Source organism: Catenulispora sp. GAS73 (genome assembly GCF_041262085.1).
In the GTDB taxonomy this organism is placed as follows: domain Bacteria; phylum Actinomycetota; class Actinomycetes; order Streptomycetales; family Catenulisporaceae; genus Catenulispora.
The window spans coordinates 1-57,399 of sequence record NZ_JBGCCM010000056.1 but is presented as its reverse complement, the minus strand read 5'-3'; the positions used below and the strand labels follow the sequence as shown (position 1 = coordinate 57,399).

The following is a 57,399-nucleotide window of genomic DNA, read 5'->3' as shown; positions in this document are numbered from 1 at the left end:
ACAAGGCGACCACAAGCAGCGTCCGCCGGCAGACAGCGCGACCCCCCTCCCCGGAGCGAGTGCCGCTCGCCGCGCAGGCGCCGCCGGAGGCCCTGTCTTTGACTTTCAGGCGCCCACCACACCCGACGATCGCCGCCTACGCAACGCGTGCGCAGTGACTCGGACCCGCGCGCGGTCGTGCACACGAACACCGCCGGCCGCCAACGCAACCTGCGGCACACCACCGAACTGCGCCACCCAGCGGATCCTTCTTAAACCCACGCGAAGCCGTAAAAAGCTCCTAAAACCCACCAACAAACCGCACCCACCACACCCCAGCCACCCACACCCACACCCCCACCTCAAGCAGCGGCGCCGTAAAGACCGACCGCAGCGTCGCCCGAGCCGGTTGCGGGTTCCGGCTCAGGCGACGCCGCGGTCGGTCGTCTCTCCCCGTTCTCCCGTTCTCCCGTTCTCCCCGTTCTCCCCGTCCGAAGTCCGCCGCGGCCCGGGCGCCACCAGCCCTAGTGCGCCCGGGCCGCAGCGCCCCCCTCACCCCATCGCCGGCAGGCCGGCGACCTCCAGCAGTGTCTCTTGGAACACGTCGAGGATCGCCGCCAGCTTCTGGTGGTCGACGTCGGGTCGGTTGCTGCGGACGGCCACGTCGATGCGTTCGAGGCCGCTGACGATGAAGTAGAAGCCCGGGCCGAAGGAGCGTGCCGGGGTCGCGAAATCCACTGTGCGGGGTTCCTGCTCCACCGCCGGGGCGAAGCCGGGCGGCGCCAGGATCACGTTGGTGCTGAAGCCCTTGTCGACCGGGGGGTCCGCCTTCTCGCAGTACTCCTCGCGGATGCCGACCACGTAGTCGGGGTCGCAGATGCTGTTCTTGAAGGCGTTGAGGGCCTTGCCGTTGACCTTGGCCGCCAGCTCCGCGAACGGCTCGGTGCCGTCGAAGTCCAGCAGCATCGGGGCCCACTGCGTCAGCGACGTCACCACGCCGGCCATGTTCGGGTCGAAGCGGTTGGCCGAGATCGCCATCAGCAGCAATGCCGAGCGGCCCAGGGCCGTGCGCACCGCGTGGTAGTACGCCGCCAGCACGATCGAGGCCATGCTCACGTCCAGCTTCTCCGCCCCGGCGTGCGCCAGCTCCAGGGGGATGCCGGTGTGCAGGGCGGCGCCGAGCATCTCGGTGTTGGCGACCGCGGCCTCCGGCAGGCGCGGGGCGGCCTCCAGCGTGCGCCGCCAGTAGCGCTCCGCGGCGCGCAGGCGGAACGCGCCCGCGCCCTGCTGGTCCAGTGCCATCGCGATGGGCTGGCCGGCCGGTGGCGCCAGCGGCTCGCCGGCGAGCAGGGCGTGGAAGTCGTCCTGCATGATCAGGACTGCCGCGCCGTCGGCGGCGATGTGGTGCACCACCAGCAGCACCTTCGTCGGCACGCCGTCCGTGGTGACGACCCAGGCGCGCCAGGGGATCCCGTGGTAGATGTCGAGTACTTCCTGGTACTTGCTTGCCAGTAGCGCCGGCAGTTCCTCGATGTCGGCGACGCCGCGGTCCACGCGGGCCAGGACCTCCGCGGCGTCCTGGGCGGCGATGAACTGGCGCCCGGAGCCGTCGGTCTCGAACAGGTAGTTCGTGCGCAGCGACTCGTGCCGTTCGGCCAGCGCCCCGAGCGCCCGCCACACGTCCTCCACCGTGCACGGCGTGCGGACGTCCCACACCACCGGCTGCAGGTTGGCCTCCCACAGCCGGTCGGCGGGGATGCGCTCCACGTCGCGGTGCACGGACAGCTGGCCGATCGTCATCGGGTACGTCGTCGGACTCGCTGTCGGGTTCGCCGTCAGACTCGTCGTCTCCACCACCGGACTCCTTACTCGTGCTCGTGCTTGAGGGCTGATTCGTGCTCCTGAGGGAGGGAGGGAGCCGCCGAAACACCGCGCTCGTCGGATTCAGACCCCGGTCGGGTATCCCGGGTCGAACGCGGCGGCCAGCAGGACCTCCTCCATCGAGCGCAGGACCGTCACCTGCTCGCCCGGCGTCAGGGCCTGCGTGTCCGCGCGCAGCGTCACGTTCAGCGTGTCCGCGCTGCCGTTGACGTCCAGGTACGCCTTGACGTCCGGCGAGTTCGACCGGATCCCCCAGGTCATGCGGGACAGCGGCACCGCGTCCCAGATCTGCTCGGCGTCCGCCACCGCTTCGGGCTCGGCCACCGGTTGTGCCAGCGTCTTGCGGCGGTCGTTGAAATAGAGCATCAGGTCCAGCTCTTCGCCGCGCTCCTTCTCGATCTGAAGCCGGAGCTCCACCAGCCGCCGCGGGTCGTAGTACGCGTTCTTGCCGGTGGCGATCTGCGCGTGCCAGGCGCGCACCACCGCCTCGTCGAAGGTGCAGTCGCGGACGTCGAACACGCACAGCCCCGGCTGCGCCACCGCGCTGACCGAGGCCGCGAAGTCCGGCCGGAACCGGTTGCTCACCACCATCCGGATCGCGCTCGGCCCGGCCTTGGTGACCCGCTCCAGCGCCACCGCGTACGCGGCCAGCAGCACCGGTCCGCTGTGCAGACCGGTGCGCGCGCTGATCGCGCCGACCGCCAGGAACGCCGCGCGCGAGTCGTACGTGCAGTCCCACCAGCGCGGGTCGCTGCCCTTGTAGGGCCCGTTGAACCGCCGCGCCGGGATCTCCCGCAGCCACCGCTCCCAGTACCGCAGCGAGGCCTGGCACTGCCGCTCGGCAGCCGACTCGCGCTGCTTGCGCACCAGGTCCCGGGGCTGGATGCCGGCCCGCGGAGCCAGCTCGGCGCCGGTCTCGCGGTCCAGGTTCGCCAGATCTCCGACCAGCGCGTCGAAGCCGTAGGCGTCGATCACCATGTGCGGGTACATCGCCACGAAGTGGTCCGGCACGCCGTCCTTCCGGACGACGGCCATCCGCACCGGCCAGTCGTTCGCGATGTCGAAGGGCTCGAACTCGTACCGTTCGCGGATTGCCTCGGCGACCACCGCCGGATCCTCGCCGTCCTCGACGTCGACGATCTCGATGCCGACCTCGCCGGACTCGGAGAGCACCTGTCGGGGCGAGCCGTCGGGCTCGGTCCGGATCCGGGTCCGCAGCGACTCGTGCCGCTTCATGATGAACGCCAGCAGGTGCTTGAGGTGGTCGAGCGTCGTGCCCTCTTCCAACCGCATCGCCCCGCCGACCAGGAACACGCCGTCGAAGCCGGTCATCATGCGCCAGACAGTCCACTGCCCCCAGGTCAGCTCCTCGGTCCCGGAGCCCTCGCCCTGGAACGGCACCATGATCGTGTGCTGCCGCATCAAGGTCACCGCCCGCGCTCTGCCGGAGCGCCGTCCCGTCCCGCGAGCCGCGCGGCGAACCAGTCGATGGTCGCGGTCAGCCCCTTGTCCAGGTCCACGACCGGCGCCCAGCCCAGCGTCGAGACCGCCAGCGTGATGTCCGGCCGCCGCAGGTCCGGGTCGTCGCCCGGCCGGGGCACGAACACCGTCGGCGCGCCCGACCCGCACAGCTCCCGCACCCGGTCGGCCAGCTCCAGGATGGTCAGCTCGGCTGGGTTGCCGATGTTGACCGGGCCCGGATGCCCGGCGCGCGCCGCGGCCAGGATCCCGGCGACCGTGTCGTCCACGAAGCACAGGGACCTGGTCTGCATGCCGTCCCCGGCGACCGTGATCTCCCGTCCGGCCAGCGCCTGGCTGACGAACGTCGGCACCGCGCGGCCGTCCAGCGGCCGCATGCGCGGTCCGTAGGTGTTGAACAGCCGCACGATCGTCGTGTCGAACCCCAGATGCGCGCGGTGCGTCGCGGTCAGGGCCTCGGCGAACCGCTTCGCCTCGTCGTACTGGCTGCGCGGCCCGATCGGGTTGACGTTGCCCCAGTACGACTCGACCTGCGGGTGCACCAGCGGGTCGCCGTAGACCTCGGACGTGGACGCCAGCAGGAAGCGCGCGTCCTTGCGGCCGGCCAGTTCCAGTGCGTGCAGGGTGCCGTGCGAGCCGGCCTTCAGCGTGGCCAGCGGATGGCGCGCGTAGTCGTGCGGCGAGGCCGGGGAGGCGAGGTGGAAGACCGCGTCCACCGGGCCCTCGACGTCGAAGGGTTCTGTGACGTCGTGCTCGATCAGCTCGAACCCGGGGTCGCCGGCGAGGTGCGCGACGTTGTCCGGCGAACCGGTGAGGAAGTTGTCGACGCACACCACGGCCGCGCCGGAGTCGCGCAGCCGGTCGCACAGGTGGGAGCCGACGAAGCCGGCACCGCCGGTCACCACGGCGCGGTGGATCTCGCGCGCGGTGCCGTGGTGACCAGCGACCCCGTGCCCGCCGCGCACTCCCTGGTCCGTCTTGTCCGTGCCGTCGGTCCGGTGCTCCCCGGCCTGGCTCTCTCCCACGGTCACGACTCCCGCAGCGAACGGCCGGTCTTGGTCAGGAACACGTCGTCCAGCGTGGGCCGGTGCACCTCGACCGTGGCCGTGGCGATCCCGGCCTCCTCCAGCGTCCGCATCACCAGCGGCACCGCGGTCTCGCCGGCCTCGACCGCCAGCCGCAGCCGGCCGCCGTCGCGGACCTCGACCTCGGTCAGGTACTCCTGGCCGGTCAGCACCTCGGAGGCCTTCTCGGCGAAGTCCTCGCCGACGCCGACCGTGACGATGTCGCCGGAGATCTCGCGCTTGAGCGCGTCCGGCGTGCCCTCGGCCACGATGGTGCCGCCGTCGATGATCGCGACGCGGTCGCAGAGCTGGTCGGCCTCTTCCAGGTAGTGCGTGGTGAGGAAGACCGTCATGCCCTCCGAGCGCAGCCGCCGAACTTCGTCCCACATGTGCGCGCGGCTCTGCGGGTCCAGCCCGCTGGTCGGCTCGTCGAGGAAGACGATCTTCGGCTCGTGGATGATGCCCATCGCGATGTCCACGCGCCGGCGCTGGCCGCCGGAGTAGGTCTTGCACTGCCGGTCGGCGTACTCGGTCAGGTCGAACGCGGCCAGCGCGGTGACGGCCCGGCGCTGTGCCTCGGCCTTGCTGATGCCGTGCATGCGGGCCTGCAGGATCAGCTCCTCGCGCGCGGTGGCGTCGTCGTAGGTGGCGCCGCCCTGCGAGATGTAGCCGATGGCCTCGCGGACCCGGGCCTGCTGGGTGCGCAGGTCCGCGCCGGCGATCGTGGCCTCGCCCGCGTCCGGGACGATCAGCGTGGCCAGCATCCGCAGCGTGGTGGTCTTCCCGGCGCCGTTCGGGCCGAGGAAGCCGAAGATCTCGCCCTCGGCGACGTCCAGGTCGACCCCGACCACCGCGTCCACCTTGGTGGTCTTGCGCTTGGAGCGGGTCTCGAAGCTCTTGGCCAGACCCTTGATCTCGATGATGCCCATCTTCTTCTCCCCTTACCGGACCGACTTGGCGAACTTGCGGCCCGACCAGGCGATGACGATGATCGCGAGCGCGCCGAGCATGGCGAAGCTCTTCCACACCGCCGAGTGGTCCGGGTTGCCGGTGAACAGCTCGCGCATCCCGGTGACGGCCCAGTTGAACGGGTTGCCGTTGGCGGTGTCGCGCAGCCACAGCGGCGCCAGCGCGATCGGCAGCAGCGTCCCGGACAGCAGCATCAGCGGCTGCGCCACGTTGTTGATGAGCTGGCCGAGCACCGCCGGCTTCTTGATCTTCATCGCTATGCCGTAGGAGAACGACGCGCTGGTCAGGTTGATCAGGGCCAGGATGCCGTAGCCGATCAGCAGGTTCGGGATCCCGACGGTCAGCCCGAACAGCAGCGAGAGCACGATGATGATGGCCGCCTGGACCACCAGCACCACCACGTCGCGGAAGGCCCGGCCCAGCAGCAGTGCCAGCCGGCTCACCGGGGTCACGCGGGCCCGCTCGACGATGCCCGCGGCCAGCTCCTGCAGCAGGTCGAAGCCCGCGTAGAGGCCACCGGCCAGCGCCAGGGCGACGAGCATGCCGGGCACGTAGATGCGGTAGGCCTCGGCCTGGGAGTGCGCGCCCATCGTGGCCAGCGCGGGCTTGAGCAGCGGCGCGAACAGCAGCAGGTAGACCACCGGCTGGGCCACGCCGAGCACCACCCACATCGGCGAGCGCAGCATCAACTGGAGATTGCGTTGGAAGATCAACCAGGTGTCACGCATGACTTTCAAGGGGATCCCTCTCTTTCTCGCCGAAGGGCGCGTCGTTCAACGCCGCCAGCTGCTCGGCGGCCGCGGCGGCGCCGCCGGCCGCGGCGAACGAGTCGCGGACGGCCGTTGCCGACGCGCGGATGGACGGGTCTTCGAGCACTGCCACGATCGCGGTGCGCAACGCTTCGGGCCGGACCCGGCCGAAGCTGACGCGCACCCCCGCACCGGCTGTCGCGACCTGCGCGGCGTTGATCGGCTGGTCGCCCTTGATCGGCGCGACGACCAGCGGGACGCCGTGGGCCAGGGACTCGCAGACCGTGTTCAGGCCGCCGTGGGACACCACCGCGTCCAGCTTCGGCATCAGCTCCAGGACCGGGACGCGGGCACGGACCAGAACGTGGTCCGGCGCGTCGGGGATGCTCTCCGGCGGCGCGGTCACGATGGCCTGGACGCGGTCGCCGAGCGGCCGGACCGCTTCCACGGCCCGCTCGTAGAAATTCTGCGACGCCCCGAACGTCAGCGTCCCCATCGAGATCAGGACGTGCTTCTTCGCCGGGTCGAGCCAGTCGTGCGGGAAGTCCTGGTCGGCGGGCCGCTCGGCGAGCGCCGGACCGACCAGGACCGCGTTGTCCGGCCAGGACAGCGGACCGGTCAACGCCGTGCCGGTGAAGGCGACGAGCAGGTGCGGTGAGAAGCGCAGGTCGTGCGGAGGCTCGCCGGGCAGGCCCGCGTCGGTCCACATCTTCGCCAGGTGGCCGTGGATCCAGGCCTCGACCTTCGGCAGCGCGCGGTAGGGCCGGGTCAGCTCCATCGTGGTGGGGGCCATCGAGGCCCAGGTGAGGCCGTACCGGTGGGCGACCAGCGCGCCGGCGACGGCGTGCTGGTCCACCGCGACCACGTCCGGTTGGAAGGCTCTGACGGCCTTGTCGACACCCTTCAGCGACACCTTGCAGTGCGGGACGATGTACTCCTCCCACCGCGTCTTCGCCGCCGCCATGCCGCGGTCGGCCTGGCGGCGGTGCGGACGCAGCGGGATCTGCTGGATCGCCGCGTCCGGGCCGACCAGGGGTCGCAGATACGACTCCGAGCCCGCCCACGCCACGTCGTGCCCTTGCGCGGTCAGCGTTTTCGCGACCGCCGCCATCGGGTTCACGTGGCCGGTCAGCGGGAGGCTGACGAACAGGAACCGGCTCATGCGCCGTCGGCCTGCGCGGGGGCGGTGGTATCGGTGTGTGCGGTGTGTGCGGTGCGTGCGGCGACGAAGGCGGCGAGGTCGCCGACGGTGAACGCGATGATCTCGTCGACATCGAGCCCTGCGATGTGCGCGGCCAGGTCCACGGTCGTGCCATAGCGGGCTTGCAGCGCCTCGCTCAGAGCTGTCAGTTCTATGCTCTCCAGCTCCAGGTCACCGTCCAGCGTGGTGGCCGGCGTGACGGTCGTGCGCCAGGCGTCGTCCTCGTCGAGCACCACGCCTAGCTGCTCGACGACCGTACCGAAGGTCTCAGAGTGCTGCGTCGCCGGCTTGACCGCGCGGATCGCCCCATACGTCATGACCCCGGTGTCGAAGCCCTTCTTCATCAACGGCCCGGCGTAGAAGAACCCGAGGACGTCGGCGCCGCGCTCGCGGGCCAGCGAGACCATCGTCGCGCGGCCGTGTTCGGGCTTCTTGATGAGTGCGAACTCCGGGTCCCAGGAGTTGGCCACGGCGCGGCTCCAGTCGACCGAGGCGACCTCGGTGAAGCCCGCTGCCGCGGCCATGCGCTCGTGCTCTTCCAACGAGGAGAAGCTCGGCATCACCTGGTGCTTGAGGATCTGGTCGACCAGCTCTTGTTCGTCCTCTGACAAGGCTCCGTCGCGCACCGACCAGGTGGCGATCGCCAGCCGGCCGCCGGGGCGCAGCAGGCGCATCGCTTCGGCGAAGAACGCCTCGCGGTCCGCGATGTGCATCAGGCTCTCGACGGCCCACAGCACGTCGAAGGACTCGTCGGGGAAGCCGGTGCTCAGGGCGTCCAGCTGGTGGAACTCCGCGCGCTCGGCCAGGCCCGCTTCCGCGGCCTTCTCGCCGGCGCGGGCGGCCTGCTGCGCGCTGAGCGTCACGCCGACGACCGAGCAGCGCAGGGCGCCGGCCAGGTACAGCGCCGGGCCGCCGATGCCGCAGCCGACGTCCAGGACGCGCGCCTCGGCCGGGACGCCGGCGTAGGAGACGAGTTCGTGCACCAGGCGGTCGGTGGCGGTGTGCCGGTCCGCGCCGTCCGCGTCGGGGCGCTCGCCCTCGTCCCAGAAGCCGTGGTGGACGTGCTCGCCCCACAGTTCCTCGTACAGATCGAGCGTGGTGTCGTAGTACCGCTCGACCGCCGTGTTCATGTCAGCGTTCACCGATGCTCCATTTGCAGGCGGGGAAAAGAAGGCAAGGAGATTGCCGGCGCGGGCAAGAAAATGCACGAACTTTACTGTGGTACGACCGGCGATGACGCTAGCCCGCTGGCTGGTTCTCGGTCAACGGTGAAAATTTGCACGGCGCAATGGCTTTATTCCAGGGCTCTGATCTGCGAACTTTACTCGAACATGGGGGAGCGCTTGACGTTGAGGTCCACTTGAGCCAAAGCTTGCGCCGTCGCCGAACGGTTGTGGCAGGTCCGTGCCGCAGCCTTGTCGGATGGTTTCCTTTTCTCCTTTTTCGGGATTTTCAATTCGGCGTGGGCGGAGGTGTCGGTGATGGCTGCGGGAATCGACATTCCCACGGACCCGGAATGGGTCGACGAGGTGTTGTTGGCCGGACCGGAGGACCAGGTGTGCCTGGTCCTCGGGGCGCCGGTCGACCGCTCGACCCTGCGAGCCCTGGTGGCCTCGCGGCAGGAGCAGCTGACGGCCGCCGGCCTGCGGGCCGGCGGATCGGTGGCGCTGTGCCTGCCGCCGTCGCTGACGTTCATCACGAACCTGTTGGCCGCCTGGCGGATCGGCGCCCGCGCCGCGCTGCTGGACCACCGGCTGACCGCGTTCGAGGTGGAGCAGGCGGTCACCCGGCTCGCGCCGCAGTTCGTGGTGAGCACGGAGAAGACCAGCGGCGGAGCGCTGCGGGCGTTCTACGAGGTGCAGGAGAAGGTCGTCGCGCACCCCGGAGGTCAGCCCTCTGAGACGTCGCACGCGCTGGTGCAGCTGAGCTCGGGATCGACCGGGCCGTCGAAGTCGATCGGGCGGACCGCGTCCGACCTGATCGCCGAGATCGACCGGTACACCGCGATCGGCGAGGGCGTGCCGCAGCCCGGCGAGCGGATCGTCTCGCTGGCCTCGATGGTGCACGTGCTCGGGCTGGTCGGCGGCCTGCTGTACGGCCTGCACGCCGGCGTGCAGCTGGTGCTGCCGGGGCGGATGACCGCCGACGCCATCCTGGAGGCCGTCGGCGCGGGGCCCGAGCCGACGACGCTGCTGGGCGTGCCGTTCCACATCGAGCTGCTGGCCGCCGTCGCCGAACCGCCGCGGCTGCCGCAGCTGACCGGCATGACCACCGGCGGCGAGCTGGTGCGGGCGCAGGTGCACGACGCGTTCGCCGACCGGTACGGGATCCGGCTCGGGAACATGTACGGGATGACAGAGCTCGGCGTCATCGCGACCGACCTGTTCGGGACGCACCGCCCGGCTGTCATGCCGGCGCCCGGGATCGAGATCCGCGACACCGACGGCGAGCTGCACATCGCGATGGAGAACTCGCCGTACGTCGGCCTCGTGGATCCCACGCGCTGGTCCGACGGCTGGCTGCACACCAAGGACGCCGGCACCGTCGACGCCGAGACCGGCCTGGTCCGGGTCCGCGGCCGCCGCGACTCGCAGGTCTCGATCGGCGGCCTGAAGGTCGACCTCAGCGAGGTCGAGCACACCCTGGCCGGGCTGCCCGGCGTCGAGGCCGCGGTGGTGGTGTACGGCAAGGCGATCGAGGCGTACGTGGTCCTGGCGCCGGCGGCACAGCTGGAGGACGTCCAGGCCGGCCTGTTCGAGCGGGTCGCGGCCTACAAGCGGCCGCGCGCCTGGCACGTCGTCGACCAGCTGCCGCGCACCGCGACCGGAAAGCTCGTCCGCGACCAGAGCGTGCTCTCCAACGCGCGCTGAGCTCTTCTGAGCATCCTCTACCGGAAGGAACCGAGAAGCCCATGACGTCGCACGACGAGATCAAGAAGTTCGCCTTCGAAGCCCTCGGCGAGATGAACTACGACACCGCCGACTTCGACGGCGAAACCCAGCTCGGCCCGGCCGGCGTGGACCTGGAATCCCTGGCCCTGGCCGAACTCGGCGTCCGCGTCGAGGAGCGCTTCGGCATCCGCTTCAGCGACGACGAACTCGACGAACTGGCCTCGCTGACCATCGACGAGTTCTGCGCCGCCGTCGAAACCCGCCTGGCGACCCCCGCCACCTCGGCCTGAGCCGTGACCGACGCCGAGCCCACAGTGAGCGGGCACCGCGACGAGGTCCTGGCCATGCTGGCGACCTACGGCGAGCGCACCCCCGACGAAGTCCCGGAGACCGTGGACTCCCTGGAACTGGCATGGCTGATCCACCAGGTCGAGCAGCGCTACGGCCGCCCCTTCGACGCCGACGACGACGCCCTCGCCGAGATGACGACGGTGAACGCCGTGGTGCGGGTACTGGGGGAGCTGGGCTTCGGGGGGCCGGGGTGAGTGGCGCGGCGCGCGCCGGCAGCGCGGGCGGCACGGCCCGCGCGAGCGAGGTGCGCGCGGGTGGCAGGCTCGCCGCGGTCGGCGCGGCGCGGGCCGGGGCTGAGCGCGGTGCGCGAGCCGCTGTCCGTGCGATGCATGCGGCTGGCGAGCTGGCAGCGGCGCGGCGTGAGTCGGCGGCTGCTGGCGAGGCGCGTTCCGGCGGCGAACCAGCCGAGGTGCGCGCGGTCGCCGAGCTGAAGGCTGCGCGGGCTGGTGCTGAATGCGGCGCGCGAGCGGCTCTCGGTGCGATGCACGCGACAGGCGAGCTGGCTGCGGCCGGCACAGCGTTGGCTGCGAGTAGCGCGGCTGGCGTGGGCGAGATGCGTGCTGGCGATGAGTTTGCTGCCGCGCGGGTTGGCGCTGAGTGCGGCGCGCGAGTGGCTGCGGTCGAGGTGCGTGCTGGCGGCGAGCTGGCTGCGGCCGGCACAGCGTTGGCCGCGAGTAGTGCTGCTGGCGTGGGCGAGATGCGTGCTGGCGCCGAGTTTGCTGCGGCGCGAGCGGCTGTCGGTGCGATGCATGCGACACGCGGGCTTGCTGCGGCCGGCACAGCGTTGGCTGCGAGTGGCGCTGCTGGCGTGGGCGATATGCGTGCTGGCGGCGAGTCTGCTGCGGCGCGGGTTGGCGCTGAATGCGGCGCGCGAGCGGCTGCGGTCGAGGTGCGTGCTGGCGGCGAGCTGGCGGCTACTGGCGAGGTGCGCTCTGGTAGCGAACCAGCCGAGGTGCGCGCGGTCGCCGAGCTCGTTCTGGCGCGGGCTGGCGTTGTGGCGGGACCTTCGGGGACTGAACTCGGCGAGCTGCCTGCCGCTGCATCCCGAGCGCGCCGCGGGTCGACCGAGGTCGTCGTCACCGGCATGTCGGTCTTCAGCGCGTTCGGTGCGGGCGTCGAGCCCTTGCTGCGCGCGGCGCTTGCGGGAGCCTCGGGCTTCGTGCCGGTCGAGCGGTTCGATGTAGCTGGTCGGCGGGCGAAGGTTGCGGCTATCGCCCCCGGGTCGCCGGAGCTTGTGCGGGAGCTGATTCGCGCTGTCGATGAGGCCTGCGATGGTGCTGGGCTCGGGCGCGCTGCTCGTGCCGGCTGTCAGCTCTACCTCGCCATTCACGGTCAGCCCGATGGTGGCGCTGATGCGTTCGCGGCCGGCATAGCGGCTGCGTGCGGTTTCGCGGGCGCTCGGGCCTACACCTCCGCGTGCGTCGCGGCCAGTACCGCGGTCGCCGATGCTGCCGCGCAGATCGCGCGGGGTCGGGCCGAGCGGGTCGTGGTTGCGGCGGGGTATCTCGTCGATGCCGATCAGTACGCGCTCTTCGACGCCGGTCGCGCCCTCGCGCTCGATGGTCGCGTGCGTCCGTTCAGCGCGGGTCGCGGCGGCCTGCTGCTCGGCGACGCCGTCGGGGCGCTCGTGCTGGAGGCCGCTGGTGAGGCCGAGCCCCTGGCGCGCATCGCTGGCTGGGGCCGTAGCGGCGACGCCTACCATGTCATCAAGCCCCGTCCCGATGGCCTCGGCCTGGCCCGCGCCATCACCGACGCGCTGCATCGCGGCGGTGTCGCGCCCGCCGAGGTCGGCTACGTCAACGCGCACGGCTCCGGCACCAAGCAGAGCGACGTCGCCGAGTCCGCCGCCCTGCGCGCGGCCCTGGGCGAGGCCTCCGGCAAGGTGCCGGTGAGCTCGACCAAGTCCGTCCACGGCCAGGCGCTGGAGGCCGGCGCGTTGCTCGAGCTCATCCTCACCATCGCCGCGCTCGGCGCCGGGCGGCTTCCGCTCAACGCCGGCTACCTCGGCCCCGACGACGACTGCCCGCTGGCCCTCGTGCTGGAACCGGCTGTCGCAGACCTCGAATACGCGCTCACGCTCAACGTCGCGTTCGGCGGCGCCAACACGGCCCTGCTGGTGGGTGCGGCATGAGCCACACCACAGAGGCGTTCGCGTTCGTCCCCGAGCAGAAGGGCCCCGCCGGGCCGCCGCAGAACCTGCCGACCGATCTGACTGCCGCGTATGGCCGCGCCATCACCGCGACCACGCCGCGCCAGGCAGCCGCCGCCGGGCTCGTCATCCACGCCGAGGCGCACTGGCCCGAATCAGTGCACGACCACGCCCCGCCCTCCCTACCAGGCTTCATCGTCTCCAGCTTCAGCCCGATCGCCGCCGAGACCGCCGCGCGGTGCCTCAGCCGCCGCCCGCCGACCGAAGGCATCACCACAAGCAAGACCACAAGCAAGACCACAAGCAACACCGCCGTCCTCATCGCCACCGCCCGAGGCGACCGCGAAAGCGCCGCGCACGTCGCGCGCACCGTCGCCGACGCCGGCCTGCTCGGCCCCCTGCTGTTCTTCCAGTCGGTCCCGAACGCCGTCGCCGGCCACATCGCCGCGCGCTGGCACCTCACCGGCCCCGTCGTCTGCCTCGCGGACCCGGCCTCAGCGCTCGAAACCGCCGCGCTGCTCATCGAGGACGGCGACGCCGACGAAGTCCTCCTCGTCCGCATCGAGCAAGGCACCGGCGGCCACGATCAAGCCCACGCCGTCCTGCTCGGCGCGGCAGCCCCCGAGACGACAGGAGCCACCCCATGACCCGCCCCGAAGTGGTCGTCACCGGCATGGGCATGGTCACCCCGGTCGGCACCACCGCCGCCGAAGTCCACGCCGCCATGTGCGAGGGCCGCTCGGGCCTGCGCCGCCCGCCGGAGGGCCACCAGGTCGGCACCGCCCTGGAGGTCGGAGCATTCAGTCCGGAGATCGACCCGGCCAGCGTTCTGCCCGCGACCGAGGCGCGCGTCGTCGACCGCTACATCGTCATGGCGCTCAAAGCCGCCGCCGACGCCCTCGCCGACGCCGACTTCGAAGTCGGCCGCGACGCCGACCCCTACCGCGTCGCCGTCATCCTGTCCGGCACCGGCGGCCTGGCCACGCTCGAAGCCCAGGTGGTCCTGCGCACCCAGAAGGGCCGCCTCGGCGTCAGCCCCTACCTGCTGCCCGGCATGCTCCCCAACATGGGCGCGGCGCGCATCGCCATCAAGTACGGCATCCGCGGCTACGTCTCCTCCAGCGGCACCGCCTGCGCGGCCGGCGGCCAGGCGATCGGCGAGGCGATGCGCCTGCTGCGCGCCGACGAGGCGGACGTCGTCCTCGCCGGCTGCAGCGAGGCCCCGCTCTTCCCGACGCTGGCCGACACCTTCGGCAACGCCCGCGCCCTGGCGCGTGGCTGGTCCGAGGACCCCGAGGGCGCCAGCCGCCCCTTCGACCGCCGCCGCAACGGCCTGGTCCTCGGCGAGGGCGCAGGCGTCTTCGTCCTGGAGCGCAAGGACTTCGCCGACGCCCGCGGCGCCGCGGCCTACGCCGACGTCCTGGGCTGGGGCGTCACCAACGACGCCCACCACCCGACCACCCCGCGGCCGGACGGCGAAGGCGCCAGCGTGTGCATGAAGCACGCCCTCCGCGACGCACGCCTGGAACCACGGGACATCGGCTACCTGAACGCGCACGGCACCAGCACCAAGCTCGGCGACCTCGCCGAGGCGCTGGCGATCGGCACCACGTTCGGTGCCGACGCCCCGCCGGTCAGCTCCACCAAGGCCGTGACCGGCCACATGCTCGGCGCCTCCGGGGTGGTCGAGTCCGCGGTGTCGATCAGGGCCCTGCTCACGGGTCTGCTGCCACCCACCCACAACCTCGACGACCCCGATCCCGACTGCGATCTCGACCACCTGCGCAAGATTCCGCGCGCGGTGCGGGTCGAGCACGTCATGTCCAACTCGTTCGGGTTCGGAGGCCACAACGTCAGCGTCGTGTACGGCTGCCCTAGCACGCAGCGGTCCCGTACGGCATAGCGGAAGGCGATAGGGAATGGACATCCTCGGCATCGATCATGTCGAGTTCTACGTGGGAGACGCGCGACAAGCCGCGTTCTTCCTCTGCACGGCGTTCGGATTCCACGTCGCCGGGCACGGCGGGCCGGAGACCGAGCTGCCCCGCCAGCGCAGCCTGCTGCTGGCGCACGGCGACAGCAGGGTCCTGCTCACCTCCGCCCTGGCCAGCGGTCACCCGGCCGAGGGCTACGTCTCCCGGCACGGCGACGGCGTCGGCGTCATCGCCTTCGGCACCGGCGACGCGACCGGCGCCTACGAGGAAGCGGTGGCCGCCGGTGCGACCTCCGTCGAGGCGCCCCGCACCTACAAGGCCGGCGGCGAGTCCGTGACCATCGCGAGCGTCGGCGGCTTCGGCGACGTCGTGCACCGCTTCGTCGAACGGCACGGCGCCGCGTTCTGGCCCGGCGCGATCGAGGCCCAGCCGGCCCCGCCGCGCACCGAGCCCGAACTGGTCCGCGCCATCGACCACGCGGCCGTGCTGGTCCCGGCCGGGGAACTGGAGCCGACCGTCGAGTTCTACCAGCGGGTCTTCGGCTTCAAGCTGATCTTCGAGGAGTACATCGAGGTCGGGGCCCAGGGGATGTACTCCCAGGTGGTCCAGAGCCCGTCCGGCGGCGCGACCTTCACCATCATCCAGCCCGACATGAGCCGGCAGAGCGGCCAGATCGACGACTTCCTGGCCTGGCACGGCGGCGCCGGCGTGCAGCACCTGGCGCTGAGCACCGACGACATCGTGGCCACGGTGAAGAGCTTCGCCGCCAACGGCGCCGGCTTCGCCGAGACCCCCGGTAGCTATTACGACGTCCTGAATGACCGCCTCGGCGAGATCGACCTGCCGGTGGACCGGCTGCGTCCGCTGGGGATCCTGGTCGACCGCGACCACTGGGGCCAGATGTACCAGATCTTCGCCAAGTCGATGCACATCCGCCGGACCTTCTTCTGGGAGCTCATCGAGCGGCACGGCGCCAAGACCTTCGGCACCAGCAACATCCCCGCACTGTATGCGGCCAAGGAAAGGGAGCTCGCCGGTGTGCGGGACTCCGTGGAAACGGGAGCGATAGGAGCGGCGGGACAACGATGACAACCGAGAGCGTTCAGAAGCAGTTCGTCCTCACCGACGACGAGGCGGCGCTCCTGCCGACCGACGCGCAGGTCCAGGAATACCAGGAGCGCGGTTGGTTCCTCACCGGCAAGCTCTTCAGCGACGACGAGGTCGACGCGCTGGTGGAGGTCACCGACCGCTACTACGACGGCGAGCGCAGCCGCGAGCTGCCGGTGCGTCCACCGAAGCTCGCCGCCTGGAAGCCGTCCGACGGACCGGTGCAGCGGCACAACGACTACGTGCACTACGAGAGCGACGCGATCGCCAAGATCCTGTGCAAGCCGCTGATCGGCGCGGTCGCCGCCCGGCTGGCGCGGACCGACGAGATCCGCGTCTTCCAGTCCACGCTGATCTACAAGCCGCCGATCGCCGGCGAGCCGAGCAACGTCGTGCCCTGGCACTTCGACCGCCACTACTGGGCCTCGTGCACCTCCGAGAGCATGCTCACGGCGTTCATCCCGTTCCACGACTGCGGGCCGGAGATGGGCACCATCACCATGGTCGACGGCAGCCACCGCTGGACCGAGATCGGCCGCGAGGACTCGATGGTCCGGCACTTCGCCGAGCGCGACAAGGCCGACCTGGAGCGGGTCCTGGCCGAGAACGCCGCGCACAACGGCGCCGAGATCCGCAAGATCCCGATGGACATCCCCAAGGGACACATGAGTTTCCACCACTGCCGGACCTATCACGGCAGCGGACCGAACCTGAGCGCGCGGCCCCGCCGCGCGATCTCGTTCCACCTGCAGGACGGCGCGAACGAGAACCAGCGGTTCGCGCTCGGCGACGGTACCTACGCCGCCTACAACCACGACGTCCTGGTCCGCCGGCTCGCCGACGGCCGCCCCGACTACGCAGACCCCGACTACTGCCCCGTGCTCTGGAGGAACTGATGGCTGCCACACGTTACGACTGGGGCCAGCGGCACCCTGGTATCGACCGACTCGAATCCGAGATCACCCCGGCCCGCAACGAGGTCGTCGGGCACGCGCTCTACGCGCGCCTGCGCGACGGCGAAGCGATCCGCACCTTCCTGGAGCACCACGTCTTCGCGGTCTGGGACTTCATGTCCCTGCTCAAGTCGCTCCAGCGCAACCTGACCTGCGTGGCGGTCCCGTGGGTGCCGACCGGCCCCACCGGCAGCCGCCGGCTGATCAACGACATCGTCCTGGTCGAGGAGAGCGACGAGCTGCGCGGCGGCTTCATCAGCCACTTCGAGCTCTACGTCGCCGGGATGGCCGAGGCCGGCGCCGACACCTCGACCATCGAGGCGTTCATCGGCCTGCTGCGGGCCGGCGCGACGGTCGAGGCGGCGCTCGCCGAGGCCGAGGTCCCGGCCCCCGCGGCCGCGTTCGTGGCGCTCACCTGGGACATCGTCGTCTCGGCGCCGGTGCACTGCCAGGCCGCGGCCTTCGCCTTCGGCCGCGAGGACCTGATCCCGGACATGTTCCAGCAGGTGGTCACGGTCAACGAGACCGTCGGCGGACTGGACACCTTCGTCGACTACCTGGCGCGGCACATCGAGGTCGACGGCGAGGAGCACACGCCGATGGCCATGCAGATGCTGGCCGACCTGTGCGGCGACGACGACACCAAGTGGGAGGAGTGCGCGGCGACGGTCAAGCGGGCGCTGGCCGCGCGCGCCAAGCTGTGGGACGGGATCCTGCTGGCGATCGGCGAGCGTGAGACGACGCTGGTCGGAAGCAGCGATGGCTGACCTGGCAGCGGCCGGTTCGACTCCGGTCGACCCGGCCGCGCCCCCTGCGGCTGATTCGGCTTCGCAGGGCTCGGCGGCGGCCACCACGGCCGCGCCGGGCCCGGCCGAGCCCGGCTTCGCCGCGCCGAGCCCGGCTGCGGTCGGTTCACCGAGGCCTGATACGGCGGCGCCCGACTCGGTGTCGGCAGGCTCGGCGGATCCAGCTGACTCGGCGCCACTCGATTCGGCCGCGCCGAGCCCACCCACGGTCGGTGCGCCGAGGCCTGACACGGCGCCCGGCCAGGTCTTCGCGGGCTCGGCGGGTTCGGCAAGCTCGGCGGGCTCGGCGGGCCCGGCGGATCCGGCCGGCCCGGCCAAGCCCGACTCCGCCGCGCTCTACCGCACCGTCCGCCTCATCCGCCGCTTCGAGGAGCGGGCCATCGAACTGGTCCACGCCGGCCACATCTTCGGCGGCATCCACCCCTACATCGGCCAGGAAGCCATCGCCGCCGGCACCTGCGCCGCGCTGCGCGAGGACGACCTCATCACCAGCACCCATCGCGGCCACGGCCATGTGCTGGCCAAGGGTGCGGATCCGGCGCGGATGATGGCCGAGATCGCCGGACGCTCCACCGGGTTGAACGCCGGCCGCGGCGGCTCGATGCACGCCGCCGACTTCGGTATCGGCATCCTCGGCGCGAACGCCATCGTCGGCGCCGCCGCGCCGATCGCCACCGGTGCCGCGTGGGCGGCCCGGTGCGCCGGGTCGGATCGCGTGGTCGTGACCTACTTCGGCGACGGCGCGGTCAGTCAGGGCGTGGTGCTGGAGACGTTCAACATGGCCGCGCTGTGGCGCGCGCCGGTGGTCTTCGTCTGCGAGAACAACGGGTTCGCGACCACCACCCGCACCGCCGACGTCGTCGCCGGCTCGATCACCGGCCGCGCCGAGGCCTTCGGCATCCCCGCCGAGCGGGTGGACGGCATGGACCCCGAGGACGTGTTCGCCGCGACCTCCCGGGCCGTCGCGCGCGCCCGGCGCGAAGAGGGCCCGACGCTGCTGGAGTGCGTCACCTACCGCTACGACGCCCACCACACCTGGGAGCACGCCGCGCGCCCCCGCTACCGCACCGCCGAGGAGGTCCAGCTCGGACGCGTCGTCGACCCGCTGGAGGTCCAGGGCGCGCGGATCGACGCCGACCTTCGCGCGCGGATCGATGCGGACATCGAGGCGCTGCTCGAAGCTGCGGTGCGCTTTGCTCTGGAGAGTCCGCACCCTGATCCGGCCACCGCGCTGGACCACCTGTACGCCGACGGCACCACCGCCCGGGCCGGAGCGATCTGATGACGATCCTGTCCTATCTCAAGGCCCTGAATCGCGCCATCGCCGACGAGATGGAGCGCGACGAGGCGGTGTGCGTGTTCGGCGAGGACGTCCGCGTCGCCGTCACGAACGTCACCGCCGGCCTGGTCAAGCGGTTCGGCGAGGGACGCGTGCTGGACATGCCGATCTCCGAGCAGGCCTTCACCGGCATCGCGACCGGCGCGGCGATGTCCGGGCGCCGTCCGGTGATCGAGTACCAGATCCCGGCGCTGCTGTTCATCGCGTTCGAGCAGATCGTCAACCAGGCCCACAAGTTCTCGCTGATGACCGGCGGCCAGACCCGCGTCCCGGTGACGTACCTGATCCCCAGCTCCGGCTCCCGCGACGGCTGGGCGGGTCAGCACTCTGATCATCCCTACAGCCTGTTCGCGCATGTCGGGGTGAAGACGGTGGTCCCGGCCACCCCGGCCGACGCCTACGGCCTGCTGGTCACCGCGATCCGCGACGACGACCCGGTGGTGGTCTTCGCCCCGGCCGGCGCGATGGGACGGCGGCAGGACGTGGACCTCGCGCAGCTCGCGCCGGTTCCGCTGGGCGTCGGGCGGATCCATCGCCCCGGTACGGACGTGACGGTCGTGGCGGTCGGGCACCTGGTCCACGCCGCGCTGGAGGTCGCCGACGAGCTGGCCGACACCATCGATGTCGAGGTCTTCGATCCGCGCAGCCTGCACCCGTTCGACTGGCAGGGGCTGGCCGAGTCGCTGGAGCGCACCGGACGCCTGGTGGTCATCGACGACAGCAACCGGTCCTGCGGGATCGGCGGCGAGATCCTGGCCACCGCCGCCGAGCAGATGCGGCTGGTCGCCCCGCCGAAGCGGGTCACCCGGCCGGACGGCGCGGTGCTGCCCTTCGCCGAGGGACTGGACCGTGCGTTGCAGCCGACGCGGGAGCAGTTGCGCCACGCGATCCAGGCTGTGGCGAAGACAGGGAGCGTGCGATGAGTGAAGCAGAATCGGTCCAGGAAGCGCAGGCAGTGTCGGCAGCGCCCGAAGCCCCGGAAGCCCCGGTCGCGCTGGTCACCGGAGGCGGCAACGGCATCGGCGCCGCGCTGTGTGCCAGGCTCGCCGCCGCCGGTCACCGCGTGGTCGTCGTCGACATCGACCCCGAGGCCACGGCGAAGTCCGCGGAGTCCTGCGGCGGCATCGCGTTCCCGGCCGACGTCTCCGATCTGGATCAGAACCGCGCGATGGTCGCGTATGCCGTCGAGCACTTCGGCCGCCTGGACCTCGCGGTCCTCAACGCCGGGGTCAGCTCCGACCAGCCGCCGGACCTCCCGCTGGACGTCGAGCGCTACCGCCGGGTGCTGGGTGTGAACGTCGACGGCCTCGCGTTCGGGATCGATGCGACCGTTCCCGAACTCGCCCGGCACGCCGGCCGGATCCTGGTCACCGCCTCGCTCGCGGGCCTCGGCCCCGACCAGGCGAATCCCTTGTACGCGCTGACGAAGAGCGCCGCGATCGGCTACGTCCGCGCCATCGCCGCCTCTCTGGAGCAGCGCGACGTCCGTATCAACGCCCTGTGCCCCGGCTTCACCGACACCGCGATCCTGGGCATCACCCGCCGCCTGATCCGCAAGCAGGGCTTCCCGCTGCTGAGCCCGGACGACGTCGCCGACGCGGCGCTGACCGTCCTGGCCGAGCCCGGCACCGGCCAGGCCTGGACCGTGGTCGCCGGCCGCGCCCCGCAGCCCTTCGCCTTTCCGCCGCTGCCCACCACCCTCATGCCCGACGGCTCGCAAGCCCGGTTCCGGCCGCTTTTCAGCCGGGCCGCCAAGAAGGAGGACACGCCATGACCGCCACCGGCATCCGGGCCGCGCTCGCCGCCGACCCCGGCCTCGGCGCCGGCAACGTGCTGCACAAGCTCATCGAGCACGGCGCGCCGCTGGACGGCCCCGGCATGACGTTCGACACCGCCGTCGACGACTACCCGGCCGGGCACGCCCTGACCCTGGGCGAACTGCGCGACGCGGTCGCCGCGCGCGCCGCCTGGCTCAGCGCGCAGGGCGTCGGCCCGCGCGACCCGGTGGCCGTCTACGTCACCACCGCCGCCGACTGCTTCCTGCACTTCATGGCCCTGAACTGGCTCGGCGCCATCCCGGCGCTGATGAACCCCAATCTGCCGGGCGACGTGGCCGCCGAGTACATCCGCCGTCTGCGGGCCGTCGGGCTGCTCACAGACGCGGAGCACCGGCGGCTGCTCGCCCGGTCGGACCGCGGCCTGGAACTGGGGTTCCGGATCGACGCGGTCTACGACGTGACGCAGACCCCGGCCGGCGACCCGGCCGCCGCGCCCGCGCCGTACCGGCACGCCGACGACGACCCGATCGCGATCACGCACTCCTCGGGCACCACCCGGATGCCGGCCGCGGTGACGCAGACCCACGGGAACCTGTTCGTCGGCACGCGGTTGCAGCGGCTGCGCAAGCCCAAGGCCCGCGGCACCGACCGGATTCTCAGCGTCCTGCCGGCGCCGCACGCCGCCGGGATTATGGCCATCAACCACGCGCTGTGCAATCGCAGTGATCTGCTTTACCTGTCGCGCCCCGACGACGGCGCGGCGGTGGTGGACGCGATCGAGCGCTGGCGGCCGACCGGCGTGTTCGGCTTCGCGGTGACCTGGGCCGAGCTGGCGCGCATCGATCTGGCCTCGCGCGCCGTGGATTCGGTGTCACTCTGGTACAACACCGGCGACTGCGCGCACGAGCCGCACATCCGGCACCTGGTCGCCGTCGGCTCTCGCGAGACGGTCACGCGGCAGGGCGTGCAGCGGGTGCCCGGATCGATGTTCGTCGACGGCCTGGGCTCCAGCGAGATGGGCCACTCGGCGTTCCACATCACCCACACCCCGGACACCGAGCGCTATGGCCGCTGCGTCGGCCAGACGCACGACTTCGTGGAGATCAAGCTGCTCGATCCGCAGACCGGGGACGAGGTCCCGGTCGGCGAGGTGGGGCTGTGCGGGATGAAGTCGGCCTCGCTGTCGCCGGGCTACTGGAACGACTCGCTGAACACCTACCGCAATCGACGCAACGGCTACTACCTCACCGGGGACCTGCTCTACCGGGACGAGGAGGGCTACTTCTACCACGTGGACCGCATGGTCGACGCGGTCGACCTCGGCGGCGGGCGGTGGCTGTACACGGCGATGTCGGAGGAGCGGATCCTCAAGGAATGCCCGGACATCCTGGACTGCACGGTCGTGGCGGTCCCCACCGACGACGGTGTGGTGACCGACGTGCTGCTCACGCTGCATCCGTGGGCCGATCCGGACGCGGACTGGGAGCCGGCGGTGCGCGGCGCGCTCAGCGCCGCGGCCGGGGCGACGCTTCGCAGGGTCCTGGTGATCGGCGAGGACCAGCTGGTCGTCGGGCCGACCGGCAAGGTTCGCAAGTTCCTGATGCGGCAGCGGCACGCCGCCGACTCGGCCGCCGCGACCGTGGGCGCAACCGCAACCGCCAACACAGTCCCGGTCGCGCAGGAAAGCGGGGCGCTGTGACCGCGCTGACCGCGATCGGCACCTACCTGCCGGACGAGCGCGTGCCGATCGAGGATCTGGCCGAGCGGTTCGGGCTGACCGCCATGCAGACCAAGGTGTTCCGGCGCTATCACAAGCTCGGCGAGGTCAGCCGGGACGCCGGCGGCACCTTGACCGACCTGCTGCGCGGCGCCCTGGACGACCTGGACGGCCTGGCGGGAAACGAGCACCGGGTCCGGTACGTCATCCACGCGCGCACGTTCCCGACGGTCACGCCGTACCCGCTGAACCCGCTGCGCGAGCTGTGCCGGGAACGCGGGCTGGACCACGCCGAGACCTTCGCCGTCGGGCACCACGCCTGCGCCTCCGGCCTGCTGGCGATCGACGTCGCGGGCCGCCTGCTGGCCGCCGACGCCGCCGCGCACCCGGACGCGCTGGCGCTGATCCTGGCCGGGGAGAAGGCCTTCACCGGCGAGGCGCAGATGGTGCCGGAGACCTCGTTCTTCGGCGAGGGCGCCTCGGCGTGCCTGGTCAGCGCCTCCGGTGAGCACGACCGCCTGCTCTCCTACAGCGCCGACCTGCGCGGCGAGTTCGACGGCGACTCGATGGAGCAGGCCCTGGAGTTCCAGCGGGTGTACTCCGACTCGCTCGGCGAGGCGATCCTGGCCGCCGTCGAGGGCGCCGGGCTGACGATGGCGGAGATCGCGCTGGTGCTCCCGCACAACGTCAACGTGGTGGCCTGGCAGCGGGTCTGCAAGCGGATCGGCTTCCCGCTGGCGAAGGTGGTGCTGGACAACGTCGCCGCCGACGGCCACGTGTTCTGCGCCGACGCCTTCCTGAACTACCGCACCGCGAGCCGCCGCGGCCTGCTGAAGCCGGGGGAGCGCTACGTCGTCGCGGCGGCCGGCGCCGGCCGCGGCGCGACGTTCTCGGCCATGGTATTCGAGCACTGAGTCTTCCGGGCACATCAGCCCTTTGGGAAAGGACCGTCATGACGGAGCAGAGTCTGGATCTGCACATCGGCGCCATCGCGGAAGCCGATCCGGTCTTCCGCGCCCGGATCGTGGACACCGTCTGCGGTCTGCTGCCCGACGTCCTCAAGCGGGAGGTCGAGGGCGCTGGGGAGAACACGACCCTGATGGAGGACCTGGGGATGAGCTCCACCGGGGCGCTGGAGATCGTGCTGTTGCTGGAAGAGAACCTGGAGGTCGAGATCAGCGTCGAGGATCTGGGCCGCGAGCACTTCGAAACCGTCGGAACGCTGGCCGACTATGTCGCCGGCAACGTGATCCCCGAAGACTGAGGTGTGAGGAGTCTATGCACACAACTGTTCCACCCGGGGCCGGCAGCGCCGCCGAGCCGGTCGACCGGTGGGGGATCCGCCGCGCGGTGCGGCTGGCGTTCCCCGGGCCGTCGAGCCTGGCTCAGGACCAGGCGCACACGGCCCGGCTCGACGTCTATCTGACCGATCTGCTGCAACCGCACGGCCTGGCGCTGAACCCCGGGGCGCTGGCCCCGCGCGGGCAGTCCTACGGGGAGATGGCCGAGGCGCTGATCGAGCTGGCGGTGCCCGCGGGGGAGGGGGTGGACCTGCTGGTGATGGCGTATGCGATCCCTGACATCACGCCGGGCCGGGCCACCACCACCTACCTGAGCCACGTCTGCCCAGGCCGCCCGATGGCCTTCGCGATCAGCGACGAGGGCACCGCGGCGGGGTTCACCGGGCTGCGGCTGATCCGCGAGTACGCGCGCAGCGGCGACTACCGGCGGGCGCTGCTCGTGGTGGTCGAACAGGCGTGGCTGGCCTACGACCCGGGGGTGCCGGCCGCGATGCCGTCCGGACACAGCGGGGTCGCGCTGCTGTTCGGCGACGGCGGCGGGGACGGTGCCGACGAGCTGGTCGGCGAGGCCGGCGTGCCGGTGGGGGTGTCGGTGGCGGGTCTCGCCGGTGCGTCGAGCGCGTCGGAGCCGGTGGCGATGCTCGGACCGGTGCGGGTGCGGGCCGGAGCGCGCGAGGGGTCGCCGGGTGCTGAGATCGAAGAGCTCGGCGAGGCGCGGACCGTCATCCTCGGCGCGGTGCTCAAGGCCGAGGCCGACGCGCTCGCCGGGCACGCCGACGTGGTGCTGGCCTCGCCGGGGCGTCCCTACACCGGGGTGTGGTGGGAGCTGGTCGCGGCGCTGGAAGCCGAGCCCGGCGAGCGTCGCATCGTGCTCGCCGACTCCGATCCGGATCTCGGGTTCTTGTGTACGGCGGCGGTCGACGTCCGAGGGCGCCGGGGCGGTACCGGCCCGGAGACCACGGATCCGTTGCTGTGCTTCACCGACTATCTCCAGGCCGCCAAATCCCGGGTCTCGCCCGAAATCTGGGACTTCATCGACGGCGGCGCCGACTCCGAGCGGACCGTCACGGCCAACCGGAACGCCTTCGCCCGCGTCGATCTGCGGCCGCGAGCCCTGGTCGACACAGAGGTCTGCGACACCCGGACCGCGATCCTCGGCTCGACGCTCGGCACGCCGTTGGCCGTCGCGCCCACGGCCTATCATCGGCTGGTGCATCCCGACGGCGAGGTCGCGACGGCTCAGGGCGCCGGGGCGGCCGACGCGTTGTACGTGGTGAGCATCTTCGCCAGCCGCACGTTGGAGGACATCGCGCACTCGGCCTCCGGGCCGCTGTGGCTCCAGCTGTACTGGCTGCGCCAGCGGGAGGCGCTGGTCGGGCTGATCGACCGTGCCGCCACGGCCGGCTATCGCGCGCTGGTGCTGACGGTCGACATCCCGCGGATGGGGCGGCGGCTGCGCGACATGCGCAACGGTTTCGCCGTCGGCCCGGAATGCGCGGCCGTGAACCTCGACGCGGCGCTGATGGCCTCGGCGCACACGCGGGGTGCGGGGACGTCGGCGCTGGCCGTGCACACCGCGCAGGCCATCGATCCGTCGGTGACGTGGGCCGATCTGGCGTGGCTGCGGGAGCGCAGCGAACTGCCGATCGTGCTCAAGGGGATCCTGACCGCCGAGGACGCCCGGCTCGCGGTCTCGCACGGCGCGGACGCGATCATCGTCTCCAACCACGGCGGACGCCAGCTGGACGGCGCGGTGCCGAGCCTGGTGGCGCTGCCGGAGGTGGTCGGGGCGGTGGCCGGGGCGTGCCCGGTGATGTTCGACGGCGGGGTGCGCAGCGGCGGCGACGCCTTCGCGGCGCTGGCGCTCGGCGCGGCCGCGGTGTTCCTGGGGCGTCCGGTGCTGTGGGGGCTGGCGGTCGGCGGCGCGGCCGGGGTCGCAGGGCTCTTGGATCTGGCGACCGGGGAGCTGGCGCACACGATGGCGTTGACGGGGCGGCCGTCGCTGGAGGTCATCGACCGCAGTGCGGTGCGGTTCGGATTCGACACGCGGACGGAGCTGTAGAGCATGCGGTGGCGGCGGGAAGAGCTGCACGTGGCCGTGCGGGACCCGGCCGCGGCCTCGATGAACTTCCTCAACGAGGTCGCGGCGCGGTTCCCGGACGCCGTGTCGCTGGCGGCCGGGCGGCCGTACGACGGGTTCTACGTGGCGGACGACATCGAGCGGTACCTCCAGGTCTACCGCGACCATCTGGCGAGCACCGGGCTGTCCGGCTCGGCGATCGATCGGACGCTGCTGCAGTACGGCCGGACCAACGGCGTGATCGGGGACCTGATCGCCCGGACGCTGGCCGTCGACGAGGGGATCGACGTGCCGGCCGAGGCGGTGATGGTCACCGCCGGGTGTCAGGAGGCGATGATCATCGCGCTCCGCGGGCTCTGCGCCGGGCCCGAGGACGTGGTGCTCGCCGTCGAGCCCTGCTACGTGGGATTCGCCGGGGCGGCGCGGATCCTCGGGATCGAGGTCGTGCCCGTGCCCGAGGCGGCCGACGGCCTGGACCCCGACGCGGTGCTGCGCGTGGCGCGCGAGGTGCGGGAGTCGGGACGGCGGCCGCGAGGGCTGTACGTGGTGCCGAACTTCGCCAACCCCTCGGGCGTGTCGATGCCGGTGGCGGTCCGGCAGCGGCTGCTGGAGGTCGCCGCCGAGGCGGAGCTGCTGATCCTGGAGGACGATCCGTACGGATTGTTCGGGCTCGACGACGAGCCCCGGCCGACGCTGAAGTCGCTGGACCGCGACCAGTCGGTGATGTACCTGGGGTCGTTCTCGAAGTCGGTGTTCCCCGGCGCGCGAGTGGGCTTCCTGGTCGCCGATCAGGCGGTGGTGGACGCCGCCGGGCGGCAGTCGCTGCTGGCCGAGGAGCTGTCGACGGTCAAGAGCATGCTGACGGTGAACACCTCGCCGATCGCACAGGCGGTGGTCGGCGGCGTGCTGGTGGAGTCGGAGTACAGCCTGCGGTCGGCGAACAGGGCCAAGACGGAGTTCTACCGGCGGAACATGCGGGCCCTGCTGGCGGCCCTGGAGCTGGAGTTCGAGGCCGACCCGCGGATGACGTGGAACACGCCGAGCGGCGGCTTCTTCGCTGTGCTGAACGTCCCCTTCGCGGCGGACGAGGCGCTGGTGGAGGTCTCGGCACGGGACTACGGCGTGCTGTGGACACCGATGGGCTTCTTCTACGCGGGCGGCGGGGGCGAGCGGGCGATTCGGTTGTCATGCAGCGCGCTGGAGCCGCCTCGGATCGAGGAGGGCGTGCGCCGGTTGGGGAAGCTTGTGCGGGATCGGGTGCTGTGACCGGGGTGCGGGGCGAGGTGGCGGCTGGAGTTGAACCGGCACCCGGGAGTGGTGCTCGGGGAGAGGCCGGACTTGTTGCGGCGGCGGGTTCCGGACTCGTGGTCGGCGGCAGCGTTGGCGTAGGCCGAGTCGAGCCCGGGAGTTGTGCTCGGGGCGAGGCCGGACTTGTTGGGGGAGCTGGCTCCGGATTCGTGGTCGGCGGTGGCGTTGGCGTAGGCGGAGTCGAGCCCGGGAGTGGTGTTCGGGGTGAGGCCGGACTTGGTGCGGCGGCGGGCTCTGGACTCGTGGTCGGCGGTGGCGTTGGCGTAGGCCGAGTCGAGCCCGGGAGTGGTGTTCGGGGTGAGGCCGGACTTGGTGCGGCGGCGGGCTCTGGACTCGTGGTCGGCGGTGGCGTTGGCGCAGGCGGAGTCGAGCCCGGGAGCGGTGCTCGGGGTGAGGCCGGACTTGGTGCGGCGGCCGGCTCCGGACTCGTGGTCGGCGGCAGTGTTGGCGCAGGCCGAGTCGAGCCCGGGTTCGGCGTGAGCGGCGAGGTGGCCTCGGCGTGGCTGGTCGGCGATGTCCCTTCCTCAGCGGTGGCGGACCTGCTGGCCACCCTCGATGCCGAGGAACGTCGGCGGGCGGGGCGTTTTTCGACAGCCGAGGCGCGCGAGCGGTTCGTGGTCGCGCACGGGGCTGTCCGGCGGATCGTCGCCGAGTGCCTTGGCGCGCCGCCTGCCGAGCTTCAGTGGCAGGTCGGTCCGCAGGGCAAGCCGGAGCTGGTCGGGCCGTGGACCGGGATCCATGCCAACCTCTCGCATTCCGGCGGCCGATGCCTGATCGCCGTCTCCCGCGAGCGCGCGGTCGGCGCCGACATCCAGCGGCTCGTGCCGGGGCTGGATGTGCTCGGCATGGCGCGGCGCTACTTTCCGGCGTCCGAGGCGCGGGACGTTGCCGATGCCGCCGAGCCCGCTGACGCGTTCGCGCGGCTGTGGGCCCGCAAGGAGGCCGTCACCAAGGCTGCCGGAGGCCGCCTCACGCAGGTGCTGCCGCTGCTGACGCCGCCGGGCGGGGCCGTCGAGTTCGCGGCGGGGGTGTATCGGGTGGTGGATGTCGAGGTGCCGGCTGGGTTCCGCGCTGCGGTGGCGCTGGCCGGTGCCGATGAGTTCCGGGTCGAGGTGAACGAGTGGCTGCCGTGACCGTGCTGACCGAGGCCGCCGATCCCCACTGCCTGCGTGTCGGTGAGGCGGGGGCGCTGCTCGCGGGCCATCCGTGGCAGCGTTTCGCAGTGCTCGGCGACAGCATCGCCGAGGGCGTCGCCGACCCCGTGCCCGGCTACAGCAAGATGCCGTACGCGGACCGGGTCGCCGCCGAGCTCGCGAGCTCCCGGCCCGGGCTCGCGTACCTGAACCTGGGACAGCGCGGCCTGCGCGCGCACGAGGTGCGCGAGGGGCAGCTGGAGCCGGCGCTCGCGTTCGCGCCGGATCTGGCGCTGGTCGCCTGTGGCGCCAACGATGCGCTACGTCCCGGATACGAGGCGCGTGCCGATGCGGTGGACGCGGAGCTGGCGGAGATTATCAGGGCTCTGCAAGAGTGTGGAGCGATGGTCATCACGGTCTCGATCTTCGTCCGGCCCGCCTACCCGAGCCTGCCCTCGTGGCTGCGCCCGACCGGCACCGAACGCATGGCCGCCCTCGGCGCCCGCACGAACGCCGTCGCGGCGGCCGCCGGCACGCTCCACATCGACCTCGCCGACCACCCGATCGCCACCGCCATGGACTCCACCAGCGCCGACGGCCTGCACGGCAACGCCCGCGCGCAGACCGTCGCCGCGACCGAGACGATCCGCGCACTCGGGAGGTTTCTCCGCCCGCCGCGTTCGGCGCGGCAGCCGATCCACGCACCCTGATACGCGCGGGCGCGCGCCTTTCCGTCAGCCACATCATGTGGGCCGCACGACCACATAACCGCACCACACCCCATCAGCCATCAGCCGCTCCGGCTCCACCCGAAGGAACCCTGATGCCCCTCGACCCCCAGATCCAGGCCATGCGCGAGCGCCGAGTCCTGGCCGCCGCGCCGCAGCTCTACACCCTCAGCCTCGCCGAGGCGCGGGCCGCCGACCTCGCTTCGATCCAGGCCGAGGCGCACGAGCCGGAGCCGGTGCACGAGGTGGTCGACCGGGTGGTCCCGGCGGAGGGGCGCGACATACCCGTTCGGGTGTACCGCCCGAGCGCTGAGCACGTGCTACCGACGCTGCTGTATTTCTTCGGCGGCGGCTGGACGCTCGGGGGCCTGGACACCAGCGACGGCGTGTGCCGCTCGCTCGCCAACCTGGCCGGGGTCCAGGTCGTCGCGGTCGGCTACCGGCTGGCGCCCGAGCATCGCTTCCCGGCGGCCGTGAACGACTGCCACGACGTACTGCGCCACATCGCCGCGCACCCGGACGACTTCGGCACGAACGCCGGTGCCCTGGCCGTCGCCGGCGACAGCGCCGGCGGCAACCTGGCCGCGGTCGCCGCGCTGCTGGCGCGCGACGACAAGCTGGACCTCGCCGGGCAACTCCTCGTCTATCCCAACACCGACCAGCTCGCGGTCGAGGGCTCGATGCGCGAGAACGTCGACCCGTGGCTGTTCAACCACCGCTCCGTGTCCTGGTACCGCAAGCACTACCTGGCCGACGAGGCCGACGCGCTCAACCCGCTCGCCTCGCCGCTGCTCGCGCCGGACCTGTCGGGCCTGGCGCCGGCGCTGATCATCACGGCGGAGTACGACCCGCTGCGGGACCAGGGCGAGGCGTACGCGCGGCGCCTGGCGGCGGCCGGGGTCAGCGTCGAGCTCACGCGGTATGAGGGCATGGTGCACGGGTTCTTCACCATGACCGGGACGGTCGACGCGGCACAGCATGCAGTGGATCAGGCTGCTGGGGCGCTGCGTGGGTGGTTCGCGATGAACACCGTCGCGTCCTGATCGGGTCGCGCGGGGGTTCGAGCCCCCGCGCAGCTAAAGCGCATCAACCGGAAACCGCCGCTTGATCGCCCGCCATCCCACCCACAGCACCAGCACGATCACTGGCACCGAAGCCAGCACCGGCCGCTCGTCCGAGCTGTCGCCCATCAACACCAGCACCCCGGCCAGGAACACCAACACCGCATAGTTCGTCCACGGAGACCCCGGCATCCGGAACCCCGGCCGGTGCACGGGGCTCCCCGGCAGCTCCGAGGCCGCCTTGAGCCGGGCCTGGCACACCAGGATCGTCGCCCACGTGGTCAGCACCCCCAGCGACGCCGTGGACGTCGCGATGTCGAACGCGCGCGAGGGGACCACGAGGTTCAGCAACACGCCGGCCAGGTACACCGCCGCCGTCAGCATGATGCCGCCGTGCGGGACGCCGCGGCTGTTCATCCGCGAGACGTACTGGGGGGCCTCGTGGCGTTCCGCCAGCGCGCGCAGGATCCGCCCCGTGGAGTACAGCCCCGAGTTGGTCGACGACAGCGCGGCCGTCAGCACCACGAAGTTCATCACGCCGCCCACTCCCGGCACTCCCAGCATCGAGAACACCGTCACGAAGGGGCTCTCGCCCTCGTGGTACAGCGTCCAGGGCAGCACCAGGACCAGCAGCCCGATCGAGCCGACGTAGAACACGGCGATGCGCCAGACCACCGCGCGCACCGCCTTCGGCACCACCTTGCGCGGCTCGGCCGTCTCGCCGGCGGTGATGCCGACCAGCTCGATCGCGGCGTACGCGAAGACCACCGACTGCAGGCTGACCAGCACCGCCCACATGCCCTTCGGGAACATCCCCCCGTGGGCGGAGACGTTGGCCCAGCCGGCGTGGTGGGTGCCGATCCCGGCGTGGGTGAACAGCAGCGCGACCGCGACCACCAGGAAGACCAGGATCGCGAGGATCTTGCACAGCGCGAACCAGGTCTCCAGGTCGCCGAAGACCTTCACCGACAGCAGGTTCGCCGCGAGCAGCACGCCGAGCGCCGCCAGCGCCGAGAGCCACTGCGGCAGCGCCGGGAACCAGTAGTGCATGTAGATCCCGACGGCCGTCAGCTCCGCGACGCCGGTCATGGCCCAGTTCAGCCAGTACATCCACCCGCAGGCGTAGCCGGCCCACGGCCCGATGAACTCCCTGGCGTACACCACGAAGCTCCCGGACGTGGGCCGGTACAGCACCAGCTCCCCGAGCGCGCGCATCACGAAGAACGCCGACACCCCGGCCAGCGCGTAGGTGAGCACCAGCCCCGGACCGGACCGGTGCAGCGCCCCCGCCGAGCCGAGGAAGAGCCCGACCCCGATCGCCCCGCCGAAGGCGATCATCTGGATCTGGAAGTTCGCCAGCGTCTTCTGGTACCCCGCGTCGCTGCCTGTCGGCTCCTCCTCGGCGCGGTCGGTGGTCAGCGTCGAGGGCGGGTTCGTCATGCTCCCCGGTGTATCCGCAGCCGCGGGGTGTCAATCACTTGCCACGCGGAAGGAGTACGGTCATTGCTCCGAACGAGAGCGGATCATGCGTCGCCGTCGGCGATTTCCTCCTTGACGTTCAGTCCCTTCCCCCGGCGCAGGCACGCGACCACCGCGAGCACCGACAGCCCGGTGGCGACCGAGAACACCACGATCAGCCCGTGGTGGAAGGGCCCGGACAGCAGGTTCGGGAAGAACTCGCGTCCGGTGAGGGTGGCGTGCGCGGCGGGGGTCAGCGAGTTCAGGGCGTTGGCGCCGGCCAGCAGGTGTTCGACCGGGTTGACGCCGAGCATCGCGGCGAACAGGGAGGAGACCGGCGGCAGATGCCCGATCTGCGTCGCGGCGTGCGCCGACACGCCCTGCGCCTGCAGGCTGGTGGTGAGTGTGTGCGGGAGCCGGGAGGCCAGGCCGGCGATCATCAGGGAGAAGAACACGCCGATGGACACCGCGGTGCCGGAGTTCTGGAACGTGGCGCGCATCCCGGAGGCGGCGCCGCGCTTGCTGGCAGGGACGCTGCTCATGATGGAGGAGGTGTTCGGGGCACCGAACATGCCGCTGCCGATGCCGTTCAGCGCGATCAGGGACGCGAAGGCCCAGTACGGGAACTGGACCGGGAGCAGCATCAGACCGATGAAGCTGGAGCCGAACACGGCCGCGCCGGCGGTGGACAGGCCGCGCGAGCCGAAGCGGTCGGACAGGTAGCCGGACACGGGCCCGGATATCAGGAAGCCGACGGTCATCGGGAGCAGGAAGATGCCGGCCCACAACGGGGTGTCGCTGTAGTCGTAGCCGTGCAGTGGCAGCCATATGCCCTGCAGCCAGATCACCAGCACGAACTGCAACCCGCCGCGCGCCACCGAGATCGCCAGCGAGGCGGCGTTGCCGACGGTGAAGTCGTGGATCTTGAACAGCGACAGGTCGAACATCGGCTCGGCGATCCGCGACTCGATGAAGTAGAACGCGATCAGACTCCCGACACCGACACTCAGCAGCGCGATCACGCTCGGGTTCGCCCAGCCCATCGCACTGCCGTGGTACGGCTGCAGGCCCTGCGTGACGCCGATCAGCACCGAGCCGAGCCCGACGGCGAACGTGACGTTGCCCCACCAGTCGATCCGCCCGCCGGTGGCCCGGCTGGTCTCGCGCAGCCGCCGGTAGGCCCAGTACGTGCCGAACACCCCGACCGGCACGTTCACCCAGAACACCGCACGCCAGTCCCACGCCGACAGCAGCCCGCCGGCCACCAGCCCGATGAACATCCCGGCCAGCGCCGCGACCTGGTTGATGCCGAGCGCGAAGCCGCGCCGCTCGGGCGGGAAGGCGTCGGTGAGGATGGCCGCGGAGTTGGCGGTGAGCATCGAACCGCCGATGGCCTGGAGTAGCCGCCAGCCGATCAGCCACATCGCGCCGTGCGTCCCGTCGAAGGGATCGAAGGACAACAGCACCGAGGCGATGGTGAACACCATGAACCCGGCGTTGTACGTGCGCACGCGCCCGAACATGTCGCCGAGCCGGCCGAGGGTGACCACGAACACCGCCTGCACCAGGCGGTACCCCATGATCATCCACAGCAGGTAGACGATGTTCCCGGGGGCCAGCGGGTCCAGGTGGATGCCGCGGAAGATCGGCGGCAGCGCGATGAGGACGATCGATCCATCGAGGGCGGACATGAACATCGCCGCGGTGGTGTTGGTCAGCGCGACCCACTGGTAGCGCTTGTCGGTGGTCGGCGCCGCGGCCGTGGCGACCGCCATCAGATCTTCTCCGCGAGGCGCTGTATCAGGGGCGCCGCGTCGGCCAGCGTCCGCAGCTCCTCGTCGGTGAACCCGTCGGCCAGCCCGGCCGCTATGGCCGCGGCGCGGGCGCTGCGCTTGAGCCGCAGCGCCTCCCGCCCAGCCTCGGTCACGACGGTCACCGAGCGCCGCCGGTCCTCCTCGTCCCGCCGCCGCTCGACCAGCCCCCGCTCCTCCAGCGCGGCCAGCGTGATGCCCATCGCCTGCGGGCTGATCTGCTCGACCCGCGCCAGCTCGGCGGCGGTGGCCGGGCCGTTCCGGTCCAGCCGCGCCAGCGCCGAGCGCTCCGGGAGCGAGGGCTCGCCGGGCGCGGCGGTCTGGCGCAGGCGGCGCACGACGAGGCTGATCGCGCTGAACAGCGCGGTGGACAGGTCGTCCACACGGGGGGAGTCCATATGGACAATCTAGATTGATAAACCTGGATTGGCAATCTAGGTTGCGGATCTGGCATCACGCATTCGTAAGAACTCGTGCCGTAATGCCGCGGTGGTCTGCCGACACGAACGTGCTGACGAGCCGGCGGAGATCCCGCCGCCCCGAAGCCCGATGGGAACACTTTGATGTTGATGTCGAAACGAAGAGCGCTGGTCGCGGCCGCTGTCGCCGCAGCCACGGCGGGAGTGATCACCGCCGTCCTGCCCGCCGGGGCGAGCGCCGCTGCCAAGCCCGCGGCCAAGCCCGCCGCCACGTCGGCGCCCGGGAGCCTGGGGCAGACCTCCGGCATCCTGCCCGCCGACCACCAGACTCTGGAGAGCGCGCTCCAGATCAACCTGAGCAACGAGACCGCGCGGTTGCCGTTGTATCCCGGAATCGCGTACAAGGGCACCGCGCACGAGGAGAAGGTCTGGTACGTGCTGCTGGACGCCTCCGACGAGGGGGCTGCGGCCGACCTGAGGGTGAACTACGCGCCCAAGCTTGCCAACATCGCCATCGGGAACCGGGCCGCGGTGCAGACCGTGCAACTGGAGAACCCCACGCCGAAGGCCAACCCGTTCGGCCCGGCGACCATCGACTTCGCCGGCGCGCCGGACTTCAGCCCGACCCGCGTCGCCGTCCCCGGCCCGAACGGGTTCCCGCTGGCCACCTTCCAGCCCGGCGCGGTGGCAGGGCCCGGATACAGCCCCTTCATCAAGATCGCCGGCTCGGATACCGTCTACGACGCGCCGATCGTCGCCGTCGGCGACGGCCCGTTCGACGTCACCCACCACACCGACACCGGCGACCGCGTGCTGGGCGTCCACATCGGGGCGCCCTCGCCCCAGGGGCAGTTCAACGAGTCGTGGGTCGACATGCTCTTCGTCAAGGGCTTCGACGCCGGCCAGCCGATCGTCTACATCTCCACCGACGCCGGCCAGCCGCTGACCGCGACCCTGGAGCGCGCCACCTACGTACCGGCGTTGAACAACGTGTCCTTCAACGGCGGCGACGACTTCCTCGGCTCGGCCCGCGAGCGCCTGTTCGGCTTCATCAACGGGCAGACCGGGGCGAACAACCCCAACTCCCAGGGCTTCCAGCACCTGGCGCTTGACGGCGACGTGTCCAAGGACGCCTCACTCAGCGACACCGCCTTCATCAACGACCTGCGCAACGGCGGAGACCTCCTCAACGTCTTCGGCGACTTCCCCACCGAAACGGACCCGCGGCACGCCAAGGCCTACAGCCCGCTGTGGGACGCGCAGCTCGGCCTGTGGACCGACAAGGCGGTGCAGGAGGGCCTGAACACCCGCCAGATCGACGAGAACCAGGTGTTCAACCTGGCCGCCACCCGCCCCGACCTGCTGACCGGCGTCGACCCGGCGACCGGCCGGCCGCAGCCCTTCGGCTCGGTCGGCGTCGACATCGACTGCGCGGTGCTCGGCTACATCAACCAGCCGCCGACGGCGAACCTGGCGCCGCCGGCGCCGAACTCGCAGTTCCCGCCGCGGTGACGCGCGTTTCGCCGCGCTGAATGACAGCTCGCCCGGCGGTCCTCGTAGAGACGAGGGCCGCCGGGTGCGTGCACGGCTCCTGGAGCGTGTCCGGTCGGTCAGTCCGGAGCCAGATGGCGAGGGCGGCACATCAATGTCACGGGGGGGATTGCCAGGTTGCGAACGTGTTGCTAAAACATCCAATGAATACGCACCCTGATCGCGCACAGTCCCGCCAAAACCCCACGTTCCGGGAGAGTGTCATCGGATGTCTCTGCGACGAATACTGCTCAGTTGGACCGGCGCGGCGCTCGTCGCCGCAGCTCTGGTGCCCGTCGGCGCGCATCAGGCCACTGCGGCGGCGGCGACGGCCAAGGCCAGGGCCGCCGCCACCACCCTCTACGCCAGCCCTGGCGGCAACGGCGCCTCGTGCACGCTGGCCGCCCCGTGCTCGCTCGCCGGCGCGCAGCAGCTCGTGCGGGCCCTGGCGCCGGCCATGTCCGGCGACATCACCGTGGACCTGCGCGGCGGCACCTACCAGCTGTCGGCCCCGCTCTCCTTCACCCCGGCGGACTCCGGGAGCAATGGGCACACCGTCGTGTGGCAGGCGTATCCGGGGGAGAAGCCGGTGTTCTCCGGTGGCCGGAAGGTTTCCGGATGGCAGCTCTACGACTCGGGCAAGGGCGTCTACCGCGCTGCGGTCCCGGCCGGCACGCAGTCGCGCCAGCTGTTCGTCGACGGCGTCCGCGCCGAGCGCGCCCGCAGCGCGGTGAACCCTGCCGGGTTCACGGTCACCGCGACCGGCTTCACCACCGCCGACCCGCAGTACCTCAGCTGGTCCAACCCGGCCGCCGTCGAGATCGTCCACCTCAACGCCTGGAAGGAGCTGCGCTGCCCGGTCACCGCGATCACCCCGGCGGCCGGCGGCGGCTCGGCGTTCACGCTCGCGCAGCCGTGCTTCGGCAACGGCGGCGCCCCGCCCTACCCCTCGGGCTACTTCCCCTACAACGGCGGCGGATCCCCGGGTCTGGACACGATCAGCTGGATCGAGAACAACTACGCGCTGCTGTCCGCGCCCGGCCAGTTCTACCTCGACTCCGCAGCCGGATACGTGTACTACATCCCGCGCGCCGGTGAGAACCTGTCGAATGCCGACGTCGAACTCCCGACCACCCAGACCCTGGTCTCCCTGGCCGGCACCCCCGGCCACCTGACCCCGGTCGACGACACCGATCACAGCATCGCCTACTCTGGCAGCAGCTGGGGAACCAGCAGCGGCCGCACCTACGGCGACCTCGGCGACGACGTCCACTACGCCACCAACAACGGCGACTCCGCGACGATCACCTTCACCGGCACCGGGATCGACGTCCTGTCCGAGGCCAACAACGACGAAGGCGGCATCGACGTCTACGTGGACGGAGTCCTCGACCGCACCGTCACCGCGAACCGCACCGCCGAGCGCCTCGCGCAGCAGGTCGTCTACTCCAAGACCGGCCTGTCGCAGGGCACGCACACCGTGCGGCTGGTGAAGAAGGACAACACCTACCTGCTGATCGACGGCTACGTCCCGATCACCGCCGCCATCGCCCCGGTCCACGACATCGCCCTGCGCGGCATCACCTTCTCCTACGCCACCTGGCTCGGCGCGAGCGGCCCGGACGGCTACCGCGACAACCAGGCCGGCGTCACCTGGACCGGCACCCCGGCGGTGGCCGGCCGCGTCGGCGCCGCCGTGCAGGTCAGCCGCGGCCAACGCATCGAGATATCCGGCGGCACCTTCTCCCACCTCGGCGGCACCGCCGTCGACCTCGCCAACGGCACCCAGGACAGCACCGTCAGCGGCAACCGGATCTACGACACCTCAGGCAGCGGCGTCAGCGTCGGCGAGTTCGACGACTTCTACCTCGCCGACCCGGCCCTCATGACCTCCGGCGACACCATCTCCGACAACGCGATTTCCTACGTCGGCCAGGAATACCAGGACTGCGTCGGCATCCTCGTCGGCAACGGCCGCAACGTCACGCTCGCGCACAACGACATCGCCCACGTCCCCTACTCCGGCATCTCCCTGGGCTGGGGATGGGGCTGGGCCTCGACCAACGGCGGCGACCGCCACGGCACCATCTACTCCCGGGGCAACGCCATCACCGGCAACTACGTGCACGACGTCATGCGGGTCCTCAACGACGGCGGCCTCGTCTACACCCTCGGCGGCCAGGGCGACGGCAGCGTCCACTCCACTTTCAGCGGCAACGTGCTCAGCACCTGCACCGCCGCCAGCGCCGGCTGCCACGGCGTCTACCTGGACGAGGGCAGCTCCTGGTGGGACGTCGGCGGCAACGTGGTGAGCCAGCCCGCCGGGAACTGGGCCAACATGTGGACCCCGACGATCCACGACGACACCCTGCACGACAACTACAGCGACGTCACCCGTCTCTATAACAACGGAACCAACGTCCCCATCACCAATATGACCTACGTGACCGGCGGCGCATGGCCCTCCGGCGCGCAGAGCATCGTCGCCGCGGCGGGGCTGGAGCCCGCGTACAAGAGCCTCGCCATTCCCGAGGCCGACCTGGTCGACGACGGCGCCGTCGGCTCGCTGCTGGCGCCCGGCACGATCGCCTACACCGGCTCGTGGCTGTCCTACAGCGGACGCGACTACGGCGACCTCGGCGAGGACGTGCACGCCACCACCGCCAACGGCGACAGCGTCACCTTCTCCTTCACCGGAACCGGCATCCGCGTCCTCGGCGAACGGAGCAGCGACCAGGGCACCCTCGGCGTGACCCTGGACGGCACCGCCGCCGGCACCGTGGACACCTCGACCACCGGCGCGCGCCAGGTCCAGCAGCCGGTGTATCGAACCTGCCCTACGGCGCCCACACCGTCGTGCTCAGCAAGCAGTCCGGCACCTACGCCACCATCGACGGCTACGAACTGGACAAGACGATCGACGACACCGACGCCACGCTGCGCTACTGCGGCTCGTGGGCCGTGAGCAGCGGACGCGGCCTCGGTGACTACGGCGACGGCGTGCACTACACGGCCGGCAACGGCGATTCGGTCACCGCGACGTGGTCCGGGACCGGCGTCGACTTCGTGACGGAGAAGAACACTGATGAAGGGACCATCGCAGTGTTCGTGGACGGCCAGCTCCGGCAGACCGTCAGCGCCGCCAACCCGACGCGGCAGGTTCAGCAGGTCGTCTACCACCTCGACGGTCTCACGCCCGGCGTGCACACGATCCGGCTGGTGAAGCAGAGCGGGGCGTACCTGCTCATCGATCGGTTCACGTTCCGGTAGGCGTGTCGAGCACCATGGCGACCCGTCCGGTGTCCACGTCGTAGACGTGCCCTGAGACGGTGGTCCCGGGCGGGAGCAGGGGTGAGCCGAGCAGGCGCTCGACGTCCTCCTTCACCGTCACGGACGGGTCGTCGACCGTGCTGGCGGCCAGCGTCGGCGCGGGCACGCCGGTCGCCTCGGCGGCCTGGTCGCGGAAGCCGGGGTCGGCCAGGAAGCCGGTGCCGCACTGGGTGTGGTGGATGACCGCGATCTCGAACAGTGGGCCTTCGACGCCGAACACCTGCCGGGCCAGGAAGCCGAGGTAGGCGATGTCGGCGACGACGGACTCGGTGACGCGTCCGCCGGCGTTGCGGATGACGGGGGCGTCACCGGGTTCCAGGCCCAGGATCCGGGCCGGGTCCAGCCGGTGGTCAAGGCAGGTCACGACGATGACCTGGGCGGTCGGCGGGCTGAGCGGCACCGGGGTGAAGCCGTGCGCGGACCATTCGTTGTTCTCCAGGAGGGGAGTCATTCTGGTCACGGTGATCTCCGTTCGGTCGGAGTCGGCGGCGGGGCCGTAGTGGACACTGTCCACGTTAACTCGACTAGGTGGACGCTGTCCACATTGATACCGTGAGCGCATGGACACCGAGCGATCCGCCGCCGAGAACCCCAGCTCGACGGCCGGTTCCCGGTCTGACAACGGTTCTCGGTCCACGGGCGGTCCCCGGCCCGCCGCCGGGCCCCGGAGCACGGCGCGGCGCCCGCGCGGCGCGGTCCGAGAGGGCCTGATCGCCGCGGGGCTGCAGCTGGCCCGGGCCGGCGGACCGGACGCCGTGGTGCTGCGCGAGGCGACCCGGATCGTCGGGGTCGTGCCGAACGCCGCTTACCGGCACTTCGCCGACCGCGACGAGCTGCTGGCGGCGGTGTGCGCGGCGGCGATGGACGAGCTCGGCACGCGGATGGCCGCGGCGGTGGCGGCCGTGCCGGGGGAGCGCGGCGACGCCGACGCCGCGTTCGGGCGGATGGCGGCGGTCGGCACCGCCTACCTGGACTTCGCGCGGACGGAGCCGAAGCTGTTCGCCACGGCCTTCGCCGTGCCGGAGCAGCACCCTTATTTCATTCCGGCGAACGCGACGGGTTCGGACCGGACCCCGCTGGCGCAGCTGCGGGACGTGCTGGACGAGCTGGTCGAGGTCGGGCTGCTCGATCCGCGGCGGCGGGAGGGCGTGGAGTTCCCGGTCTGGTCGACGGTGCACGGTCTGGCGGTGCTGATCGAGCAGGGACCGCTTCGGGCGGCGCCGGAGGAGGACATCCGGCTGGTGACCGACAAGGTGCTCGGGTTCATCGCCGAGAGCCTGCTGGCCGGGGTTCCCGAATCAGGCGCCTGATCGGCTAGCCGATGACGTGGCTGGTGTCGATCTTCCAGCTGTTGCCGTCCTTGACCAGCCCGAAGGACGTGCGCTCGTCGGTGTGGGTGCCGTCTTTCCCGACGTAGTGGATGGTCGCGACGACCGTGGACGGCGGGGTGGCCACCACGTCCGAGATCGTGACCTGCTGGTAGCCGTTCCAGAAGGACTGGTAGTTGCTGAAACCCCGGGCCACGTTCGTCTGGTAGGCGGCCGTCATCTGCGGCCAGGCCGCGTTGAGGTTGCCCGGGAGCAGGCCGTAGTAGTTCGTGACGAACGTGCTCAGCTGGGTCGCGACGTCGGTGGGCGCGGTCGACGGGGTGGAGGCGCTGGACGTCGGGCTCGACGACGACGTGGTCGCGGAGGTGGACGGCGCGGTCGAGCCCGTGGTCGACGGGCCCGACGGGGTGCCGGACGGCGCCGCGGCCTGGCCCGAGCTCGTCGTCGACGTGGTCGGGGTCGACTGCTTCGAGGTGGTCGAGCCGTGGGCGACCGGCTGGTTCGGCGAGGAGCCGCCGGAGTTCATCGCGACGACGATGGCCGCGATCAGGACCGCCGTGCCGACGACGCAGATCGCGATCGCGAGCGGCATCCGACTGCGCGAGCGGCGCTCCGGGGGCGGGGACGTCGGGTTCGTGGCCGGGCGGTCGGAGGTCGGGGGCGGCGGGGTCTTCGCGACGGACTTCGCGGCGGCGAGTGCCGGTGCGGGCGCCGACTTCGCGGTGTCGCGGGTCGGCGGCGCGGTCATGGCCGAGGTCGGTGTCGCGCCCTGGATCGCCGACGACGAGGCGGTCGGCGATGGGGACGTCGCCGGGGTCGAGGCCGGGGTCGGCCGCGTGGTCGGCGGCACGGTCGGCGGCGAGGTCGGGGCCGGGTTCGAGGGCGCGTTCGGCGCCGTGACCCGGGACGATATCGAGCTCGGGGTCGGCGTGGGAGTCGGCAGGGGCTCCAGGACCGGCGCCGGTGTCGCTGTCGGCGTCGCGGCGGCGGACGGCGCCTTCGGGGCCGCCTCTGACGAGGCGGCCATGCGCTTCGCGGACAACGGATCCGTCACCACGAGCGTCGGCGAGGGCGCCTCGAACGCCTTCGTCACCGGGGCGGACACCCTGATGTCGGCGACCGGGAGCGGCTTGAACGACTGCGCGTCCAAACCCTGCCAGACCTGCTTCATCGTCGGCCGGTCCACGGGCTCCGGACTCAGCATCCGCATGATCGTGTCGGTCAGCGGCCCGGAGCGCTTCGGGAGCCGGATCTCGTTGCGGACCACGCGCAGCAGCGTGGCCATGGCGTTGTGGTCCTCGCCGAACGGCGGGGTGCCCTCGACCGCGGCGTACAGGGTGGCGCCGAGCGAGAAGACGTCGGCCGGGAACGCGACCGGATGCCCCTGCGCGACCTCCGGCGCGGTGTAGGCGGGGGTGCCCAGGATCTCGCCGGTCGCGGTGACGGTCGCGTCGCCGGCGGCCCGGGAGATGCCGAAGTCGGTGAGCTTCACGGTGCCGTCGGCGGTCATCAGCACGTTGCCGGGCTTGATGTCGCGGTGCACGATGCCCCGCTCGTGCGCGGCGGTCAGCGCCGAGGCCAGCTGCGCGCCGATGCTGGTCACCTCGGTCGGGGTGAGCACCGCACCGGTGGCCAGGATGTCCCCGAGGCTCTGGGAGGGGACGTACTCCATGATCAGGTAAGGGCGGCCGTCGTGCTCGGCCACGTCGTAGATGACGACGGCGTTCGGATGCTGCAACCGCGCGGCGATCCGGCCCTCGCGCCGGGCGCGCTGGTGTGAGGTGCGCACCTGCGCGCCGCTCATGCCGTGGTCGGGACGCAGCTCCTTGACGGCGACGTCGCGGCCCAGGACCTCGTCGCGGGCCCGCCAGACCACGCCCATGGCGCCGCCGCCGATCTCGGAGACCAGGCGGTAGCGGCCGGCGACGAGGGGGGTCGAGGCGGCGCGGGGGGTGGGGACGACGGGGTCGGGGTCGAGGAAGTCGGGCTCTTCGAGGTCGAGGGGCTCAGGTGAGGCCTCGGGCTCGGGCTCCGGCTCGGCGATCTCGCGCTCGGCCGGTTCCGGCTCCGATGTCTCCGCCGTCGCTTCGGTCTCCGTCGTTTCCGAGTCGACTGATTCTGGTTCAGTCGACTCTGCGTCAGACTCGGCGGTTTCAGTCTCAGCGGTTTCAGACTCAGCCGCCTCGGGCGGGGTCTTCTCGGGCGGGGTCTTCGCAGACGCGGTCGGATCGGGCACGGTCGTCGGCTGCCCCTGCTCGGGGTCGGCGTTCATAACAGTTCCCTTACTTCCCCCGCCGCACACGGGCACATGGTCGACGCGAACAGATCGGAGCGGATCTGAGCTCATGGCCCTCCAACCCTATCGCCCATCGGGGGGTTTCGGGTTCGCGGTGCGTTTACGCGCCGGGCGCCCGGCCGACCACGTCGCGTCCTACCGGTACTCGGGGTTCTCGAAGTCGAACCGCGACCCGGCGTCCCAGGCCGAGCGCTGGTTCCCGTACGCCGGGACCCCGCCGGCGTCCTTCAGCATCCGCGCCAGGTGCATCAGGTTCCACGTCATGAACGTGGTGTTCCGATTGGTGAAGTCGTTCCCCGGCCCGCCGGAGCCGGGGTCCAGGTAGGAGGGTCCGGGACCGGCCTCGCCGATCCAGCCGGCGTCGGCCTGCGGGGGGATGGCGTAGCCGAGGTGCTGCAGGCTGTAGAGGACGTTCATGGCGCAGTGCTTGACGCCGTCCTCGTTGCCGGTGATCAGGCAGCCGCCGACGCGTCCGTAGTACGCATACTGCCCGGCGGGGTTGAGGATTCCGGAACTGCCGTAGAGGCGCTCGATGACACGCTTGGTCACCGAGCTGTTATCGCCGAGCCAGATCGGGCCCCCGAGCACCAGGATATCGGCGGCCATCACCTGCTCCTGGATGCCCGGCCAGGCGTCGGACGCCCAGCCGTGCTCGGTCATGTCGGGCCACACGCCGGTGGCGATGTCGTGGTCGACGGCGCGCACATGGGAGACGGTCACGCCGTGCTTCTCCATGATGCGCGCGCTGACATCGATCAGCCCCTGCGTGTGGCTGAGCTCGGGGGAGCGCTTGAGCGTGCAGTTGATGAACAGGGCCCGGAGGTCGTCGAATCGCATGCGGTTCTGTGTCGGCGTGCCTGCCTGGCGTTACACGAGACCTTCTCGATCACCGGGCCCGTAGCATCTGCGGGTGCGGAACATCGGCTCGGCGACCGGACTGTCGTCCCCAAGCTGGTGGTCCTCGCCGCCTCGCCGTGGGTTCACGAGGGCCGGCTCGGCCGCGCCGGTCAGCACCACTACCAGGGCGACGGGACGTACCACGTCGTCACCGTCGGAAGCGGCAACCTGGCCATCAGCACCCTGGGACGCTACGCGCGGGAGTACTCCGGCGAGCACGATCCGGCGGCCCGGGCAGTCCTGGAGACCGCAGGATTCCAGTGGATCGACGGGGAGGTCGCGGCGATCCGGGTCACCGACCTGTGCGTGTACTACTTCGGCCATCGGAGCGATCTGACAGTGGCTGAGCTGCTGTTCTACTGGCAGGACTAGCTTTCCGCTCGCGCTACGCCTTCCACCCCGCCCGCTCCAGCACCCGAGGCGCGACCACACCGGCAGCCGTCGCGGTGGCCGCCGAAGCCAGCACCGTCCCCCAGGCCACCGGCCCGAGCGGCGTGCAGCCGAAGAACTGGCTCACGCCCGGCGTCTCCACCACCGCGATCAGCGCCACCGCCGAGACCGCCGCCGTGGCTATCACCAGCGGGCTGTGCCGCGCCGCCAGCAGCGTCTGCCCCAGCTGCGTCCCCACCAGCGCGCCGAGGCCCATCGTCTCCGCACGGCGCGGACGCCCCGACGCGCGGCCGATGCCCCACGCCAGGCCCGCGCCGAGCGCGGTCGCGCCGCCGCGGATCGCCAGCGTGCGCTGGAACTCCGAGTCCCACAGGTTGCCCACCGGGCCCGAGGCCAGCGGGTCCTCGCCGCTGTTCGGGCGCGCGGGCGCCAGCGCGACGGCCAGCGCCGGGAGCATGTCCGTCAGCATGTTGACCAGCAGCAGCTGCCGGGTGCCCAGCGGCGCGCGGCCCGCGATCGCGGTGCCCAGGACGGTGAACGCCACCTCGCCGGCGTTGCCGCCGACCAGGATCGACGCCGCGTCGCGCACGTTCCCCCACAGCGTGCGTCCCTCGCGCAGGGCGTCGGTGATGCGCGCCGGGTCCGGTTCGGCCAGGACCAGGTCGGCGGCGGCGCGGGCGGCGGCCGAGCCGTGGCCCGCGATGGCGATGCCGACGTCGGCCAGCCGGATCGCTGCGGCGTCGTTGGCGCCGTCGCCGGTCATCGCCACGATCCGGCCGGCCTCGCGCAGCGCCTGGACCACGCGCACCTTCTGCTCCGGCGACACCCGCGCGAACACCGTGGTGTGCGCGACGCGCTCGGCGCGTTCGCGCTTGCTCAGCCGGTCGAACTCCGGGCCGGTGAGGACCAGGTGCGCCTCCGGGATGCCGAGCTGCTCGGCGATGGCGGTCGCGGTGTTCGGGTGGTCACCGGTGATCATGGTGATGCGCACGCCGGCCGCGGTCAGGTCCGTGATCGCCTGCGCCGAGGTGGGGCGCGGGGTGTCCGCGATGGCCACGAAGCCGATCAGCGTCAGCTCGGTGACCAGGGCGGCGACGTCGAGCTCGGCCGGGTCCTCGACCAAGTCCTCGACCACCGGGTGCGCTTCGGCGATCGCCAGCACGCGTAGGCCCTTGCCGGTCAGCCGGGTCGTCGCCGCCACCGCGTCGCGACGGCGCGCGGCAGTCAGGGGGCTGACACCGCCGTCCCGCGTGCGCACCTGCGTGCATACGTCCAGGACCGTCTCCGGCGCGCCCTTGACGGCCAGCGTCAGCCGCGTGCTGTTGGTCCCGATCGACGCCGCGTAGCCGCGCGTGGTCTCGAACGGCAGCTCCGAGATGAGGTTCCACTGCTCGTCGCGGCCGATGTACTGATGCGCGGCCTCCACGACCGCGCCGTCGGTGGCGTGCGCGAGCCGGCGCGCCGCCCCCTCCTCGACCACCGGGCAGGCCCGCGCCGCGTAGCGCAGCAGCCGGCCGCCCTCCTCGCCGTCCAGCGGCAGGTCGCCGTCGAGGTCCGCGAGCCGCGTGACCGACAGCCGGCCCTGCGTCAGGGTGCCGGTCTTGTCGAAGCAGACCGTGTCTACGCGGCCCAGCGCCTCCAGCGTGCGCGACGAGCGCACCAGTACTCCGCGCTGCGACAGCCGGCGCGCGGCGGCCAGCTGGGCCACCGTCGCCACCAGCGGCAGCCCCTCGGGCACCGCCGCGACCGCGACGGCCACCCCGGACGCCACGGCGCGCGGCAGCGGCACGCCGCGCAGCGCGGACAGCCCGGTCACCGCGATCCCGCCGATCCCGGCCGCCGGCAACGCGATCCGCGTCAGCTCGGCCAGCCGGGCCTGGATGCCGGCCGGCGGCGGCGCCGAGCCCGCGACCGCTGCCGCGCGCCCGGCCTCAGTGTCCTGACCCACCGCCACGACCAGCGCGAAGCAGCTGCCGGCCAGGATCGTGCAGCCCTCGTAGAGCATGCACGCGCGCTCGTCGAGGTCCGCGCCCGGCGTCGCGGCCGGGAGCTTGGCCACCGGGAGTGACTCGCCGTTGAGGCTGGACTCGTCGGCCTCCAGGTCCTGCGCGGTCAGCAGGCGCACGTCGGCCGGGACCACGTCGGTGGGGCCGAGGCGGATGATGTCGCCGACCCGGAGTCCGTCGGCTGGGACGTCGAGGATCGGGGCGTCTTCGAGCCCTGCGAGCCAGGTGTCGCCCGCAGCAGCGGTATCAGAAGGCTGCCACTCGACGCGGTGCGCCACGATCTGCTCACCCATCAACAGCCGCCGCAGCGCCTGCTCGGCGCGCATCCGCTGCGCCCCGCTGATCACCGCGTTCCCGGCCATCACGCCGGTCACCAGCAGCGCGTCCACGCCGGACCCGACTATCGCCGAGGCCGCGGCGCCCAGCGCCAGCACCGGAGTCAGCGGGTCGCGCAACTCCTCGGCGACCGCCCCGACCAACTGCGTGGTCTGCGATGCCAGCGGGAGACCGTTGAGCAGCCGCACCGTTTCGCGTCCGGCATCGGTGAGCGCGGTGACGCGTCCGCGCGGCGCGATTTCCACCGACTGCTGTGATCGGGCAAGCTCTATGCGCTCGAACGCCTCGCGGGCCGTCAGATCGTGCCAGTTCCCGCGCACCGACGGCTCTGGTGGCGACTGCCGCGCCACGCGCAGCGCGCTCAACGTTCCGCCGAATATCGCGGCCGCCATCGCACTGTGCACCGGGCTCAGCGTCAGCGGACGCGTCGGGCGGCGCCGTCCGGTCACCGCCAGCAGCGCGCCGAGCGCGGACCCGCCGACCGCCAGCCGCGCCGAGCGCTCGCTGACCTGCCGCGCGGTCTGCACCGAGCGCAGCACTCGCCACGGCTGGCTCAGCCCCGGTCCGCACAACAACTCCGCCGACCAGCACACCGGCCGCCCCTCGGCGACGACCGCGACGCCGATGTCGGCGGCGTGCAGCGCGTCGTCGTCGTGCCCTGATATCGCCAGCACGCCGCTGCCGCCGAGCTGCATCAGGCGGATGTAGTCCACCAGCGGCGCGCCGGGGGCCACGACCTCGTCGGCCCAGGGCAGCAGGTCCCCGACGCTGTCGTGCTCGGTCAGCACCACGTGCGAGGCGGCGTCCCGCGCGGCGGCCAGCAGCGCGTCGGCGAGCGGGTCGGTCTCGACGCCGACGCGGATCCGGCCGCGGCGCTCGCCGTCGGGGGTCAGCACGTCCAGGGTCAGCGCGACCGGGCTGCCGATGGCGCCGTCGAGCGCGTCGTGCGGCTTCTCGAAGCGCCAGTCGCCGATGCTCCAGGGGCCCGCGCCGGTGAAGCGTGGCGCGTCGGGGGAGGTGGGGTCGGGGGAAGTGAGGGCCTGTTCGGCCGCGGCCCAGATCTGCCGGTCGGTGGTCGCCGGGTCGGTCGCCACGGCGCTCAGGATGCGCGGGCGGTCGGTGCACAGGGCCGAGGAATCGACGGCCACCAAAGAGATCCGGTCCAGGCGGCGCAGGCTGGAGACGTCCATCGGGACCACGCCGTGCCGCGACAGCTCCCAGTCCAGCATCGAGGCGAACGCCTCGCGGCCCAGGCGGGCAGCCTTCGGCATCGTGGCCAGCATCAGGTCCCCGGCGCGTCCCGGGTCGCGCGTGGCGGCCAGGACGCCGCCAGCGCCCATCAGCGAGGCCAGGGCCGCGCGGTCGCCGAGCTTCTCGACGGGGCCCTCCGGGTAGGGCGCGGGGCGTTCGGAGCGGCGCCGGACCTCGGTCGGCAGGCCGGAGCCGTCGCCGACCAGTTCGCGCTCGCGGCGGCGCCATACCGCTTGTCGGGCGCGGGCTTCGGCGAAGCGCAGGGCGTGGTGCGTGCTGTCGATCAGGATCGGCTCAGGGCCCTGAGTCAGCGCGTTGAGGGTGCTGTTGCTGACCGCGAACAGGGCTTCGGTGTGGGTGCGGCCGATGCGCTCCTCGACGACGTGCCGGATGCGCGGCGTGGTCTCGGCGATGAGCAGCGGCACCCGCAGCGCCTGCGGGACGGCCGGCAGGCGCATGACACGGCCGGCGACCGCGACGGTCAGGCCGACGGCGTCCGCGGCCAGGGAGATGATCGCGAGGTTGACCGGCGCGTCGGCCGAGGGGTGCTCGGGCTTGGTGCGGGAGAAGGTCTCCTCGTCGGTGTCGTGCGCCTCTTCCGCGGCTTCGATCACCTCGATGATGCCCTCGACGTCGAGCTCCTGCTCGTCGAAGTCGATCAGGATGTGCTGGGTCACCGCGTTGATCTCGGCCCAGCGCACGCCCTTGAGCTCCCGCAGGGTTCCGGTGAGATGCTCGCGCAGCTGGTGGTGCCGGTCGCCGGCGCCGGTCAGGCCCTTGACCTCGATGTGGGCCCGGCCGTCCGCGGCCCAGATCCGGCGGCGCGCGCGGCGTGGACCGGTCTCGGCGATCCCGCGGACGGCCTCGACCGCCCCGCGCGATCCGCCGGCCAGGGACCCGACCGCGTCGACCGCGCCCATGGTGGAGGCGGCGGCTATGCGGGCGGCGCCCACGGCGACCCGGCCCATTCCGAAGAACATCTCAACTCCCTTTTTCGTCACACGGTTTTCACCCTAACGTTGGGCCTCGTACGAAGTGCCTATAACTTGGTGAGTCTACGGCTCTACCGGAGCCCGACTGAGAAGGGGTGAAAGCAATGGCGGTGGCGAAGAAGACGACGGCGGCTAAGCCGCGCACGCGGGCGGCTAAGACGGCTGCGGCGAGCAGCGGCGGGGCGGGGGAGGGGGAGAGTCAGGGTCAGAGTGAGACTGTTGAGGCGCCGGTGGGTGCGGCGAATGGGGCGAAGGTGACAAGTGCTCCGAAGCCGGCGGTTAGGACGGCTGCTACGGCTACTGTGCCGAAGGACACAGGCGCGACCAGCGAGAGCGATGCGGCCAGCAAGGCCACCGCGAGCGACACGAGCGATGCGAGCGACATGACAAAGCCGGAGGCGGAAAAGCCTGTGCAGTCCTCACCGAAGGCCGAACCGAAGGCCGACCCGAAGACCAGCCAGAAGACCAGCCCGAAGACCGAAGAGTCCGGCAACCGCATCTCGGTGACGATCCCGCTGGACTCCGCTGCCGTCGGTCTGGCGGTCAAGGCCGCGACGCTGCCGGTGACCGCGGTGAAGAAGGTCGCGCAGAACAGGAACGGCATCCCGGCCTACGTCGCCGTCGGTGGCTTGGCGGTCATCGGGGCCGTGGAGTGGCCGGTCGCGGCGGTCGGTGGGCTGGGGCTGGCGGCTCTGCGGCGCTGGGGTCCGTTGAAGCCGGCGCAGGAATCGAAGCAGGATTCGAAGAAAAGCGCTTAGTCCGCCGCTTCCGCACCCCCACGGCGGAAGCGACTAATCATCGATGTCGTCGGTGTTTCCGGCGTCAAACATCGTCGACGATGTCGATTTGGTTGATCGGTGCTGGAGATCTGGCCCACCAACGTTCACCCGCAGCTGGTGGCCGCCACGCGCCGGTGCGTCTGTACTGCTTCGTAGAACAGCGAAGCGGAGAGGACGCATGTCGATCACATTCACCTTTCCGGCCACGATCGGTGACGCGACCCGGCTCGTCTCCGCCCTGGCCGAACCCTGTCTGGTCGCGGCGGCGGCATTGGCCGGTGCCGGACCGCTGGCGCAGGTGCTCGTCGCGGGTGCGGTCCGGGTGGCGCGTGGCGTGGATGTCGAGATGCGCGAGGGCGAGATGCGCATTTCGTTCGGCTGACCTGTCTCTTTTCTACGGAAGCCCCGCCGCCTGAAGCACCTGCTTCAGCACTGCGGGATTGGAGCCGACGACCTGCGTGCCGTCGGCGGAGAGCTTGTACAGCGACGCCGGAAGGTTCAGCTGCTTGCCGTCGAGCATCAGGGTCGGGGTGCCGCCGAGTCGCAGCGTGTTGAAGTCGGCCATGTTCTGCTGTACGAGGCCTTTGTAGGTGCCTGACGTGACGCAGGACTCGAATGCCGGGCTGTCCAGCCCCGGTACCTGTTTCGCGACGGCGATCAGTTTCGCGGTGCTGTTGTAGGCGTCGTTCGTCTCGTCGGGCTGGTTGGCGTACAGGGCGTCGTGGTACTCGTCGAACTTCCCGACGGTTGCCGCGCACACCGAGGCCGCGCCGGACCACAACGAGCCGCTGCCGTTGCTGTTGGCGTCGATCAGCGTGACGGGATGGAACAGCACGCGCAGGGTGCCGGCGGCGGCGTAGGTCTTGTAGACCGATGACGAATCCGTTTCCAGGCTCTTGCAGTAGGGGCAGCGGAAGTCCTCGTAGATGGTCAGCGTGTGCGGCGCGGAGGCCGGGCCGAAGGCGAGCGCCGTAGGTTTGTTGGACGGATCGGCGTACTTGTCGATGACCACCGTTCCGTTTGACGGCACGCTGTACGCCTGCGGCTTGCTCGACGAAGCGCTTACCGCGACTCCCACGGCTGTGGTGACGCCGAGTACTAGCAGTACCGCGGCCAGGATGCCGAGGCGGCGGCGTTGGCGGGTGCGGTGGTGGGTGCGTTGGCGGGTGCGGTGACGCTGGGCTTGCTGGGTGGCGGCTATGCGGTCGCGTGGGGACTGGTTTTTGTTGTTGGCTGACTTGTTCTGAGCTGCGCTTTTCTGACTCATCGGGCACCCTGCTCTGGTCGCGGTACGAAACACCTCACGAAATGACAGAACCTACGGTTCGGCTCGGGAGGTTGCATGCGGGGAGCGGGTGCGGTGTGTGTATGTGTGTGGGCGGTGCGGTGCGGTGCGGTGCGGTGCGGGGTGCTGGTGCTGGTGCCGGTGCCGGGCTTGGGGTTCGGTGGGCTGCCCGAGGTGCGGTTGGTGTGTGGTTTACAGGCGATTCTTTACGGCTTCGCCTAAGGTTTGATGACCTCGCAGGGGGACGCAGTTCGGTTGTGCGCCACGAGTCGCGCTGGCGGCCGGCGGTATGCGCGAACACGACCGCGCGGCGGTTCAAGTCTGTGCGGCGGTGCGCTGGCGGCTGGCGGTGTTCGTGACCAAGACCGCGCATGAGTCCGAGTCACTGCGCACACGTTGCGTAGGCGGCAATCGTCGTGTGTGGTGGGCACCTTGAGGCCTCCGGCGGGCGCTCTACAGCGAGGGGGCGACCCTCGCGTCCGGCGGTTTGGCGGCGGTCCGCGACTGGTCGGCTTTCTATCCGCTGTTGCCTGCGCCGCGTTGGTCGGTGGCGGTGTTGCTTGTGGTCGCCGGGGTTCTGGGTCCCTCGCCGCGTCGTCGCCGTAAACGGAACCAGCCCGGTTTGGCGGAATCAAGCCGCATCGCTGTTGCTGTGGTGCAGCCTCGTTCGGCTTGACACCGCCAAACCGGGCAGGTTGGCAGAGCCCGCCGACGCGGCGAGGGACCCAGAACCAACACCCCGCATGGTCCTTCGGACCCCCTAACGACATCGCCAGTCGCGCTGGCCCGTCACTACCCGCAGCCGCCAAGGCGCCGGTCCTCATCGAGGTCGGCAGCCTGGCGGCGCCAGCCCGACTGCCGCCCCGCCGGTCGCCCCGCTCACTTCTTGTAGAACAGCACCAGCCGGTACCCGTCCGGGTCTGCCAGCTCGAACTCCAGGCCGCCACCGGCCCGCTTGGTCGGCTCGCTCGTCGGCTTGTACCCGGCCGCGAGGACCTCGGCGTGGGCCTCCTGGATGTCGTCGACCTTGATGTGGAGCGCCGAGGCTGTTCCCGGCTCGATCGGGCCGTTGGTAGCCGTGAAGGTCACCCAGAACCAGTTCACATACAGCGTCGCCTGGTCGTTCTCGCGCTTGCCGAGGCGGAAGCCGAGGCTTTCGTAGAAGGTGACGGTGCGGTCCAGGTCGGTGGACTGGCAGGTGAGGCCGGAGATGCTGGCGAGCTTCATGGTGAATCCTTGTCGGTGGTCGTTCGTGTGTTCGGCGCCCGGTTTGGGTCGCTGCCACACTGACGCCTGGGGTCGTGTGGATGTGACAGCGGTCCGGGTGGCTGATCGCGGCCCCTATCTTTCACCTCAGGTTGTGCGTGTCCTCGTGTTATTAATATCCGCGTTCCATCTGGCGCCCTCATCGTGAGCAGCGTGCGTATAGCCGTCATCACCGAATCGTTTCTGCCCCGGGTGAACGGGGTCACGAACTCGGTCTGCCGCGTCCTGGAACAGTTCGCCGCACGAGGGCACGAGGCGCTCGTCATCGCGGCCAAGCCGGGGCCAGAGCGGTACGCCGGGCATGAGGTCGTCTCCGTTGGGGGGTTCGCGTTGCCGGGGTACCGGTCGTTCGTCGTCGGGATGCCGATGGCGCGGCTGGTTGGCAAGCTGCGTGAGTTCCAGCCTGACGTCGTCTACCTCGCCTCGCCGTTCAGCCTCGGGTCGGCTGGGGCCACCGCCGCGCGGAAGTTGGGCATTCCGTGCGTCGCGGTGTTCCAGACCGACATCGCGGGCTTCGTCAAGCGCTATGGTCTGCGCGGCACGGACAAGGTGATCTGGTCGTGGCTACGGCGGATTCATTCGCAGGCCGACCTCACCCTCGTGCCGTCGACGGCGACACTGAAGGCGTTGGACGAGCACGGGATCCCGCGTCTGGCGTTGTGGCGGCGGGGGGTCGACGCCGAGCGCTTCCACCCGCGCTACCGGGACGAGATGCTGCGGCACGAGGTCGCGCCGGACCGGGAGACCGTCGTCGGGTACGTCGGCCGGCTCGCCCCGGAGAAGCGGGTCGAGTTGCTGGCGAACCTCAGTGGGCTGCCCGGTGTGCGGCTGCTGGTCGTGGGCGACGGGCCGGCCGAGGGCAAGCTGCGGGAGGCGCTGCCGACCGCGACGTTCACCGGGTTCCTGGACGGCCATGAGCTGTCCCGCGCCTACGCGAGCCTGGACGTGTTCATCCACACCGGCGCCGACGAGACCTTCTGCCAGTCCGTGCAGGAGGCGATGGCCAGCGGGGTCCCGGTGGTGGCACCGGCCGCCGGTGGTCCGCTGGACCTGGTCACCCCTGGCCGCACCGGGGTGTTGTACGACCCTGATTCGGTCTCCGAGCTGCGGGCCGCCGTCATGCGGCTGGCCGCGAACCACGAGCTGCGGACCGAGTACGGGGCCAACGCCCGCGCCGAGGTCGAGTCCCGCACCTGGGACACGGTCGGCGACCAGCTGATGGCGCACCTGAACTCGGCCGTCAGTGGCCGCGGCCGGGTCGCCGCCGCGGCGGAGGCCGGAATGATCACCACCACCGTCGAGGCCAACGCCGCTGCGGGCAAGGCGGCGACCGGTAAGGCAGGCAAGGACTCCGCGTCGCCGGCCGGCCTCGAAACGGCGGCGTGAATGCCCCGCCCGCAATTACTCGTCTCCATCCACGACATCGCCCCGGCCAGCGCTTCGGCCACCGAGCGCTGGCTGGCCGACCTCGACGCCCGCGGCGTTCCGGCCACCCTGCTGGTGATCCCGGGGCCGTGGCGCGGCTCCCGGCTGAGTCAGAGCCCTGATCTGGTTGCCTCGTTGCACGACGCGGCGTCCCGGGGACACGAGCTGGCGCTGCACGGCTGGGCGCACAAGGCCGGACCGTCCGGCCCGCCGTTGCGTCGCGCCGTCGCGCAGCTCGTCGCGCGCGGTGCGGCCGAGTTCGCGGCGCTGGACGTTCGCGAGGCCACCGCGCGCCTGTCGGCCGGGCTGGCCGAGCTCGCCGCCCTCGACATCGAACCGGTGGGCTTCCACCCGCCGGGCTGGCTCGCCTCTCCGGGGGCGTACCAGGCGTTGCGCCGCGTCGGGCTGCGGTATTCCTCGTCGCACCTGTTCGTCCACGACCTGATCACCGAACGGCGCTACGCGCTCCCGGCGCTGTCGCACCGTCCCGGTGGCACCGGCGAGCTCTTCGCCGCGCGCCTCATGCACAAGTCGGCCGCCGCCATGGCCCGGCGCGGCCGTTCGTTCCGGGTCGCGCTGCACCCGGATGACCTGCTGCATCCGGGACTGCGCGCGACCACGCTCGCCGTCATCGACGAGGCACTGGCCGCCGGCTATCGGGCCGGCACCTACTCCGGCCTCGTGATGCGCGGCGCCGCGGTTCCGATCCCGTGAGGATCGTCCAGCTCGCGAACGCCTACAGCCCCACTTCGGGCGGCCTGCGTACGGTGGTCGACGCGCTGGGCCGGGGGTACATGGCGGCGGGGCACGAGCGGGTGCTGGTCATCCCGGGCCAGCGCCACTCGCGGGAAGAGGGGGAGTCAGGGCTCGTGGTCACGCTGCCGAGCCTGCCGGTCAGCGGCGGGTACCGGATGATCCCGCGCTTCTCGCCGGTGAAGGACCTGCTGGAGGAACTGCAGCCGGACTCGGTGGAGGTCTCGGACAAGGCGACGCTGGCCGCCGCCGGCCCCTGGGCCCGCGAGCGCGGCGTCGGCGCCGTGCTGATCTCGCACGAGCGGCTGGACGCGGTCGCCGCCGCCCGGTTTCCGCACGCCTGGCGCGCCAGCCACCGCGCGCTGCAACCGGCGTTGCATCGGCGCTCGCGGCGCCTGGCGACGCGGTTCGACGCGATCGTGGTCGCCTCGGCCTTCGCCGGGCGCGAGTTCGACGGCTACGGCGCGCTGCTGCGCGAGATTCCGCTCGGGGTGGATCTGGACACCTTCCGGCCGTGCCGGGTCCCGAGCCCGGAGCGCTCCGAGGTGCCCCGGGGGACCGGAGAGCATCCCTGGCAGCTGGTCTACAGCGGACGGCTGTCGATCGAGAAGAACCCGATCGCGGCCATCGCGGCCGTCAAGGCCCTGGTCGCCGACAACCTCGCGGTGCACCTCGACGTCTACGGCTCCGGCACCCAGCGCCAGCAACTGGAACGCTTCGCCGCCGACCTGCCGGTCACGTTCCACGGCCACATGTCCGACCGCGTCGAGCTGGCCGAGCGCATCGCGGCCGCGGACGTCGTCATCGCGCCGGGACCGGCGGAGACGTTCGGTCTCACGGTCCTGGAGTCGCTGGCCTGCGGCACGCCGGTGGTCACCGCGGACACCGGCGGCGCGGGCGAGTTGCTGGCGGCCGGTGCCGGACTGACGGCCGCGTGCACGGGGGAGGACATGGCGCGTGCCGTGGCCGGGATCCTGGCCTGGCCGGAGGCGGAAAGGCGGGCTGCCGCGCGCCGTCGGGCCGAGCAGTTCCCGTGGTCGGCGACGGTCGCCTCGATGCTGGACGTGCACGTGTCGCTGGCCGCGCGGGAGCGGAACCTGAGTCGGTTGAAGCGGCGGGGGCTGCGACGGCGCAGGATCGGTTGAGGCGGTTCTCGCGCCGGAGCTACACAGGCGTCCGCAAACCGTTCAGCAGCACCGCGATCAGTCGTCGCGGCTCGTAGCGCGGGTCGAGATCCCGCCCGACGCACAGGTTGCCGACCCCGCGCATCAGCTCGTAGGCGCTGATGTCCGAGCGGATCTCACCGGCGGCGACCGCGGCCTCGACCAGCGACGCGGCGACCGGTCCGAGGCGGTCGAGGAAGTAGGTGTGCAGCGTGGTGAAGGTGCCTGCGTCCGAGCGCAGGGCGTCGGCCAGGCCGTGCTTGGTGACCAGGAAGTCGGTGAACATGTCGATCCACCGGCGCAGCGCCTCGAACGGGGAGTCGGCTTCGGCCAGCAGGGTCGGTCCGGCCGCCGCGCACTCCTCGATCTGGTGCCGGTAGACGGCGGTGATCAGGTCGGCGCGGGTCGGGAAGTGCCGGTAGAACGTGCCGACCCCGACGCCCGCCTTGGCCGCGATCTGCCGGATCGGGGCGTCCACGCCCGAGGCGACGAACACCTCCGCCGCTGCCGCGAGCAGCGTCCGCTCGTTGCGGGCGGCGTCGGAGCGCTTGCTGCGGGGCTCCGGCTGGGCAGGCGTCACCGGCGTCACAGAGGGCTCAAGGGGCACAGCGGGCTCAGTGGGCACAGGGTTCCTTCCGACGCGCGTTGACAAAGCGGAACGTGGTTCCGGATACTAACCGGAGAAGCGTTCCGTTTCAGCTTAGCCGAGCTGAGCGGTAGCGCGTAGAAGGGAGTCTTCTCATGAGCACGTTCCCCGTTCTGTCCTACAGCCCGGTGGTGCTGCCCGTTCCCGGCCGTCCGGTCGATCTCGAACTCCGCGTCTCGGCGCCCGCCGTCGGGACCGGGCTGCCGGTGATCCTGCTGTCCCACGGGCACGGCGGATCCAACAACCTGTCCTCGTTCAACGGCTACGGGCCGCTCGCCAATGCCTGGGCGGCGCAGGGTTTCGTGGTCATCCAGCCCACGCACCTCAGTTCCAGGACCCTGAGTCACCGGGTCGCCGACCATCCCGACGGGCCGTTGTTCTGGCGGTCGCGGGCCGAGGACATGACGCACATCCTCGACCGGCTCTCCCTCATCGAGCAGGCCGTGCCCCAGTTGGCCGGGCGGCTCGACGCGGAGAAGGTCGCCGTCGCCGGGCACTCGCTCGGTGGCTTCACGGCCAGTCTGCTGTTGGGTGCCCGAGTCGATCCCGGCACCGGGGAGGCGGCGGATCTCGCCGAGCCGCGGATCAAGGCCGGAGTGCTGCTGGCCGCTCCCGGGCGTGGCGGCGACGCGCTGAACGGTCCGCGGGCGTCCATCGTGCCGGTCTTCCGCTCGGTCGACTTCGCGACGATGACCACGCCGGCCCTGGTCGTCGCCGGGGACAAGGACGACTCGCGGCACTTCACGGACATCGGTCCGGAGTGGCACGTCGATCCGTACACGCTGGCCCCGAGCCCCAAGACCCTGCTCACGCTCTTCGGTGGGGAGCACGGCCTCGGGGGCATCGCCGGCTACGACGCGGCGGAGACCACTGATGAGAACCCTGAGATGGTCGCGGCGGTCGTCCGGCTGACGGCGGGCTACCTGCGTTCGCAGCTGTTCCCCGGCGACGACGCGTGGCGGGTGGCGCAAGAGGCGCTGGCCACCGGCCCGGACGCGTTCGGGCGCGTCGACAGCAAGTAATTCCCTAGAGATAAGGCTGCACCATCATCATGACGAATCTGGATTCTGCGATAGGCGCCGCGACCGCGATCGTCTCGGTCAAGCCGGTCGTCCTCGCCGTGCCGGAGCGTGGCGACGACCTCCGGGTGCGGGTGTCCGCGCCGGTGACCGGCAGCGCGCTGCCGGTCGTGGTCTTCTCCCACGGCTTCGGCGGCTCGTTGGACAAGTACGCACCGCTGGCGGACTTCTGGGCCGCGCACGGCTTCGTCGTCCTCCAACCGACGCACCTGGACTCCCGCACCCTCGCCGTCACCCCGGACGATCCGCGCTACCCGAACATCTGGCGTATCCGGATTGACGACCTTACGCGGGTCATCGACGATCTCGACACGCTGGTGGCAGCCGTGCCCGGGTTGGCGGGCCGTGTTGACGCTGATCGCATAGCCGTCGCCGGCCACTCGTGGGGCGCGCAGACGGCGAGCACGCTGCTCGGCGCCGGCGTGCTCGACGCCGCAGGTGTTCCGGGGGAGGACTTCGCGGACAAGCGCGTGACGGCCGGCGTGCTGCTGTCGTTGACCGGAACCGGCGAGAGCCTGTCACCGTTCGCGGCGGAGAACTTCTCCTTCATGCACCCGGACTTCAGCGACCTGACCACGCCGGCGCTCATCGTCACCGGCGACAACGACCAGTCGCAGCTGTCCACGCGCGGTCCGGACTGGTTCACCGACGCCTACTTCATGAGCCCCGGCGCCCAGCACCTGCTGACGCTCTTCGGCGGCGAGCACTCGCTCGGCGGCATCGTCGGTTACTCCTCGGCCGAGACCACCGACGAGAACCCCGAGCGCGTCGCGCTCATCCAGCGCGTGACGACCGCCTACCTGCGCACGGCGCTCGCCGTGGACGCGGGAAGCTTCGCGGCGGCGAGCACGGCCGCGGCTCAGGATGCTGACACGGTCGGGCGAATCGATTCGAAGTAGCGGTGAGACCGGCGGGGGGGGGGGGGGGGGGGCGGCCCCCCCCGCCCCCCGCGCCCCCCCCCCCCCCCGCCGCCCGCCGGCGCGGCGGGCCGGGCCCGGGCC

The 57,399-nt window shown here is 71.5% G+C and carries 50 protein-coding genes; 33 read left to right on the top strand and 17 right to left on the bottom strand.

Features of this window, described 5'->3' with window-relative positions:
- Positions 1–531: 531 nt before the first annotated feature.
- From ABH935_RS47230 to ABH935_RS47200, 7 genes are all read right to left on the bottom strand, one after another.
- Positions 532–1,833 (bottom strand): condensation domain-containing protein, encoded by a 1,302-nt coding sequence (locus ABH935_RS47230; RefSeq protein ID WP_370384558.1) that lies wholly within the window; start codon positions 1,831–1,833, stop codon positions 532–534.
- A gap of 90 nt (positions 1,834–1,923) precedes the next feature.
- Entirely contained in the window at positions 1,924–3,282 is a 1,359-nt protein-coding gene (locus tag ABH935_RS47225; protein ID WP_370384557.1) for a condensation domain-containing protein, read from the bottom strand.
- A gap of 5 nt (positions 3,283–3,287) precedes the next feature.
- The gene (locus ABH935_RS47220; protein WP_370384565.1) at positions 3,288–4,304 is read right to left on the bottom strand and encodes a UDP-glucuronic acid decarboxylase family protein; all 1,017 of its coding nucleotides are present in this window, start codon (positions 4,302–4,304) and stop codon (positions 3,288–3,290) included.
- A gap of 62 nt (positions 4,305–4,366) precedes the next feature.
- Complete coding sequence (locus ABH935_RS47215) at positions 4,367–5,326, bottom strand: ATP-binding cassette domain-containing protein (protein ID WP_370384564.1); 960 nt, start codon at positions 5,324–5,326, stop codon at positions 4,367–4,369.
- Between the two features lie 18 nt (positions 5,327–5,344).
- Positions 5,345–6,109, bottom strand: a complete 765-nt coding sequence (locus tag ABH935_RS47210) for an ABC transporter permease (RefSeq protein WP_370384556.1) — start codon at positions 6,107–6,109, stop codon at positions 5,345–5,347.
- Positions 6,093–7,283 carry a glycosyltransferase gene (locus ABH935_RS47205; RefSeq protein WP_370384555.1) on the bottom strand — a complete coding sequence of 397 codons (1,191 nt, stop codon included), beginning with the start codon at positions 7,281–7,283 and terminating at the stop codon, positions 6,093–6,095. Before ABH935_RS47205 ends, ABH935_RS47210 begins: the two co-directional genes overlap by 17 nt.
- Positions 7,280–8,464: a methyltransferase domain-containing protein gene (locus ABH935_RS47200; protein ID WP_370384554.1), complete on the bottom strand. Its 1,185-nt coding sequence runs from the start codon at positions 8,462–8,464 to the stop codon at positions 7,280–7,282. The genes ABH935_RS47205 and ABH935_RS47200 overlap by 4 nt, the downstream gene beginning before the upstream one ends.
- Positions 8,465–8,803: 339 nt before the next feature.
- Between ABH935_RS47200 and ABH935_RS47195 the strand changes: the two genes are divergently transcribed.
- From ABH935_RS47195 to ABH935_RS47095, 21 genes are all read left to right on the top strand, one after another.
- Complete coding sequence (locus ABH935_RS47195; RefSeq protein ID WP_370384553.1) at positions 8,804–10,192, top strand: class I adenylate-forming enzyme family protein; 1,389 nt, start codon at positions 8,804–8,806, stop codon at positions 10,190–10,192.
- A 41-nt stretch (positions 10,193–10,233) separates the two neighbouring features.
- Positions 10,234–10,503 carry an acyl carrier protein gene (locus ABH935_RS47190; protein WP_194911942.1) on the top strand — a complete coding sequence of 90 codons (270 nt, stop codon included), beginning with the start codon at positions 10,234–10,236 and terminating at the stop codon, positions 10,501–10,503.
- A gap of 3 nt (positions 10,504–10,506) precedes the next feature.
- On the top strand, positions 10,507–10,758 hold the full coding sequence (locus ABH935_RS47185) for a hypothetical protein (protein ID WP_370384552.1): 252 nt from the start codon (positions 10,507–10,509) through the stop codon (positions 10,756–10,758).
- Between the two features lie 890 nt (positions 10,759–11,648).
- On the top strand, positions 11,649–12,695 hold the full coding sequence (locus ABH935_RS47180) for a beta-ketoacyl synthase N-terminal-like domain-containing protein (RefSeq protein ID WP_370384563.1): 1,047 nt from the start codon (positions 11,649–11,651) through the stop codon (positions 12,693–12,695).
- Between the two features lie 101 nt (positions 12,696–12,796).
- Positions 12,797–13,360: a hypothetical protein gene (locus ABH935_RS47175; protein WP_370384562.1), complete on the top strand. Its 564-nt coding sequence runs from the start codon at positions 12,797–12,799 to the stop codon at positions 13,358–13,360.
- Entirely contained in the window at positions 13,357–14,616 is a 1,260-nt protein-coding gene (locus ABH935_RS47170) for a beta-ketoacyl synthase (protein ID WP_370384551.1), read from the top strand. Before ABH935_RS47175 ends, ABH935_RS47170 begins: the two co-directional genes overlap by 4 nt.
- Positions 14,617–14,632: 16 nt before the next feature.
- Positions 14,633–15,736 carry a 4-hydroxyphenylpyruvate dioxygenase gene (gene hppD, locus ABH935_RS47165; protein WP_370384550.1) on the top strand — a complete coding sequence of 368 codons (1,104 nt, stop codon included), beginning with the start codon at positions 14,633–14,635 and terminating at the stop codon, positions 15,734–15,736.
- On the top strand, positions 15,733–16,650 hold the full coding sequence (locus tag ABH935_RS47160) for a phytanoyl-CoA dioxygenase family protein (protein WP_370384549.1): 918 nt from the start codon (positions 15,733–15,735) through the stop codon (positions 16,648–16,650). The genes hppD and ABH935_RS47160 overlap by 4 nt, the downstream gene beginning before the upstream one ends.
- Positions 16,650–17,474 (top strand): DUF3050 domain-containing protein, encoded by an 825-nt coding sequence (locus ABH935_RS47155; protein ID WP_370384548.1) that lies wholly within the window; start codon positions 16,650–16,652, stop codon positions 17,472–17,474. The genes ABH935_RS47160 and ABH935_RS47155 overlap by 1 nt, the downstream gene beginning before the upstream one ends.
- Before the next feature lie 394 nt (positions 17,475–17,868).
- Positions 17,869–18,795 (top strand): thiamine pyrophosphate-dependent dehydrogenase E1 component subunit alpha, encoded by a 927-nt coding sequence (locus ABH935_RS47150; RefSeq protein WP_370384561.1) that lies wholly within the window; start codon positions 17,869–17,871, stop codon positions 18,793–18,795.
- Positions 18,795–19,775, top strand: coding sequence for an alpha-ketoacid dehydrogenase subunit beta (locus ABH935_RS47145; protein ID WP_370384547.1), 981 nt, complete (start codon positions 18,795–18,797; stop codon positions 19,773–19,775). The genes ABH935_RS47150 and ABH935_RS47145 overlap by 1 nt, the downstream gene beginning before the upstream one ends.
- Complete coding sequence (locus ABH935_RS47140; RefSeq protein ID WP_370384546.1) at positions 19,772–20,626, top strand: SDR family NAD(P)-dependent oxidoreductase; 855 nt, start codon at positions 19,772–19,774, stop codon at positions 20,624–20,626. The genes ABH935_RS47145 and ABH935_RS47140 overlap by 4 nt, the downstream gene beginning before the upstream one ends.
- Positions 20,623–22,329: a class I adenylate-forming enzyme family protein gene (locus tag ABH935_RS47135; protein ID WP_370384545.1), complete on the top strand. Its 1,707-nt coding sequence runs from the start codon at positions 20,623–20,625 to the stop codon at positions 22,327–22,329. Before ABH935_RS47140 ends, ABH935_RS47135 begins: the two co-directional genes overlap by 4 nt.
- The gene (locus ABH935_RS47130; RefSeq protein ID WP_370384544.1) at positions 22,326–23,261 is read left to right on the top strand and encodes a 3-oxoacyl-[acyl-carrier-protein] synthase III C-terminal domain-containing protein; all 936 of its coding nucleotides are present in this window, start codon (positions 22,326–22,328) and stop codon (positions 23,259–23,261) included. Before ABH935_RS47135 ends, ABH935_RS47130 begins: the two co-directional genes overlap by 4 nt.
- A 38-nt stretch (positions 23,262–23,299) precedes the next feature.
- A complete protein-coding gene (locus ABH935_RS47125) occupies positions 23,300–23,611 on the top strand; it encodes a phosphopantetheine-binding protein (protein WP_370354794.1) in 312 nt (103 codons plus the stop codon).
- Between the two features lie 14 nt (positions 23,612–23,625).
- Positions 23,626–25,710, top strand: a complete 2,085-nt coding sequence (locus ABH935_RS47120; protein ID WP_370384543.1) for an alpha-hydroxy acid oxidase — start codon at positions 23,626–23,628, stop codon at positions 25,708–25,710.
- A gap of 3 nt (positions 25,711–25,713) precedes the next feature.
- Positions 25,714–26,994, top strand: coding sequence for a PLP-dependent aminotransferase family protein (locus ABH935_RS47115; protein ID WP_370384542.1), 1,281 nt, complete (start codon positions 25,714–25,716; stop codon positions 26,992–26,994).
- Positions 26,995–27,333: 339 nt separating this feature from the next.
- Positions 27,334–27,516, top strand: coding sequence for a hypothetical protein (locus tag ABH935_RS47110; RefSeq protein ID WP_370384541.1), 183 nt, complete (start codon positions 27,334–27,336; stop codon positions 27,514–27,516).
- A gap of 50 nt (positions 27,517–27,566) precedes the next feature.
- Positions 27,567–28,169 (top strand): 4'-phosphopantetheinyl transferase superfamily protein, encoded by a 603-nt coding sequence (locus tag ABH935_RS47105; RefSeq protein WP_370384540.1) that lies wholly within the window; start codon positions 27,567–27,569, stop codon positions 28,167–28,169.
- On the top strand, positions 28,157–28,879 hold the full coding sequence (locus ABH935_RS47100) for an SGNH/GDSL hydrolase family protein (RefSeq protein ID WP_370384539.1): 723 nt from the start codon (positions 28,157–28,159) through the stop codon (positions 28,877–28,879). The genes ABH935_RS47105 and ABH935_RS47100 overlap by 13 nt, the downstream gene beginning before the upstream one ends.
- 113 nt (positions 28,880–28,992) lie before the next feature.
- Complete coding sequence (locus ABH935_RS47095) at positions 28,993–29,940, top strand: alpha/beta hydrolase (RefSeq protein ID WP_370384538.1); 948 nt, start codon at positions 28,993–28,995, stop codon at positions 29,938–29,940.
- Between the two features lie 33 nt (positions 29,941–29,973).
- On the opposite strand, the gene ABH935_RS47090 is transcribed toward ABH935_RS47095, so the two are convergent.
- The 3 genes from ABH935_RS47090 to ABH935_RS47080 form a co-directional block, all read right to left on the bottom strand.
- On the bottom strand, positions 29,974–31,398 hold the full coding sequence (locus tag ABH935_RS47090; protein WP_370384537.1) for an amino acid permease: 1,425 nt from the start codon (positions 31,396–31,398) through the stop codon (positions 29,974–29,976).
- A gap of 83 nt (positions 31,399–31,481) precedes the next feature.
- On the bottom strand, positions 31,482–33,191 hold the full coding sequence (locus ABH935_RS47085) for an MFS transporter (protein ID WP_370384536.1): 1,710 nt from the start codon (positions 33,189–33,191) through the stop codon (positions 31,482–31,484).
- Positions 33,191–33,625: a MarR family winged helix-turn-helix transcriptional regulator gene (locus ABH935_RS47080; protein ID WP_370384535.1), complete on the bottom strand. Its 435-nt coding sequence runs from the start codon at positions 33,623–33,625 to the stop codon at positions 33,191–33,193. Before ABH935_RS47080 ends, ABH935_RS47085 begins: the two co-directional genes overlap by 1 nt.
- A gap of 171 nt (positions 33,626–33,796) precedes the next feature.
- Between ABH935_RS47080 and ABH935_RS47075 the strand changes: the two genes are divergently transcribed.
- The 3 genes from ABH935_RS47075 (at position 33,797) to ABH935_RS47065 (ending at position 38,446) form a co-directional block, all read left to right on the top strand.
- On the top strand, positions 33,797–35,158 hold the full coding sequence (locus tag ABH935_RS47075; protein WP_370384534.1) for a hypothetical protein: 1,362 nt from the start codon (positions 33,797–33,799) through the stop codon (positions 35,156–35,158).
- Between the two features lie 247 nt (positions 35,159–35,405).
- Positions 35,406–38,141 (top strand): right-handed parallel beta-helix repeat-containing protein, encoded by a 2,736-nt coding sequence (locus ABH935_RS47070; RefSeq protein WP_370384533.1) that lies wholly within the window; start codon positions 35,406–35,408, stop codon positions 38,139–38,141.
- A complete protein-coding gene (locus tag ABH935_RS47065) occupies positions 38,033–38,446 on the top strand; it encodes a hypothetical protein (RefSeq protein ID WP_370384532.1) in 414 nt (137 codons plus the stop codon). Before ABH935_RS47070 ends, ABH935_RS47065 begins: the two co-directional genes overlap by 109 nt.
- On the opposite strand, the gene ABH935_RS47060 is transcribed toward ABH935_RS47065, so the two are convergent.
- Positions 38,433–38,957 carry a beta-class carbonic anhydrase gene (locus ABH935_RS47060; protein WP_370384560.1) on the bottom strand — a complete coding sequence of 175 codons (525 nt, stop codon included), beginning with the start codon at positions 38,955–38,957 and terminating at the stop codon, positions 38,433–38,435. The genes ABH935_RS47065 and ABH935_RS47060 overlap by 14 nt on opposite strands.
- Positions 38,958–39,066: 109 nt before the next feature.
- On the opposite strand from ABH935_RS47060, the gene ABH935_RS47055 reads away from it, so the two are divergent.
- On the top strand, positions 39,067–39,816 hold the full coding sequence (locus ABH935_RS47055) for a TetR/AcrR family transcriptional regulator (protein WP_370384531.1): 750 nt from the start codon (positions 39,067–39,069) through the stop codon (positions 39,814–39,816).
- A 4-nt stretch (positions 39,817–39,820) separates the two neighbouring features.
- Here the strand turns inward: ABH935_RS47055 and ABH935_RS47050 are convergent, their stop codons facing one another.
- Both ABH935_RS47050 and ABH935_RS47045 read right to left on the bottom strand, forming a co-directional pair.
- Complete coding sequence (locus tag ABH935_RS47050) at positions 39,821–42,106, bottom strand: serine/threonine-protein kinase (protein WP_370384530.1); 2,286 nt, start codon at positions 42,104–42,106, stop codon at positions 39,821–39,823.
- 159 nt (positions 42,107–42,265) lie between these two features.
- Entirely contained in the window at positions 42,266–42,967 is a 702-nt protein-coding gene (locus ABH935_RS47045; RefSeq protein ID WP_370384529.1) for a flavodoxin family protein, read from the bottom strand.
- Between the two features lie 117 nt (positions 42,968–43,084).
- Here ABH935_RS47045 and ABH935_RS47040 point away from each other — a divergent pair, with 117 nt between their 5' ends.
- A complete protein-coding gene (locus ABH935_RS47040) occupies positions 43,085–43,399 on the top strand; it encodes a hypothetical protein (RefSeq protein WP_370384528.1) in 315 nt (104 codons plus the stop codon).
- Positions 43,400–43,412: 13 nt separating this feature from the next.
- On the opposite strand, the gene ABH935_RS47035 is transcribed toward ABH935_RS47040, so the two are convergent.
- Entirely contained in the window at positions 43,413–47,990 is a 4,578-nt protein-coding gene (locus ABH935_RS47035) for an HAD-IC family P-type ATPase (RefSeq protein WP_370384527.1), read from the bottom strand.
- Positions 47,991–48,412: 422 nt separating this feature from the next.
- Here ABH935_RS47035 and ABH935_RS47030 point away from each other — a divergent pair, with 422 nt between their 5' ends.
- A complete protein-coding gene (locus ABH935_RS47030; RefSeq protein ID WP_370384526.1) occupies positions 48,413–48,760 on the top strand; it encodes a hypothetical protein in 348 nt (115 codons plus the stop codon).
- Between the two features lie 199 nt (positions 48,761–48,959).
- A complete protein-coding gene (locus tag ABH935_RS47025) occupies positions 48,960–49,163 on the top strand; it encodes a hypothetical protein (protein ID WP_370354810.1) in 204 nt (67 codons plus the stop codon).
- Positions 49,164–49,175: 12 nt separating this feature from the next.
- Here the strand turns inward: ABH935_RS47025 and ABH935_RS47020 are convergent, their stop codons facing one another.
- Both ABH935_RS47020 and ABH935_RS47015 read right to left on the bottom strand, forming a co-directional pair.
- On the bottom strand, positions 49,176–50,048 hold the full coding sequence (locus tag ABH935_RS47020; RefSeq protein ID WP_370384525.1) for a DsbA family protein: 873 nt from the start codon (positions 50,046–50,048) through the stop codon (positions 49,176–49,178).
- An 897-nt stretch (positions 50,049–50,945) separates the two neighbouring features.
- The gene (locus ABH935_RS47015; RefSeq protein ID WP_370384524.1) at positions 50,946–51,293 is read right to left on the bottom strand and encodes a VOC family protein; all 348 of its coding nucleotides are present in this window, start codon (positions 51,291–51,293) and stop codon (positions 50,946–50,948) included.
- Positions 51,294–51,485: 192 nt separating this feature from the next.
- On the opposite strand from ABH935_RS47015, the gene ABH935_RS47010 reads away from it, so the two are divergent.
- From ABH935_RS47010 to ABH935_RS47000, 3 genes are read left to right on the top strand one after another with little or no spacing between them, the layout of a single operon-like run.
- Complete coding sequence (locus ABH935_RS47010; protein WP_370384523.1) at positions 51,486–52,718, top strand: glycosyltransferase family 4 protein; 1,233 nt, start codon at positions 51,486–51,488, stop codon at positions 52,716–52,718.
- Positions 52,719–53,471, top strand: coding sequence for a DUF2334 domain-containing protein (locus ABH935_RS47005; RefSeq protein ID WP_370384522.1), 753 nt, complete (start codon positions 52,719–52,721; stop codon positions 53,469–53,471). It abuts the gene before it with no gap.
- Positions 53,468–54,655 carry a glycosyltransferase gene (locus ABH935_RS47000; RefSeq protein ID WP_370384521.1) on the top strand — a complete coding sequence of 396 codons (1,188 nt, stop codon included), beginning with the start codon at positions 53,468–53,470 and terminating at the stop codon, positions 54,653–54,655. Before ABH935_RS47005 ends, ABH935_RS47000 begins: the two co-directional genes overlap by 4 nt.
- Positions 54,656–54,674: 19 nt before the next feature.
- On the opposite strand, the gene ABH935_RS46995 is transcribed toward ABH935_RS47000, so the two are convergent.
- Positions 54,675–55,262: a TetR/AcrR family transcriptional regulator gene (locus tag ABH935_RS46995; protein WP_370384559.1), complete on the bottom strand. Its 588-nt coding sequence runs from the start codon at positions 55,260–55,262 to the stop codon at positions 54,675–54,677.
- A 152-nt stretch (positions 55,263–55,414) separates the two neighbouring features.
- On the opposite strand from ABH935_RS46995, the gene ABH935_RS46990 reads away from it, so the two are divergent.
- Positions 55,415–56,341 carry an alpha/beta hydrolase family protein gene (locus ABH935_RS46990; RefSeq protein WP_370384520.1) on the top strand — a complete coding sequence of 309 codons (927 nt, stop codon included), beginning with the start codon at positions 55,415–55,417 and terminating at the stop codon, positions 56,339–56,341.
- A gap of 29 nt (positions 56,342–56,370) precedes the next feature.
- The gene (locus ABH935_RS46985; protein ID WP_370384519.1) at positions 56,371–57,297 is read left to right on the top strand and encodes an alpha/beta hydrolase family protein; all 927 of its coding nucleotides are present in this window, start codon (positions 56,371–56,373) and stop codon (positions 57,295–57,297) included.
- Positions 57,298–57,399: the final 102 nt, after the last annotated feature.

Excerpts from the sequence above, each read along its gene's own strand:
- ABH935_RS47195 (WP_370384553.1), top strand. The coding sequence starts at position 8,804 with ATGGCTGCGGGAATCGACATTCCCACGGACCCGGAATGGGTCGACGAG.
- ABH935_RS47095 (WP_370384538.1), top strand. The coding sequence starts at position 28,993 with ATGCCCCTCGACCCCCAGATCCAGGCCATGCGCGAGCGCCGAGTCCTG.
- ABH935_RS47120 (WP_370384543.1), top strand. The coding sequence starts at position 23,626 with ATGCACACAACTGTTCCACCCGGGGCCGGCAGCGCCGCCGAGCCGGTC.
- ABH935_RS47005 (WP_370384522.1), top strand. The coding sequence starts at position 52,719 with ATGCCCCGCCCGCAATTACTCGTCTCCATCCACGACATCGCCCCGGCC.
- ABH935_RS47145 (WP_370384547.1), top strand. The coding sequence starts at position 18,795 with ATGACGATCCTGTCCTATCTCAAGGCCCTGAATCGCGCCATCGCCGAC.
- ABH935_RS46985 (WP_370384519.1), top strand. The coding sequence starts at position 56,371 with ATGACGAATCTGGATTCTGCGATAGGCGCCGCGACCGCGATCGTCTCG.
- ABH935_RS47140 (WP_370384546.1), top strand. The coding sequence starts at position 19,772 with ATGAGTGAAGCAGAATCGGTCCAGGAAGCGCAGGCAGTGTCGGCAGCG.
- ABH935_RS47015 (WP_370384524.1), bottom strand. The coding sequence starts at position 51,293 with ATGAAGCTCGCCAGCATCTCCGGCCTCACCTGCCAGTCCACCGACCTG.
- ABH935_RS47115 (WP_370384542.1), top strand. The coding sequence starts at position 25,714 with ATGCGGTGGCGGCGGGAAGAGCTGCACGTGGCCGTGCGGGACCCGGCC.
- ABH935_RS47205 (WP_370384555.1), bottom strand. The coding sequence starts at position 7,283 with ATGAGCCGGTTCCTGTTCGTCAGCCTCCCGCTGACCGGCCACGTGAAC.
- ABH935_RS47170 (WP_370384551.1), top strand. The coding sequence starts at position 13,357 with ATGACCCGCCCCGAAGTGGTCGTCACCGGCATGGGCATGGTCACCCCG.
- ABH935_RS47135 (WP_370384545.1), top strand. The coding sequence starts at position 20,623 with ATGACCGCCACCGGCATCCGGGCCGCGCTCGCCGCCGACCCCGGCCTC.
- ABH935_RS47090 (WP_370384537.1), bottom strand. The coding sequence starts at position 31,398 with ATGACGAACCCGCCCTCGACGCTGACCACCGACCGCGCCGAGGAGGAG.
- ABH935_RS47070 (WP_370384533.1), top strand. The coding sequence starts at position 35,406 with ATGTCTCTGCGACGAATACTGCTCAGTTGGACCGGCGCGGCGCTCGTC.
- ABH935_RS46990 (WP_370384520.1), top strand. The coding sequence starts at position 55,415 with ATGAGCACGTTCCCCGTTCTGTCCTACAGCCCGGTGGTGCTGCCCGTT.
- ABH935_RS47160 (WP_370384549.1), top strand. The coding sequence starts at position 15,733 with ATGACAACCGAGAGCGTTCAGAAGCAGTTCGTCCTCACCGACGACGAG.
- ABH935_RS47025 (WP_370354810.1), top strand. The coding sequence starts at position 48,960 with ATGTCGATCACATTCACCTTTCCGGCCACGATCGGTGACGCGACCCGG.
- ABH935_RS47060 (WP_370384560.1), bottom strand. The coding sequence starts at position 38,957 with ATGACTCCCCTCCTGGAGAACAACGAATGGTCCGCGCACGGCTTCACC.
- ABH935_RS47080 (WP_370384535.1), bottom strand. The coding sequence starts at position 33,625 with ATGGACTCCCCCCGTGTGGACGACCTGTCCACCGCGCTGTTCAGCGCG.
- ABH935_RS47180 (WP_370384563.1), top strand. The coding sequence starts at position 11,649 with ATGTCGGTCTTCAGCGCGTTCGGTGCGGGCGTCGAGCCCTTGCTGCGC.
- ABH935_RS47045 (WP_370384529.1), bottom strand. The coding sequence starts at position 42,967 with ATGCGATTCGACGACCTCCGGGCCCTGTTCATCAACTGCACGCTCAAG.
- ABH935_RS47020 (WP_370384525.1), bottom strand. The coding sequence starts at position 50,048 with ATGAGTCAGAAAAGCGCAGCTCAGAACAAGTCAGCCAACAACAAAAAC.
- ABH935_RS47085 (WP_370384536.1), bottom strand. The coding sequence starts at position 33,191 with ATGGCGGTCGCCACGGCCGCGGCGCCGACCACCGACAAGCGCTACCAG.
- ABH935_RS47125 (WP_370354794.1), top strand. The coding sequence starts at position 23,300 with ATGACGGAGCAGAGTCTGGATCTGCACATCGGCGCCATCGCGGAAGCC.
- ABH935_RS47075 (WP_370384534.1), top strand. The coding sequence starts at position 33,797 with ATGTCGAAACGAAGAGCGCTGGTCGCGGCCGCTGTCGCCGCAGCCACG.
- ABH935_RS47055 (WP_370384531.1), top strand. The coding sequence starts at position 39,067 with ATGGACACCGAGCGATCCGCCGCCGAGAACCCCAGCTCGACGGCCGGT.
- ABH935_RS47225 (WP_370384557.1), bottom strand. The coding sequence starts at position 3,282 with ATGCGGCAGCACACGATCATGGTGCCGTTCCAGGGCGAGGGCTCCGGG.
- ABH935_RS47035 (WP_370384527.1), bottom strand. The coding sequence starts at position 47,990 with ATGTTCTTCGGAATGGGCCGGGTCGCCGTGGGCGCCGCCCGCATAGCC.
- ABH935_RS47050 (WP_370384530.1), bottom strand. The coding sequence starts at position 42,106 with ATGAACGCCGACCCCGAGCAGGGGCAGCCGACGACCGTGCCCGATCCG.
- ABH935_RS47155 (WP_370384548.1), top strand. The coding sequence starts at position 16,650 with ATGGCTGCCACACGTTACGACTGGGGCCAGCGGCACCCTGGTATCGAC.
- hppD (WP_370384550.1), top strand. The coding sequence starts at position 14,633 with ATGGACATCCTCGGCATCGATCATGTCGAGTTCTACGTGGGAGACGCG.
- ABH935_RS47190 (WP_194911942.1), top strand. The coding sequence starts at position 10,234 with ATGACGTCGCACGACGAGATCAAGAAGTTCGCCTTCGAAGCCCTCGGC.